Source organism: Micromonospora sp. L5, assembly GCF_000177655.2.
Classification (GTDB): Bacteria; Actinomycetota; Actinomycetes; order Mycobacteriales; family Micromonosporaceae; genus Micromonospora; species Micromonospora aurantiaca.
This window is the reverse complement of record NC_014815.1, coordinates 223516-277765: the sequence shown is the minus strand read 5'-3', so window position 1 is coordinate 277765 and position 54250 is coordinate 223516. Positions and strand designations below refer to the sequence as shown.

The following is a 54250-nucleotide window of genomic DNA, read 5'->3' as shown; positions in this document are numbered from 1 at the left end:
CGCCGGGTGACCGCCTCGGTGATGGCGTTCGGGGCGGGCGTGCTGCTGTCCGCCGTCTCGTTCGAGTTGATCGACGAGGCGCACAAGCAAGGTGGGCTGCTGCCGGTGGCGATCGGCGCCGCGGCCGGTGCACTGCTGTACACCGCGGCGAACGTGCTGCTGGCCCGGCACGGCGCGCGGCACCGCAAGCGCTCCGGCGACGAGCAGCCCTCCGAGCGGGAACAGCCCGGCTCGGGTACGGCCATAGCGGTCGGCGCGCTGCTCGACGGCGTACCCGAATCGGTGGTGATCGGCGCGAGCCTGCTGGCCGGCGGCCCGGTCAGCCTGGTCACCGTCATCGCGGTGTTCCTCAGCAACGTGCCGGAAGGTCTGTCCAGCGCGGCGGGCATGCGGCAGGCCGGACGCACCCGGCGTTACGTGTTCGGGCTGTGGACGGCCATCGCGTTGATCTCCGGTGCGGCGGCGCTGGCCGGGTACACGCTGCTCGGCGGCGCGCCCCCCGAGGTGCTGGCGACGATCACCGCGCTCGCCGCGGGCGCGATCCTGGCGATGATCACCGACACCATGGTCCCGGAGGCGTTCGCCGACGCGCACCTGCTGGTCGGGCTGATCACCGTGCTCGGTTTCCTGGTCGCGTTCGCACTCTCGCACGCCTGACCGTCCCGCTCGGTGCTGTCTGCTGCCTGCTGCCGCGCGGTCGCAGGCTCAGGTGCCGGCTTGGGCTGCGGCTCCGGCTTGGGCTGCGGCTCCCGGTGCCGGCTGCGGCTGCGGTGCCGGCTGCGGCTGCGGCTGCGGCTTAGCGGCGGGTTAAGGATCGGCTGTGGAGTCGTGCCGGGGCGGCCGGTCCTCCTAGCATCGGGCGGTGCGCGTGAAGTCGGCTGTCACTCTGCTCGCCCTCGCCCTGACGACGGCAACGCTGCCCGCCTGCGGCGACGATCCGGCCGTCGCGCCCGCTGCCGACGTCGGCTCGTCGGCCGGTCCGGCAGCCGCCCCGGCGGCCTCCCCGAGTGGGCGGGCCGGTCTCGGCAGCGCCCGGCCGAGCCCCAGCCCTGCCACCGTCACGTTCCGCGCCGGCAACCCGAACGGCCGGGCCGCCGTACCGGCCGAGGCGCGTCCGGTGGACACCTCGCGCCCGACCCGCACCGTCGGCAGCGGCACCCCGGCGAGCTGCACCTCGGAGGCGGTGGTGAAGGCCGTCGCGGCTGGCGGCGTCATCACGTTCGACTGCGGGCCGGCGCCGGTCACCATCACCATGAAGGCCACCGCGAAGGTGGTGAACTCGCACGGCCCGCGCGTCGTACTGGACGGCGGCGGCACTGTCACGCTGAGCGGCGGCGGCAAGCGCCGGATCCTCTACATGAACACGTGCGACGAGGCGCAGGGCTGGACCACCTCGCACTGCCAGAACCAGGACCACCCCCGGCTCACCGTGCAGAACCTGACGTTCGCCGACGGCGACGCCACGGGCGATCGCACCGAGGGCGGCGGAGGCGGCGCCATCTTCGTGCGCGGCGGGCGGTTCACCGTGATCAACTCACGGTTCGTCGGGAACCGCTGTGACCGCACCGGCCCCGACCTCGGAGGCGCCGCGCTGCGGGTGCTGAGCCAGTTCGAGAACAAGCCGGTGTACGTGGTGAGCAGCACCTTCACCGGCGGGGTGTGCGCCAACGGCGGGGCGCTGAGCAGTATCGGCGTTTCCTGGACGGTGTTGAACAGCGTCTTCCGGGACAACCGTGCGGTCGGTACGGGAGCGAACCCGGCCCGGGGCGGCACGCCGGGTGGCGGTAGCGGCGGTGCGATCTACTGCGACGGCAACGAGTTCGCGGTGCGGATCGCCGGCACTGTCATCGAGGACAACAGCGCGAACGAGGGCGGCGGCGCGATCTTCTTCGTCAGCAACAACCGCACCGGCACCCTGAAGATCGACAGCAGCACCTTGCGGAGGAACCCCAGCCGAGGCTTCGAGACGAAGGGCCACCCCGGCATCTTCTTCCTGGGCGCCCAGATCTCCTGACCGTCCTGCCCGCTCCTGCCCGACCCCGACCCCATCCCGTTCCGCCCCGCCCCGCCCCGTCGATCATGAAGTTGACGGCCTCCCCCTCGGCGTGTCGCGCCGTCAACCTCATGATCGCCGCCTGACCAGCCCGGCTCGCGCACGCCACTCTCGCCCCGCCTCGTCGATCATGAAGTTGACGGTTCCGTCGTCGGCGTGTCGCCCCGCCAACTTCATGATCACCGGCCAACTCCCGGCCCGACGGCGCCCACCCCGCCCGCCTCACCTCGCGCCTGCCCTCTCAGCTCGGTGATCAAGGAGTTTGCGTCCTAGTTGATCTCTGGGAGGGACACAAACTCCTTGATCAACAGGGCGAGGTGGGGCGGGGCGGGCGGGGTCAGGCGGAGACGGCGGGGTCAGTAGGGGTTGGGGTGGCCCGGGAGTTGGCCTCTGGTCAGGGCTGCGGGCCGCCCCGGAAGCGCCGGGTCCGGGGACAGCGGCGGGGAGCCGGTCCCGGCACGAGTGGCCATGCCGGCGAACAGCTCCTTCAGCGCGGTCACCGTGTCGATGCTCGGGCTCCACCCGAGTTCGGTCTCGGCGCGGTGGCTGGACATCAGCGGCACGTTCAGCGCCAGATCGACCCACCCGGTGTCGACGGGTTGCAGCCGCGCCCGCCAGGTCAGCGCCGCCGCGGCACGCAGCACCGGCGTCGCCACCGGCAGCGTCCAGCCGTGGAAGTGCCGGGCCACCAGCTCCGGCGTCAGCACCGGGTCGGCCGCCACGTTGAAGGCGCCGCTCGCATCACCCACGACCGCCCGGGCGTACGCGTCTGCGACGTCGTCGGCGTGCACCGCCTGCATCCGGAGTCGCCGGTTCGACGGCACCAGCGGAATCCGGCCGTACCGCAGCAGGCGCACCGGCACCAGTGGGCCGAGGAAGTACCGGCTGATCTCCGTACCGGCCTCCCGCTGGAAGATCAGTCCCGGCCGCAGCCGTACCACGCGCAGCTTCGGGTGCTCCCGCTGCACGCCGTCGAGTAGTGCCTCGACCTCCGCCTTGTCCCGGCTGTACGACGACGTCTCCACACCGGTCGCCGGCCAGTTCTCGCTGACCGGCTGGTTCTTCGGGCCGGGCGCGTAGGTGCCGACCGATGAGGCGTACACCAGGGCCGGAACGCCGACCCGGACGGCGGCCTCGATCACCGCGCGGCTGCCGCCGACGTTGGTCCGGTAGAGCGTGCGGCGGTCGTGGCTGGGCTGGATCTGCCAGGCCAGGTGCACGACCGCCCGCGCCCCGGCGAAGATCCGCACGAGTTGGTCGGCGGCACCCGGTGCGCCGATGTCGCAGGAGTGCCACTCCACGTCGTCGTACGGTTCACCGGCGTCCGGTCCGGGCAACCGGCGGGCCACGCCGACCAGCTCGGTGCCCGCCTCCCGCCGCAGCCGGCGCAGCACTGCCGTCCCCACGTTGCCGGTCGCCCCCACGATCACGATGCGCATGACGGGTGCGGTACCCGCTGAACCGGGCAGCAACCGCTCACGGACGGGGGTTCGTCCGCGCCCAGCCCTTCTCCCGATCGCGGCGACCCGAGGTGGCGGCCAGGCAACGCGGGCAGAGCCAGCCCTCCGGGTCAGCGTCGGTGAGTACGTCGGTGCCGGAGTAGTCGAACGGCACGTGCGGGAAGCGGCGCAGCCGGGTCCGGCTCAGCGGCAGCCCGCAGAGCGTCTGGTTCCGGCCCGGCAGCCAGGCGTGCACCTCACCGCCGGGGCGGCGTACGCCGTCGTCGCCCGGCACCTCGCGGGACGCCGCCACGGCGGCGGTGCTCGTGACTCGCATGGTCGCCCAGGTTCCCCGGCCGCCGCCGTTCACGCCTGGCGGCGACAACCCCTGGGGTACGCGGGCGCAGCGCGTACTCCCGTGGTGGTAGCCCGATCGACGACTCCGGGGCGACGACCGGCGGCGATGCGCGTCCATACGCTGCCGCCGTCACCACTTGCCGCGACCCGAGGGAGTCCCAGAATGTCGATCCGTCACCTGCTCGCCACCACTGTCGTCGGAGAGTTCGCCCCGGCCGCGCACACCTCGCTCGCCGCCGGGGGCATCGGCGGCTCCGGGCGGGCCGGCGCCACTGTCATCGCCCTGGTGGGCCTGGCCAGCGTGGTCGTCGGCGGGCTGGCACTCAGCCGCTCTCGCCGGGGGCCGGGCGAGGGGCGGGTCCAGGCCCTGGTGGCTGCTGCGGCCGGACTGGTCAGCCTGGTCCTCAGCGCGTGGCATCTGGCGCTGACCACCGAAGGGCTCGGCAGCGGTCAGGGGCGTGCCGGTGCGGTCGCCGGTGTGGCGTTGGGGCTGATCGGGGCGGTGCTGGGCGGGCTGGCACTGGCCCGTTCCCGTCGCACCGCCTGACCGGCCGCCCTCTTTGTCCCGGCCGCTCGTTCCGCCCGAGTCGCTCGTTCCGTCCCGGCGGCTCGCTCAGGAGGCGGTGAGCCAGCCGGGGACGGTGAGCCCCGACTCGTATGCGAGCACCACGAGCTGAGCCCGGTCCCGTACCCGCGTCTTGGTCATGATCCGGCTGACGTGCGTCTTCGCGGTGGCCGGGCTCAGCACCAGCCGGGCCGCGATCTCGTCGTTCGACAGGCCGGCGGCGACCAGGGCGAGCACCTCCCGCTCCCGCTCGGTGAGTGCGTTCAGCCGGGGGCCCGGCTCCGGGTGCCGGGTCCGGGCGGCGAACTCGGCGATCAGCCGGCGGGTGACGGCCGGGGCGATCAACGCGTCGCCCCGCGCCACCACCCGTACGCCGTGGATCAGCTCCGCCGGCTCGGTGTCCTTGACCAGGAAGCCGCTCGCGCCGGCCCGCAACGCGCCGTAGACGTAGTCGTCCAGGTCGAACGTGGTCAGGATGATCACGCGGGCGTCGGTGCCGGCGACGATCTCCCGGGTAGCGGCCAGCCCGTCCAGCAGCGGCATCCGGATGTCCATGAGGACGACGTCCGGCCGTCGTTCCCGCGTCAGCCGTACCGCAGTGGTGCCGTCGGCGGCCTCGCCGACCACCTCGATGCCGTCCTCGCCGTCGAGGATGGAGCGGAAGCCCGCGCGTACCAAGGTCTGGTCGTCGGCGAGCAGCAACCGGATCATGTCGTCTCCCCCTGTGCCGTGCGTGGCGCCGGGACCGGCAGCGGGGCGGGCCGCAGCGGAAGGCGGGCCCGCACCAGGAAGCCGCCGTCCGGGCCTGGCCCGGTGGTGAGCGAGCCGCCCAGCGCCCGGGCCCGCTCGCCCATGCCGAGGATGCCGTTCCCGGGCGGGCCGGCGGGACCGGCGCCGTCGTCCGCCACCTCCACCAGCACCTCGTCGCCGTCCGGCACGACCCGGACCACCGCCGTGGTCGCGCCCGCGTGACGGCTCACGTTGGTGAGCGCCTCCTGGACGATCCGGTACGCGGACAGATCCACCTCCGGCGGAAGCGGCCCGGCCTCCGTCACCTCGGTACGCACAGTCATCCCGCGCCGCCCGGCCGCCGTGATCAGCTCGTCGAGGCGGTCGAGACCGGGCGCGGGCCGGTTCGGCGTCGTACCCTCCTGCCGGAGCACGCCCAGCGCCGCCCGCAGCTCGCGCAACGTCTCCCGGCTCGTCTGCTTGATCACGGTGAGTGCCTCCGCCGACCGTTCCGGGTCGGGCCGGTGCAACGCGGCGCTCGCCTGCACACTGATCAGCGACAGGTGATGGCCGAGCAGGTCGTGCAGCTCGCGGGCGATCCGTAGCCGCTCCTCGGTGGCCCGGTGGCGGGCCTCCTCCTCCTTGCGCTGCTCCGCGGCGAGCACCCGGGCCTGCACCTCGGCGAGATAGGCCCGCCGGTTGCGGGTCACGCCGACGATGACCGCGACGAGCCACCCGGCGTGCAGCAGCGTCGCGCCGTTCCCGCTGACGCCGGTCCGGGTGTAGCTGTCGGCGACGGCGAACGAGACGACCGAGGCCAGGCCGAGCCCCACCGCGACAGCGAGGTACCCCTCGTCGACGACCGTGTACAGCGCCACGACGAACACCAGCATGATCGGCCCGGGCCGGTGCAGCAGCGCCCCGTACGCGGCGACAGCGGCCAGCGCCACCAGCCCCAGGGCCACCGGGTGTCGCCGGCGCAGGTAGAGCGCAGCGGACGAGGCCAGGACGACGAGCAGCGCCACCAGCTCGGCGGTCGTGTCGATGCCCTCCGACTGCACCACCAGGCCGAGCAGGGCCACCAGGGCGACGGCAGGCACGAGAGCGGTCCGCGCCCAGTGCCAGCTCGACATTGCCGAAGCGTAGCGGCCCGCGGACGCAGCGGAGGGCCCCGAAGCGGCGTCGTGTCGGTGTCGGGGCGTGGTCGGGAGGGTCGATGCGCGACGCACGCCGGGCTGATCGGCTTCGGGTAACCTGTGCCGTGCGGGCCGCTAGCTCAATGGCAGAGCTGTGGACTTTTAATCCATAGGTTCAGGGTTCGAGTCCCTGGCGGCCCACTCCCCCGCAGGTCAACGCCCCGTCCGGGGTGTTTTCTGCCGTGATCGAGGCCGGTACAGCAGCAAAGTACAGCGGTAGACCGGCCAGGGTCGCAGCGGCGTGAGCGACACAGCGAAGGGGCGGACGATGGCTGACGAGTCGCTCGTGCGCAACTCACGGCTACTCGGCTTGTTCACCGAGATCGTCCAAGGCCCGGAGGGAACCCTGCGGGCCGTTGAGGCCGCCGGGCGCGGCATCGCTGCCGAGGCGCGCTGCACACTCGCCGTACTCGCCGACAAGCTGACCATCAGGTCCGGCAGCCGGGACGAGCTGATTGAGAGCGCTCTTGCATCCGCCGATCGACTCATGGAGCTAGGGGCCATCGAGGACGATCTGAGCGAGCTGTGGTCCCGTCGCCGAGAGCGCGGTCTTGGCGACGAGGCTTTTGAGGCAAGCCTCCAGCAGATCGTCCTTCGCCTGGAGGCATGGCCCCTGTCCTGGTCACGCCAGCCCGAATGATCGGCGGCCCGTCTTTCATCGGTCGAGTGCGCGGCCGAGCCGCTTGAGCACGTCGAGGGTGGCCGCCGAGGACACCACCGTGTAGATCTCCATCGTGATGGCGAACTGCGCGTGCCGGAGGATCTGCATAGCCACCCGAGGGTGCACGTCCAGGTCGGCCAGGAGCGAGGCGCAGGTCCGCCGGGCGTCTCGGACGGTGATCCGCCGGACCCCAGCCGCGCCGCAACGTCGGTCCCAGAAGCGGTTGAAGTTGCGTGGCTCGACCGGCCGGCCATACCGCGTGGTGAAGATCAGCTCGGAGAGCTGCCAGGCCGGGCCCGCGGTGTCCCGGGCGGCGGTCTGCGCGGCCCGCCGACGGTCGAGCGCCACGGTGCAGATGTCGGTACGTCTCAATCAACCCGGACAAAACGATTTGCTCGCTGCCTGAGGTTGACACAGGGGGTGTCATCGGTCGAGCGCGTTGCCGAGCCGCTTGAGAGCGTCAACGCCAAGTGACCGGTCGCGGGTTGGCCCGTCAGTGGTGGAACCGCCAGCGGGTCGCGGTCAGTCCGTCCGAGCCGTAGCCGAAGGCCCGGACCAGAGAGATCTCGTAGAAGGCGTACCGGGGTGATCCGGGCAGACTCTCGTCGTGGGCTCGACCGTCGCGGATGTCGAATGCCCAGCCGTACTTCGTGGCGAAGGCGGCGGCCACCCCGCGCAGCGCGGCATCGCCTGCGACCTGGTGGGCCTTGCCCTCCACCACCAGGTCGAGGTCTTCGCCGCCGACGGTGAGGACGGTGTGCGGGTTGCGGGCCAGGTTCCGGCCCTTGCGGGAGGCCGGGCGGGTCGCGACGCACGGCGCGCCGTCCACCAGTACCAGCATCACCGGGGCGGCATGCGGGCGACCGTCCGGCCGCACCGTCGACAGCCAGCCCCGGTGCGCCGATCGGAGGCATGACAACGCCTGGCTCCAGGGCTTGATGGTTGCCACGTCGGTGTCGAACGGTGTCGCGTCCTTCGGCTGGAAGAGCAGCTCGGCGATCGGCGTACTGACGGTCATGACGGATCCGTGGAGTCGTCGTACTCGTCGTGCAGCCGCCACCACTGGTAGGGCTGGGTCTGCGGCCAGCCCTCGGGTGAGTCTTCCCAGGTCTCCTGCCGGCCGTACGGCGTCAGGTCGAGGAAGGTCCAGTTGCTGCCGAGCCGTTCCACGCCGCGGGCGGTGGTGGAGTAGGTACGAAAGATCCGGTCGTCGGCGCGGAGGAAGACGTTCAGCGCGAACCCGTCGCCGGCTCCCATGTCGGCGTTGAAGCTGTTGTGCAGCGACGAGTACCAGGGCAGGGTCCAGCCCATCCGGTGCCGTAGCGCCATGAGGTCGGCAAGTGGGCCACCGGAGATCAGCGCGAGGGTGACGTCGCGGGCGTTGAGGTGGGCCGGGTGGCCGACGTTGTCGGTGAACATCGAGCAGCCCGAGCAGATGTCATCGGCCCCGTGCCACATGAAGGTGTACACGATGAGCTGGCGGCGGCCCTGGAACAGGTCGGCCAGACCGACCGGCCCGTCCGGGCCCTCGAACACGTACTCCTGCTCGACCAGCGTCATCGGCAGCCGGCGACGCGCCGCGGCAAGCGCGTCGAGCTGGCGGGTGAGCATCTTCTCGCGGCTGCGCAGGGTGTCCAGCGCGGTCTGCCAGTCCTCGGTCGGCACGATCGGTGGATGGTTCATGCGGCCTCTTCCCCGTCTCGTCAGCGGCATCAGGTCAGACCGTTCCCTTAAGGAACGATGCCGATGTGACGTTAACAGAGTCCGTTCCCTGAAGGAACCATCATGAGTATCGTGGGGCCATGCAGCGAACGCAGTTCGGCGCGATGGCGTGCTCGATCGCCCGCACCCTCGACGTCATCGGTGAACCGTGGTCGCCGCTGATCCTGCGCGACGTCTACGCCGGCACACACCGCTTCGAGCAACTCCAGCGGGGCCTCGGCGTGTCCCGCAAGGTGCTCGCCGAGCGCCTGAACTGGCTGGTCACCCAGGGCGTGCTGACCCGGCGTGAGTACTCCACCCGGCCGGTCCGCCACGAATACCTGCTCACCGACAAGGGCATGGAACTGTGCGATCTGCTCCTGGTCATGGTGCGGTGGGGCGACCGGTGGACGGCGGGCGAAGCCGGCCCGCCGGTGCTCTACCGCCACCACGCCTGCGGCCGGACCAGCCAGGTGGAACTGCGGTGCTCGGCGTGCGGACAACCCATGCACGCCACGGACATCGACCTACTACCCGGCCCCGGCGCAGACTCGCGCGACGAAGATGGACTACCCGACCGAGACGAACGCCGGCAGCCCGGATGAGCGCCTGTCTCCGCGAGGCCACGCCGGAAGCCGGCCGAGCTTCGTCACCCGGTCGACCATCGACCGCCCTCAGCGGTCGTCGCATCGAAAACGGTGCCCCCACATAAACGCTCGTTAGGCCTAAGGTCAGCGGCTATGGCGAATACGAGTCGCAACCTGGGACTGGGGCACGGCAGCGCGTTCGGCGAGCGTGGGGTGGCGAAGAGGCTGGGCACATTGAGCCGGCACACATCGCTGACCGGCCGGCGATTACTGGAGATCGGCTGCGGGGACGGCACGTACACGATGCGGCTGGTCGGCGCGTTCGAGCAGATCGAGGCCGTGGACATCCAGCAGGATCGGCTGGAGCTGTTCCGGGAGCGGCTGGCCGGCGATCCGGCGGCGGCCCAGAAGATCAACGTGCGGGAGTTGTCGGCTACCGAGCTGGACTACCCGGACGAGAGCTTCGACCTGGTCACCGCCATCGAGGTGGTGGAGCACATCGACGACCTCGATGCCGCCCTGCGGCAGGTCCGTCGCGTGCTCGTGCCCGGCGGCTGCTTCGCGCTGACGACGCCCAACCGGTGGTTTCCGTTCGAGACGCACGGGTTCCTGATCCGCGGTAAGCGTTACCGGCCAGCGCGGGGTCCGTTCCTGCCGTGGATCGTGCCGCTGCACCGGCGGCTGGCCGATGCCCGTTGCTTCACCGCCCGTGGCTTGTCCGCGCAGCTCCGGCGGGCCGGGCTGGAGCGGGTAGCGGTGGACTACATCATGCCGCCGTTCGACCGGTCCCACTTCGGGCGTCGTATCCGGCCGGTGACCGACACGGTCGAGCGATCGCCGTTGAGGTTCTTCGGCATGGCCCTGGCGGTGGTCGCCCGCCGACCGGCATGACGGTCCCACCGAAACCACAGGGGTACGGCCGGACGCCGCGCACCTGCCCCATCCGTGACGAAGGGCCTCGCGCGCGCTGGCGGCCGAGTACCGCACCGAGTTGCTCGTCCCCTGACAGGTACGGATCAGCCGTGCCGAGCGGCGACATCCAGCAGACCTTCGTAGAACTCGACGAGCTCGGTGTCGCTCGGGTCGATCGTCCGTAGGCAGCGGGCCACACCCTCGGTGAGCGCGGCGGCAATTCGCTCGGCTCGGTCCGGTTCCAGGCGCGGCAGCCTCAGCAGGCTCATCGACCGGGCGGGCCACAGATACATGTCCAGGTCGTCGTCCTGAAGCATCCCGGCGGGCACCGCCCTGACGATGTCCGCGTAGACGCGGCCCTGGATGTACCACTCCCGGTCGGCGTCGAAGATCACGATCATCATTGCCGTCTCCGCTCCCCCCGCGCGCCGGCTGTCCCACACAATTCGATCCAGCCTAGTTCTCATCCTGCGTGGACTCGGGTCGCGATCGCAGAGACGCGACGGACGGGCCCGGTGTTCGCGTTCACATCGGGCCCGTCCGTCGCGCGCCTTCCGGATGTGGGTCAGCTCGTCGCGACGAGCTGGAACCGCTGGTTGGCCTGGCCGTTGCAGTCGTAGATCTGCACCTGCTGGCCGTTGCCGGTGCCCCAGACGTCGAGGCAGCGGCCGGACTGGACTCCGGTGATGGTGCCGTTGGAGTTGACGTTCCACTGCTGGTTCGTCTGCCCGTTGCAGCTGTAGATCTGGACGGCCGAGCCGTTGCCGGAACCGGCGGCGTCCAGGCACATCGAGCCGTACACGGTCAGTTGCCGGCTGGAGGTGTACGTCCACCGCTGGTTGGTCAGGCCGTGGCAGTCGTAGAGCTGTACCCGGGTGCCGTTGCTCTGCGAAGAGTTGGGTACGTCGATGCACCGGCCGGACTGGTTGCCGACGATCCGGCTCGCGCCGTTGGTCGGCGGCGGCGTGGTCGGCCCGCCGGTCGGCCCGGCGGTCGGCGACGCGGTCCCGGTCGGCGTGGGGTTGGGCGTCGCGGCGTTGAGGACGTTGAGGACCGAGGTGTACGCGGCCTTCTTGTTGCCGCCGCCGTCGAACAGCAGCGGGTTCTCGTTGGAACGCCACGAGTCGCTGTCGCGCACGCCCCACACCGTGATGCCGATGCAGCGCGGCACGTTCAGACACGCCTGCGTCAGACCCGCGTACTGGCTGGTCGACGAGTTGGTGACGTCGACCTCGGTCAGCGCCACGTCGACGCCGAGCGCGGCGAAGTTCGACAGCGTGGTCTGGAAGTTGCCCGGCAGCGAGCTGCCGCCGGTGAAGTGGGTCTGCAACCCGACGCAGTCGATCGGCACACCGCGGGACTTGAAGTCCCGGATCATGTTGTAGACGCCCTGCGTCTTGCCGTACGACCAGTTCTCGATGTTGTAGTCGTTGTAGCAGAGCTTCACCGACGGATCCGCCGCCCGAGCGGTACGGAACGCCACCTCGATCCAGTCGTTACCGGTGCCCTGAAGGTTCGACTGACGGCGGCTGCCGTCCTCGTTGAACGCCTCGTTCACCACGTCCCACGCGGCGAGCTTGCCCCGGTAGTGGGCCATCACGCCGTTGATGTGGTTGATCATGGCGGTGCGCAGCGAACTGCCGCTCAGGCGCTGCATCCAGGCCGGCTGCTGGGCGTGCCACGCCAGCGTGTGGCCGCGGACCTGGAGGCCACGCTGAGTCGCCCAGTTGTAGATCTGGTCGCCGGAGGAGAAGTTGAACTGGCCCTGGTTGGGCTGGAGCGCGTCCGGCTTCATCTCGTTCTCGGCCGTGATCATGTTGAACTCACGGGCCGCGATGGTGCTGTAGGTGGAGTCGCCGAGCCGGCTCGCCGCGATGGCGGTGCCGAAGTACCGGCCCGACTGTGCCGCGGCGGCGCCGAGCGTGCTCGCCGCCGCCTGGGCCAGGCTGGGCACCACGAGCGCGGCACCGGCCAGTGCCAGCGCGCTGGTGACGGCGGCCAGCACCACCCGGTGACTGCGCCTCGGTAGATGTTTCATGACACTCCTCTGCATATCGGACGATGATGCGCTGGCGATGCCCGGCTGGACGCGGATGAGAGCCGGCGGTGCGCTCACTCCCCGCGTCACTGCCCTGAAACTTTTCGAAGATGTACCGGTAACTTCCCTGGGAAGATATCCGCGACGGCACGATCGGTCAATGTCGATGTCAACGCGAACATGGACTCAACCGGCTGATCAGCGCGGGAGTCCATGCATGGCTATGAGAGCGAAGCGCAACGAGAACCGGGACGCGGACCGAAAGTTTCGGAGAATCCCGGCCCGGCCGCTCAGCGATCGGCGGCGTCGTACCGCTCGCGGTTGGCGTGCACCTCGTCCATGTGCGCCTCGGCCCACAGCTTCATGCCGTACATCAGCCGGTGCAGCGACTGACCGAGGTCGGTCAGCTCGTAGGTGACTGTGACCGGCACGCTCGGCGTCACGGTGCGGGTGACCAGGCCGTCGCGTTCCAGGGACCGCAACGTCTGGGTGAGCATCTTCTGGCTGACCCCGGCCAGCCGACGGGACAGCTCGGAGTAGCGCATGACCTGCGGCTCCGCGTTGCGGTCCGGGCCGTCGCGGCCGAGCGCGGCCAGGATCAGCGCCACCCACTTGTCGGAGATCCGGTCCAGGAGTTGCCGGCTCGGGCAGCCGGCGAGGAACGCGTCGTACTCCTCACGCGCCTGCGCCCGCTTCTCCGCCGCCGTCTGCGTCGGCATCGTCCGCACCTCCTCCTACCCGGGGGTACCCAACGCACTCCGAAGTGCGTACTTCCCGAAAGAAAGTTACCCCTCCATCGTGGAGCAGGGCATTCCTCAAGAACAAGGAGACACCATCATGGGTACGCGTACCTTCCGCGCCGCCGTCGTCCGCACTCCGGGCGGACCGGACACGATCGAGATCATCGACGTTCCGGAGCGCGAGCCGGGGCCCGGCGAGGTCCGGGTGGACGTCGCGGCGGCACCGGTCAACCCGGCCGACCTCGGGGTCGTCGGCGGCTTCTTCCACTCGCTGGGGCTCATCCACCAGCCGCACCACACCGGCCTGGGCTGGGACTTCGCCGGTGTCGTCGCCGCGGCCGGGCCGGGCGTCGACCTCGCCGTGGGCACCCGGGTCGCCGGGCTGGTCGGCGGGTTCGACCGCGACTTCGGCACGTACGCCGAGCAGCTCGTCGTAGCCGCGGCCGACGTCGCCGTCGTACCCGATGATCTGGATCTGGTGGCGGCGGCGACGGTGCCGCTCAACGGCCAGACCGCGGCGCAGATCGTCGACCTGCTCGGCGACCCTCCCGCCGACGGCCGGCTGCTCGTCACCGGCGCGGCCGGCGCGGTGGGCGGCTACGTCGTGCCGCTCGCCCGGGACCGGGGATGGCGGGTGACCGGCCTGGCGCGGGCCGGGGACGAGAAGTTCGTCCGCGGACTCGGGGCCGACTTCACCACGGCGGCCGAGCCGGGCTGGGACGCTGTCGCCGACGCCGCCGGATGGCAGGACCAGGGGCTCGCGCTGGTAGGCGACGGCGGCGTGTTCGTCGGCGTACGGCCGAACGCCCACCCGGCCGCCGAACGCGGTGTCACGGTGCGCGCGGTCGACGTGCGCCCCGACGGGGCACGCCTGGCCGACCTGCTCGCCCGCACCGCAGCCGGTGAGCTGCCGGCCCGGGTGCACGCGGTCCTGCCGCTGGACCGGGTGGCGGACGCGCACCGGGCGGTGGCCGAGGGCGGGGTACGCGGACGCTACGTGCTGCGTCCCTGACCGCCGCGCGCCCGGTCCAGCACCTCCTCGACGGTGAGCGGGCTGCGCGGATGGTGGGTGAGCGACAGCGGGGTGCGGATCTTGCGGGGTGCGGCGCCCTCGGCGGCGAGGTAGAACTCGCCCACGGTGAGGCGGGAGATGTCCGGCACGTCGCCGCCCTTGGCCCGGGCCATCTCCCGGGCTGCCTCGATCTGGATCGGGCTGTTCATCAGGCCGTAGAGCTGGGTCGCCGCATTGCCCGGGATGCGGTTGTGCAGGCCCTTCGGCGCCTGGGTGGCGAAGATCAGACCCAGGCCGTACTTGCGGGCCTGAGCGGCCAGCGCCAGTGTGCTCTGGGTACACGCGGTCATCGCGCCGGACGGGGCGAACGTCTGCGCCTCGTCCATGATGAGCAGCCCGAGCAGCGGCCGGTCTCCGGCCGGGTTCTTCTTGATCCAGGCGAACAGGGCCATCTGGAGCTGGTTGACGAAACTCTGCCGTACGTCGTCGGACGGCAGACCCACCAGGCTGACCACCGAGACGCGGGCCCGTTTGCCGGGGGCGGGGGTGAGGAGCACGCCGGGGTCCATCGGTGTGCCCTCGCCGCCGAACAGCGGGTCGTTCACCATGGCTGCGGTCAGGGTCTGCGCCAGGCTGAGGCCGATCTTGTCGGCGTCGTCCAGGTCGATGATTCCGTCCGGCAGGTCGGCGAGCGTGTCGATGAGGCCCTGCAGGCGGGAGCCGCCGCGCCGTCCGTAGTGCTCGACCGCCTTGCGCAGCACGGCCAGCCCCAGATGAGCCCGGGTGGCCCGCCCGGTGAGCATGGCGCGTGGTGCGAGGGACGCGACGGCGGCCTCGACGGCCTCGCCGAACTCGTCCGGGTCGTCGCGTACGCCGGTGAAGTCGGGCAGCGGCTGGAAGCTCAGCGGGCGACCCGAGTTGCGGCGGGGCGTCCAGACGACGACGTCGGTGTGGGTGAGGTAGTCGCGGGCCCGGTCCGCGTCGCCGGGGCGCCACTGTGCGGGCGGCTCGGGCCATCCCTCGCCGAGCCGTGCGAGGTCGTTGTTCGGGTCGAGCACGATGGCGGAGATGCCCGCCAGCGCGCACTCCTCGACGATGCGGCGGATGAGGACGGTCTTACCGGAGCCGGACCCGGCGAAGATCGTGGTGTGCTTGCGCAACGCCTCCAACGCCAGCGGCACGGGCGTCCCGTCGTCGTACCCGTGCCCGACGACGAAGGAGGGATCGGCCGGGCCGGTGACGGCAGCGGCTGGCGGGGGCTCGGCGGGTTCCGGCAACGGCCCGGCGTCGGGGCCCCACCGGTCCACGTCGGCCAGGGCGTGCTGGAGGAACTTCAGCTCCCGGGTCGGCCGGCGCTCGGCCAGCCAGCCCTGCAGGTCCATGGTGGCCTCGGCGAGCATGACCCGCAGCGCGGAGAGGACTCGCAGGTCCTCCTCGTCGACGCCGAGCGTCTGGCCGCCCGCCGCGGTGAACGCCCCCACCGCCTTGCTGGTGGCCGCGCTGGTCGACCAGGCGCGGTTGCGCAGCAGGAACAGCTTGCGCCTGCCGGAGCCTGTGTCGAGGGCGGCGGCCACTGACGCCTTGCGGAGCCGGGCCAGCGCGGCGTTGCCGTGGTGGTCGTCGCCGATCGCCCGGAAACACCAGTGCACCTGGTCCTCGGTGCGCTCGTCGAGCGTGAGCCGCAGCCGGGCGTGCAGCGGCGGGTCGGTGCTCGGGGGCGGGTCGACGCTGAACGCCTCGCCCGCGTCGCCCCGCTCCAGGATCCAGGCGGTGAGCCCGGCGGCGAGCAGCGGCGGCATCGCCGCGTCCTCGGATGTGCGGCGCAGCGGGCCCGTGACGTCGGCGGCCTCCCGCAGCTCGGCGAACCGGGCGTCGTAGCGGTCCATCTCCTCGCCGGTGGCGGTCACCGGGGCGGGCCGGGGAGCCCGGGGTTCCGCGATGGGCGGCTCGCCGAGGCTCGTCATCTCCCGGACCTCGTCGTCGGCGAGGCATTCGCGGATGTGCTTGTCGATCTCGATGAGCAGCTGACGCGGGGTGAACGCACCGGCCCCGGCGAAGGCGCGCGGTGATACCGGCCACGACGGGTACGGCGGGACGAACCCCGCCTCCTGGTAGCGGAGGGTGAACCGCTTCTCGATGATCGCCCGGGCCACGTCGGCGTCGTCGATGCGGCGCAGCGGCGGCGTCTCCCGGAACCGGTCTGCGACGGTGTCGGCGGCGGTGGACTTGATGATGGTCCACGAGTTCGGAATGCAGGCCAGGACGGTGAGCGTGCGCCGGGTCGTCTGCCGTAACGCCATCAGGCCGTCCGCCATCCGGGCCAGCATCAGCGCCTGCTCCGGGCTCATCGCAACGGCACCGGCCAGGGCGGGATCGCTCTGGATCGCCAACTGGGCGATGAGCGTGTCGATCTGGTCGATCGCCACCACCGACGGGCCGGTGAGGGCGAGAAGCCAGGACAGGTCCTGCACGATCTGCTGGGCAGGGCGCGGAACGCGGCGCATGCCCCAGGCCGCGCGTTCCCCGGCGGCCACCTCCTCGCCCGAGAGGAAGTAGTTCTCCGCGATGTCGCGGTGGGAGATGTCCTCGGAGGCGCTGAGCGCTAGCGCGCGAGCCGTCTCCTGGCAGGTGCGGGCGGCATGCCTGTCGAAGGCGCCCAGCCCTTCCAGGAATGCATCGAGCGCCGCTCGGGTCAGCTCGGTGTCGCCCATGACGGCCCGGCGCGCCGTCCGGGGTGCCCCGACCAGGGCGGACAGGCGCCGCAGCAGCAGTTTGAGCTGCGTCTCGCGCCTGCCGGGCACCGGCCGGGACAAGCCGTCGAGCATCGCGGCGAGCACGCCGTCCCAGAAGCTACCGGCGTCGAGCAGACCGACCAGGAAGAAGTAGCCGTCACGCTCCTGCACCTGCTGGCGGATCACACCCAGCAGGTGGGTCTTGCCGGAGCCGCGCTGACCCTGAACGACCAGGCCGAGCGGGCTGCCGTGCGGGTTCGACGCGGCCTCGTCCACCCCGGCGAGCACGTCCCGGAGGACCGGGACGTGCAGTCCCTCGACGTGGAAGGGCAACGGCCGCCACACGTCGTCGGGCACCGGCGCCCAGTCGAACCGCAGGGCGGCCAACGCGTTCCGTTCCGCCTCGTTCATCACACGCCGATCGCCAGCAGATGGTTCTCCTGCCCGCCGAGGCGGAGCGCGGCAGCGGTGTCCGCCTCGGTGAGCGTCTTCTGGTTCGACTCCGGCGCGATGGTGACGCCCTCGGACCGGCTGAGCTGCCGCAGCGCCGCGTCCAGGTCGTCGCGGGGCAGATCGGCGAAGAACGGTCGCAGGCGCCGCAGGCTCACCCAGGCACCGGGCTCGTCGGCGAGCGCCCGGTACGCGGCGACGACACGTGCCTCCAGCGCCCCGGACGCTTCGGGAGCCGGTGCCGGGGCCGGGCCGCGCACGTCGGTGAGCGCGAAGAGTTCGGCGAGCGTCGCACAGCCGCTGCGGGCCAGGACACGATCGCGCAGGTGCGCCTGCATCGCGGTGAGCGCGGCGCCGAGCGCGCTCGCTCCCCGCAGCGTGAAGTCGAGGTCGCTCTGCATCCGTACCCAGCCCTTGTCGTCCAGTTGCAGGGCGTACGTCGAGCCGCTCTTGCGGCTGGCGACGTAGTGCAGGCGGGTGAGCTTGTCGCGCTGCGGCTTGCGTACGTCCAGCCCGTAACGGTCGCGGAGTTCGGTGTTCAGCACCTCCCGCGCCTCGGCCATGAGCACGACGAGGATCGCGCTCTCGGATGCGGTCAGGTCATCGCCGGCCATGATGCCGTCCTTCCGCCAGGTCTCGGCGACGTGCCCGCAGATAAGTGCCGATCTGCTGGACCACGGTGCCGACGTCGTGGACTACTCGGGCGTTCGTGAAGCGCAGGACGGCGTAGCCGTCCAGTTGCAGTTGGACGTCGCGTTGCCGGTCGGCCTCGAAGCGAACCGGGCGGCAGTGCTCCGGACCGTCGATCTCCACCACGCACCGCTCGTCCGGCCACAGTAGATCCAGCCGCACCGGCGCGGCCAGGCGGTGCGACTGGTAGCTCTGGTTCCATCTCCGTCCGGCCGCCCAACTCTGGGCCGCGAGCGCCGCCTCCAGCCTCTTCTCGGCGTCGCTGCCCGGGTGCGGCCGGCCCGCCACCGGCGCCTGGCCGACGGGCGCTGCCGGCGGTGCGACGCGGAAAGCCGGAAGTCCGTCCAGCCCGACCGCACCGGCTCCGGCCAGCCAGACCGCCGGGCCACCGTGCTGCACGAGCCACGCGGCCCCGGCCGCCATCACCGCGCCGTCACCGTGGGCCGGCTCGGCGAGCAGCACCACTTTCCGTCTGCCGAATGCGCCGGCGACGAGACGCGCCAACGCGGCGGCCTGGGCGCGCAGCGGGAGCGTCGTGGCGCCGGACCGTCGCCCGGTCACCGCGAAGACGGCCAGGTCGGACAGGAACGAACCGGGGTAGCGGTCACGGCGCGAGCGTGCGGCGGCCGCGGCTCGCACGGCGGCGAGTCCGGAGGTGTCCGGGCGGACATCGTGCGCGGCCTCGGGCAGCCAGGCCGGCAGCAGCTCGACGGCGACCCGTTCGAGCCGGTCCAGCACGGCGTGCACGAAGTCCACGGGCATGGTGCACGCCGAGACCGGGCGGTGCACGACGGCGGCCAGCTCCGCGTGGTCGCGGGCGATCATCATGGCGACCGCGTCGGCGTCCGCGCCTAGCAGAGCGACGACGCGGTCGGTCGGCAGACCGGCGAGGACCGGGTCCATGCAGCGTCGACCCTCCCCCACCGTCGACCCCGGACGTCGGATGACCAGAGTACGAATCGTCTTCGGCCGGCGCCAGCCCTGATACGCCGGACGGCGACGAATCGGCGACGCTCAGGTGATGTCGCGGCGCATCGGGACGACCACGGCGATCGCGGCGGCGGCGATCGCGTACCCGGTCAGCAGCAGCGCGCCGGCCGCCGGTGGCAGGAGTGCGACGGCGTCGCTGCCGAGCTGCGCGGACATCGCGTCGGCGACGTACGTGAAGTCGGTGAGTGCGGCGGTGGCGCCGCCGGGCAGGAGCGGGTAGAGCGCGTTGACGCCGGGGATCATCATCAGTACGGGCTCGGCCAGGTACAGGTAGCCGACCACGACGCACACGGCAGCGACCTGGTTGCGGAGCAGCGCGCCCACGCCGGTGCCGACGAGGAGGTACACCGCCATCGCGACGCCGATGCGGGCGAGCAGCGCCAGCACTGTGGGAGCGGGCAGGCCCAGCGACACGCCACGCGCGGCGGCGACTGTGAACAGGGCCGCCGCGGCGGAGCCGGCCAGGGCGATCCCGTAGCCGAGGCCGACGATCGCGTGGGTGGCGAGTTTGGCGGCGAGCACCCGCCCTCGGCGCGGCGCGAACATGAACGTGACGGCGGCGGTGCCGTGCCGGTACTCGGACGTGGCCGCGAGGGCCCCGGCGGCGGCCGGCACGAAGGCGGTGAAACCGAGGATGCCGAGGATCGACCGCAGGCCCTCCTCGGTGTGCAGGCCAGGCATCGGCGGGTCGAAGTTCTCCGGTCCGACGAGCGCCATGAGCCCGACCAGGCCGCCGCCGAGCGCGAGGGCGGCGAGCAGCAGCCCGGTACACATGCGGGTGGCCAGCACCCGGCGTAGTTCCGCTCTGATCAGGTTCATCGGGCCTCCGCCGTGTCGGTGGTCAGTTCGAGGAAGAGCTGTTCGAGGCTCGTGGTCTCGGTGACCAGCTCGTGGATCCGCAGCCGGTGGTCCGCGGCCAGGTCGGCGACGCGCGGCGCGTCCAGTCCGCGTACCCGCAGTCGGCCGGGCCCGGCCGGTTCGACGGACCCGGCGTCCGCCGTCAGGGCGGCGGCCAGGTCGATGGCGTCCGGCGAGGTGACGAGCACCGTCGGCGGGCCGGTGAGCCGGGACCACGGCCCGGCGGCGACGAGTTCACCGCGCCGGATCACCACCACGTCGTCCACCACCTGCTGGGCCTCGTGCAGGACGTGGCTGGAGACGAGCACGGTGCGGCCCTCGTCGGCGAGCCGGCGTAGCAGGCCACGCAGCCACGACATGCCTTCCGGGTCCAGGCCGTTCGACGGTTCGTCGAGCAGCAGGACGCGGGGGTCGCCGAGCAGCGCCGTGGCGAGGCTGAGCCGCTGCCGCATGCCGGTGGAGAATTCCCGGGTACGACGGTCGGCGGCCTGCGCGAGGCCCAGCAGATCCAGCAGTTCCGCGACGCGACCGTCCGGGCAGCCGGCCATCGCGGCGTAGACGCCCAGGTGGTCACGGGCGGTGTGGCCGGGGTGGAACGCGTTGCCGTCGAACACCGCGCCGACGGTCCGCGACGGCTGGGCCAGTCGGCCGTACGGCTGCCCGCCGATCGTGGCGGCGCCGCCGGTCGGCGTCACCAGCCCGGTCAGCATGCGCATCGTGGTGGTCTTGCCGGCGCCGTTCGGGCCGAGAAAGCCGGTGACCGCGCCGGGTCGTACGGTGAACGTCAGGTCGCGGACGGCGGTGACGTCGCCGTAGCGCTTGGTCAGGCCCGACGCCTCGATCGCCAGCCGGTCGCCGGTCATGGCCGGCTCCTCGTCGCACGCCCGATCGTTTCGGCGAGGCGCGACGCGGCCGGGTCGGAGACGACGACCTCGTCGAACTCCCCGCCGGCCGCCGCGCGGTCCAGCACCAGGTGCAGACCGGGCTTACCGCGCCGGGCCGCCACGAGCTGCCGGGGACCGCCGAAGATGCCCCAGACGCCGACCTTGGCGAAGCCGGACACCGCGTACCCACGCCGGGCGCCACGGGCCAGCCGGATCGGCTCGTCCACCGGGGCGGCGTGCCGCACGGCGGCCAGGCGCAGCGTGAACCGCTCCCGGCCGACCCACATTCGTTCCCATCCGGTGAACCGGATGTCGATCACGTCGCGGTCAAGCGTTACCGATGCCATCAGTCGTCGCCCTTCGTCGTGTCGGAGTCGTGCGCTGACGTGTGCGTGTCGCCGGGGGTCGCCGGGCGGTCGGCGGGCATGAGGACGGTCGCCAGCAGCCGGGGGGTCCGTCCGCCGCCGGGCCCTCTGGCGAGCAACGGGCCGACCAGCGCGTTGAGCCCGGCCGCGAAATCGTGCAGCTCGGCGTCGGTCAGGTGCAGGACGAGCTGCTGGTATCCGACGCCGTCGGCGACGAAGTCGACGGACTCCCGGGCGAGGTAGCGGGAGAACTCCGACAGCAGACTCGACACGAACGCGGTGAAGTAGCGCGCGTGGTCCTCCGGCGTCGCCGTCGCCAGTGCTGCGGGGTCCAGCGCCGCGCCGTGCGCGGGCAGTGCGTACACCCGCTCGACGGCCCCGCGGACCTTGCGCTCCTGCACCACGTCGAGCATCCCGGTCTTCACGAGCGTCGCCAGGTGCCGGTAGAGGGTGGCCTGCGGGACGTCGGGCAGCAGCTCGACCAGGTCGTGCGTGGTCACCCGGGCACCGGCGACCGCGCGCAGGATGCGGATCCGCACCGGGTGCAGCGCGATCTCCGCCCACCGCTCCATCGACATCGTCACGCCACAGACGTTATCACTATCGAGAACGATAATGGTAGGCGATGAATGAGGACGGTGCCGGAGGGCAGCCGTCAGGCGGGCGGGCGGGTGTGGTGGGCGAGCACCCGCGCGAGCAGCCGGGTCAGCTCCGCACGCTCGTCCGGCGACAGTGGCGTGAGTAGCTCGTCCTGCACGGCGGCGAGTCGCTTCTCCAGCCGCCGCAACTGCCGGCGCCCGGCCGCGGTGATGGTGACGACGTTGCGCCGCCGGTCGGCCGGGTCCGGGCTGCGGGTGACGAACTCCCGCTCGGCGAGTTCGTTGAGTGCGGCCACCACGTCACTGACGTGGATGCCGCTGCGCCGGCCGAGCGCCGCCTGGCTGGCCGGCCCGAACTCGTCGAGCGTGGCGAGCAGCCGGAAGTGGTAGCCGCGCGCGTCGACAGCCGCGAGCCCGTCGCTCACCAGCCGCCCGGCGCGTACGGCGGTCCGGGTGATGAGCCAGCTCGGCAGGCCGGCCAGGCGGGTCGGTACGAGATCCGGCTCCGGGTTGTCCACGAACCCAGCCTAACCGAAACCGTTGGCGTCCCCAACGATCTGCGATACCGTTGGTCGCACCAACGTTAGTGTGACCAACGATCGGAGAGCGACAGTGATCGAGCCGTTCCGCGTCCACGTCCCCCAGGCCGACCTCGACGACCTGGCCGACCGCCTGGCCCGCACCCGCTGGCCCGACGAGCTACCGGACGCCGGGTGGGACTACGGCATCCCGCTGAGCCGGGTACGCGAGCTGGCCGAGCACTGGCGCACCGCGTACGACTGGCGGGAGGCCGAGGCCGAGCTGAACCGGTATCCGCAGTTCACCACCACAATCGACGGGCAGAACATCCACTTCCTGCACGTACGCTCCGCCGACCCGGACGCGCTGCCGCTGATCCTCACCCACGGCTGGCCCGGCTCGGTCGTGGAGTTCCTCGACGTGATCGGCCCGCTGTCCGAACAGTTCCACCTGGTCGTACCGTCGATCCCCGGGTTCGGCTTCTCCGGGCCGACCCGGGAGCGCGGCTGGGACGTCGACCGCGTCGCCCGCGCCTGGGCCGAGCTGATGCGCCGGCTCGGCTACCGGCGGTACGGCGCACAGGGCGGCGACTGGGGTTCGGTCATCTCCACCCGGCTCGGCGGCATCGACCCGGAGCACGTCGTCGGCGTACACCTCAACTACCTGCCCACGCCCCCGCCACCCGGCTGGACCGGGGAAGCCGGACTATCAGGCGAGGACCGGGACCGGCTCGCCCGGATCAGGCGGCTCAAGACGCAACGGCACCCTCATCAGGTGCTCTATGCCAGCCGGCCGCAGACCGTGTCGTACGCGCTCAACGACTCACCCGTCGGGCAGCTCGCGTGGATCGCGGAGAAGTTCACCGAGTGGACCGACCCGGGATCGGCCGTCAGCGTGGACCGCGTCCTCACCGACGTCTCGGTCTACTGGTTCACCGGCACTGCCGCCTCGTCCGCGCGGCTGGTGCGGGAGAGCGCGTTCGGTGGCCCGCCCGCGCCCTGCCCGCCCCCGCTCGGGGTCGCCGTGTTCGCGCACGACATCACCCGGTCCGTGCGGCCGATCGCCGAACTGACGTACACGATCCGGCAGTGGAGCGAGTTCGACCGGGGTGGTCACTTCGCCGCGCTGGAGGTGCCGGAGCTGTTCGTCGACGACGTCCGGTCCTTCTTCTGGAACCTGCGGTGACGGCGACGCTCAGCCCATGGCCGCCGCGAACATCCCGGGCTCGTACGAGCCGCCGCGCTGGTGCACGAGCACCGCGAACCGGTTCGCCGCGTTGATCAGCCCGAGCAGGCAGACCAGCGCGGCGATCTGGTCGTCGTCGTAGTGCTTGCGCACCTGCTCCCACGTCTCGTCGGACACGCCCTGGTGGGCGTCGGCGAGCCGGGTGCCCTCCTCGGCGAACGCCAGCGCCGCGCACTCGGCCTCGGTGAACACAGTCGACTCGCGCCAGGCGGCGACCAGGTTCAGCCGGACCGCGCTCTCGCCCCCGGCCACCGCCTCCTTGGTGTGCATGTCGATGCACCAGCCGCAGCCGTTGATCTGGCTGGCCCGCAGCGACACCAGCTCCTGGACGGTGCGGGGCAGCGACGACTGGTGGATCATCAGGCCCGCACCGGCGAAGCGCTTCATGAACGTCGCCGAGACCGGGTTCTCGAACAGGTTGAATCGGGTCTGCATGGTTGCGCCCTCTCTGCTGGGGTGGGCGTCGGACGAACACGAGATGCCGGGGACCGCCCCGGCGTGACGGCGGCACCGGGTGAGGACCACCACAGCGACCGGCTGTCACACGGCGACAGCGGCCGGCGTCTGGTGGGGAACGCAACCGAGCAGCGAAGGAGCCAGTCATGGCGGACCGCGCCACCGAGGACTTCCTCGCGCACCGGAACCTGCTCTTCACCGTCGCGTACGAGATGCTCGGCTCGGCGGCCGACGCGGAGGACGTGGTGCAGGAGACCTGGCTGCGCTGGGCCGGCGTCGACCTGGAGGCGGTCCGGGACCGGCGCGCCTACCTGGTCCGGATCGCCACCCGGCAGGCGTTGTCCCGGCTGCGCACGCTGGGGCGGCGCAAGGAGTCGTACGTCGGCTCGTGGCTGCCCGAACCGCTGCTCACCGCGCCCGACGTCGCAGACGACGTGACGCTTGCGGAGAGCGTGTCGATGGCGATGCTGCTGGTGCTGGAGACGCTCACGCCGACCGAGCGGGCCGTGTTCGTCCTGCGGGAGGTGTTCGACGTCGGCTACGACGAGATCGCCGAGACGGTCGAGCGGACCCCGGTCGCCGTGCGGCAGATCGCGCACCGGGCGCGGGCCCACGTCGCGGCGCGCCGCCCCCGGCGTACCGTCCCGGCGGCCGAGGCCCGCGACGCGCTCGACGCGTTCCGGCGGGCGGTCGAGACCGGCGACCTGGACGGGCTGCTCCGCGTCCTGGCCGCGGACGCCGTGCTGGTCGGCGACGGCGGCGGGATCAAGCAGGCGATCGCCCGCCCGGTCACCGGCGGCGACAAGGTGGCCCGCCTGCTCGCGGGCGGCTGGCGCCGGATCGCTGCCGTGGCGTCGATGGAACCGGTGCAGGTCAACGGCTACCCGGCGCTGCTGGTACGCCTCGACGGCGAGCTGGACACGGTCGTCGCGGTACGCCTCGACGACGGCCGGATCAGCGGCCTCTACGCGGTGCGCAACCCGGAGAAGCTGTCCCACATGACCCGCGAGACGACGCTGCGCCGGTGACCGGCGGAAAGGCACGGCGGGAGGGCACCGCGGGCGGAGCGTGCGACGATCGCCGGATGAGCAGCGCCGCCTCCCCCGACGTCAGCGCCCTCGCCATCAACGTCACAGTGCCGGAGGAGTTGCGCTGGACCGACACCCGGCGCGGCGAGGAGTTCACGCTGACCACGCTCAACATCCGGCTGCTGCCGGACGGGCGCCTCGCCGCGAAGGCGTACGGCCGGCCCACTGCCGGTGGACGCGGCGCGTACGTGTCGTTCCGGGTGCCGGACCGGCCGGAGCTGGCCGCGCTCGTGGCCGCGGCGGCCGACCGCGCCGCCGCGCTCTGGGCCGCGCACGGCGGCCTGGACTGACCGCGCTCAGCGGCGGACGCCCACCCCGCCGTAGCCGTGCGACACCGCCGCCTGCGGCTCGCCGTCGGGCCGCCAGTCCGCCACCTTGACCAGGCCCGGCTCGACCAGTTCGTACCCGTCGAGGAACCGGGCCACCTCGTCGCGGGTGCGGGGCACGAGCGGGGAACTGCTGCGGCGGTAGATCGCTGTGCCCTGCTCGGTGGGCAGCGTCGGCAGGCCGTCCAGGGTGAGGTGGGACAGCGCGAGCACGCTGCCCGGGACTGTCGCGTCGCGCAGCGTCGCCACCGCCGCGTACGGGTCGTCGGCGTCCGGCACGAAGTGCAGCACCGCGAGCAGCAGCACCGCGACCGGCTCGCTCAGGTCGATGGTGTCCCGCAGCGTCGGGTCGGCCAGCAGGTCGCCGGGACGCCGCAGGTCGCCCTGGAGCACGACGGTGCGGCCGTCGGTGGGGAGCAACCGCCGGGCGTACGCGACGGCGACCTCGTCGTGGTCGACGTAGACCACCCGGGCGTCGGGGCGTACCGCGCGGACCACCTCGTGCACGTTGCCCTGGGTGGGCAGGCCGGCGCCGATGTCGAGGAACTGGCGTACGCCCTGCCCGGCCGCCCAGCGCACGACCCGGCGCAGGAACGCGCGGTTGCTCTGCGCGGCGACGCCGGTGTCCGGGAAGATCTTCAGGACCTCCTCGGCGGCGGCGCGGTCGGCCGCGAAGTTGTGGCAGCCGCCGAGGTAGTAGTCGTACATCCGGGCGACATTGGGTCGGTTCTCAGCCTCCGTCACGCCTCGATGTGTAGCACTCTGGGCGACACACCGCTGACCCGTCGTGTCGGTGGTCCGGCCGATCCCGCCGTCCACCTGGTACGACGGTGGGACACGCCGGCGCGAGGAGGTACCGATGACAGGTGGACGGGAGACAGTGGAGGTCGAGCCGGTGGTGTTCCGCGCCGTCTACGACTCGCCCGCGTCGCTGCCCGGGCGGCACCGGTGGACCACCCCGGAGGCGGACGTGCGACGGCTGGAGAAGCTGCTGAACATGCCGGCGCGCAGCATCGGCGCACCGCTGTGGGTCAGCGGCGACGAGCCGGACTGCCCGAAGTGCGGGCGGCGAGTCACCTGGTACGACATCGTCGCGTCCGCGCTGCACGGCGTACACGACCACACGATGATCGCGCGGGTGATCCTCGGCGAGCGCAAGTACGTGAACACCGAGGTGCCGGACGCGATCCCGGGTGTCCACTGTGCCGACTGCCGCACCCCGATCACCGGGCTGCGCAGCTTCAAGTGCCACAACTGGGCGTACGCGTTCGAGGCGCTGGAGGAAGTCGTCGCCCGGATGTCCGGCCTGCCGGCTCAGTCGCCGCCCGCCTCCTGAGCGCGCCGTTCCGGACGGCGGCCGGGCGGGGCCTCCGGCTCGGGACCGGGGTCGGGCACCGGCGGCATCGGCCGGGTGACCGGCCCGTCGCCGGTGACGCGGAGCTGTTCGCCGTGGTGCCACAGCTCCACCGCGTCACCAGGCCCGGCGTCCGGCAGCTCGTAGCGGGCCTCCCGTTCGGTGAGCGTGACCCGCAGCCGGTGCCCGTGCCGGCGCAGGTGGAACGCGAGCCGGGTGATCGGCCGGGGTAGCCGCGGCTCGAACGCGAGCACGCCCCGGTCGTCGCGCAGCCCGCCGAAGCCCTGCGCCACCACCAGCCAGGCGCCGGCCAGGGACGCCAGGTGCAGCCCGTCGGCGGTCTTGTCGCCCAGGTCGGCGAGGTCCTGGAACGCCGTCTCGGCGAACAGGTCGTACGCCAGGTCGAGGTGCCCGACCTCGGCGGCGAGGATCGCCTGCGCGGACGCCGACAGCGACGAGTCCCGGACGGTCCGCGCCTCGTAGTAGGCGACGTTGCGCGTCTTCTCCTCGGCGGTGAACTCCCCCGGGCAGCGCAGCATGGCCAGCACCAGGTCGGCCTGCTTGACCACCTGCTTGCGGTACAGCTCCTGGTAGGGGAAGTGCAGCAGCAGCGGGTAGTCGTCCTCGCCGGTGCCGGCGAAGTCCCACTCCGGCTGCGCGGTGAATCCGGCCGACTGCTCGTGCACGCCGCGCTTGCCGTCGTACGGGACGAACATGGCGTCGGCGGCGGCCCGCCAGCCGGCCACCTCGGCGGCGTCGACGCCGAGCCGCGCGGCCACCTCGGGGCAGTCCTCCGCGGCGTCGGCGGCGCCGCGCAGGTTGCGCCGCGCCATCAGGTTGGTGAAGACGTTGTCGTCGACCAGCGCCGAATATTCGTCCGGGCCGGTGACGCCGGTCAGGTGGAACGCGCCGCCGTCGTCGAAGTGGCCGTAGCCGTGCCACAGCCGGGCGGTCTCGATCAGCACCTCGGCGCCGCACTCGGCGAGGAACGCGGTGTCGCCGGTGGCCGCCACGTACCGCAGCACCGCGTCGGCGATGTCGGCGTTGACGTGCAGGCCCGCGCTGCCGGCCGGCCAGTAGCCGGAGCACTCCCGGCCGCTGAGCGTCCGCCACGGGTAGGTGGCGCCGGTCAGGCGCAGCTCGGCCGCCCGGTCGCGGGCCTCGGGCAGGTGGGCGTGCCGCCAGCGCAGCGCCGAGCGGGCCAGTTCCGGCGCCAGGTACGTCAGCACCGGCAGCACGTAGCCCTCGGTGTCCCAGAGCACGTGCCCGTCGTAGCCGTTGCCGGTCAGCCCCTTGGCCGGGATGGTCCGGTCGCCGTCGGCGCGGCCGGACTGGAGCAGGTGGAACACCGAGAACCGCACCGCGAGCTGCAGCTCCGGGTCGCCCTCCAGTTCGACGTCGGCGGTGTCCCACGCCGCGTCGAGCGCGGCGCGCTGCTCGGTGAGCAGGGCGTCGAACCCGTCGTCCCGGGCCGTGGCCGCCTCCGCGACGACCAGGTCGGCCAGCTCACCGGCCGGGGTGCCGTCGACGTCCGTGCACTCGTACGCGGCGAACCGGGTGACCCGGATGCGCTCGCCGGGGCGTACCGGACCGGACAGCGCCAGCCGGAACCGGTCGGCGGTCAGCTCGGTGTCGGTGGCGATCTCGTCGGGCGCCTCGACCCGGTGCGCGACGGCGACGGCGACCCGCTGGCCGCTGCGCCCGGTCCGGTGCACGAGCACCCCGTCGGGGCCGTCGTCGCGGCGGATCTCGCCGGTGAGCGGGTCGTGGATCACCGAGGCGGCCCGGGGGTCGTCGGCGCGTTCCGGCACCCGCTGGTTGGCGAGCAGGTCGGCGCCGACCCGCAGCCGGACCGGCTCGTCCAGCGGCTCGACCGCCCAGTCGACGGCGGCGACCGGACGGCGGGTCAGCGAGACCAGGCGGGTGCTGCGGATCCGGACACCCCGGCCGCCAGGCGAGACCCACTCGGTCTCCCGGCGGACCACCCCCGCGCGCAGGTCCAGTTCCTGGTGGTGCCGCCGGATCGTGCCGGTGCTCAGGTCCAGCGGCTCGTCGTCGACCCAGAGCCGGATCAGGGCGGCGTTCGGCGCGCTGATCACGGTGTCGCTGCGTTCCGGGAACGCGTACCCGCTCTCCGGGTAGGTCAGCTCGTGCTGCTCGTGGAACCCGTTGAGGTAGCTGCCGGGCATGCCGCAGGGCTCGCCCTCGTCGAGCGTCCCGCGCCAGCCCACCCAGCCGTTGGCGAGCGCGAAGACGGACTCGGTCTCGCCCAGCCGGTCCAGGTCCGCGCTCGTGCGCCGGATCCGCCAACCGTCGTCGCCGTGCGGCACGTGCCCTCCCGAGTCCGAAGCCTGGACCGCCACCGAACCAGACCCGGCTGGGAGGTGGCTGGGACTCCGATACCCGTGGCGAACCCGCCCGCACCTGCGGGTGGCCGATCACACGGTGACGAGCACCAGCGTGGCGGCGGTGCCGAGCACCAGGAACGGACCGAACGGCAGGTGCCCGGACCAGCGGACCCGCCGGGCGGCGAGCAGCGCCACCCCGGCCGACCCGGCGAGGAGGAGCGCGAGCACCAGCCCGGCCACCAGCACCGGCCAGCCGTACCAGCCGAGCAGCGCGCCCGCGCCGAGCGCCAGCTTGGCGTCGCCGAGACCGAAGCCGCGCCGTCCGAACAGCAGCGTGGTCGCGGCGAAGCCGCCGCCGAGCGCCAGAGCGGCCAGGACGGCGCGTACCAGCGGGTCGACGCCCGGACCGGTCAGCGCGGCCACCCCGAGCAGCGCCCACACGCCGGCGGCGGCCGGCCAGGTGAGCCGGTCGGGCAGGCGGTGCGCCATCGCGTCCACGATCGTCATCGGCACCGCCCAGACCAGCCACCACGCCAGCGCCAGCCGCGCGGCGGGCGCGCCGCCGGCGAACACCGGCACGGCCACCGCGAGCAGCAACGCCACCTCCACCACCGCGGGCGGCGCGCCGACCCGGGCCCGGCAGGCCGGGCACCGGGCCACGGGGCCGAGCGCCGGCAGCGGCCGGTCCAGCCCGATCGGGGCGCCGCAGCCGTCGCACGCCGTCCGGTCCGGGCACCCCGGCGGTACGGCGTAGCGCGCCACCGCCAGCCGGAGCAGGGGTACGACCGTCAGGGCGGCGGTCAGCCGGGTGCTCGGACGGCGGGCGTCGGCCACCGGTCCGGTACGCCGCACCCGTTCAGCCGTCATGCCGGATCCCCCGTCCGGTCGCCGTGCGTTCCATCGTGAAGCACGCAGAGTGATTTATCGCTTGCGCGGATGTGACGGCCGAGGCGCACAGGAACGGGTGGTGCGACGCGGCGACGGCCAGAACGAGCGGTGGCGTGAGCCCCGCCGGACCGGTGGGACGGATCGGACGAGCGGCATGCTCCCCACCCATACCGGCGGCCCGTCGCCACCGCCGCGGCGCGTACGGGTGAGCACACACCAGCCGGCCCGGAGCCCTGCCGAAGCCCGCTCGTCATCGTGGTGACACACACCGGCCACCACCTCCCGTCTTCACTCACCGTGTTCACGTGAATTGCCTCTGTTGCATCGGCGGACGTGAGCCTATGCTCGCCCCTTGGGTACGACGCAACCCCCGATCAATTGGCGTCGGAGGCACCAGGGCACAGAATCCGCAGCGATCAGTACAGGTCAATACAAGTGGCGGCGACGGGGGCCCGGAGTGACAGTTCCGGGCGCGCTTCCGCATGCCCGGAGCGGGTCGGCGTGATCGCCCCGGGCCGGCACCGAGGAGGGATCGGCGTTGCGCACACGGCAATCCCGCCGATGGGAAATCTTCCTGCTCAGCATCGTGCTGGTGGTCGGCTCGGCCGGCTGCGGCACCGAGCCGGAGGCGGTCACCCGTCCGCTGACCGGCCGCGCCGCCGCACCCGCCGCCCATTCCAGCGCCGAGGAGAACGCGGCCGGAAAAGCGGCTCTGGCCGCCTATTCCGGCTATCTCGACGCGTCCCGGGCAGCCAGTGCGCGCAGCGATCCGTCCCATCCCGCTCTGACCCGTTTTCTGGCTGATCCGCTGCTGACCCGGGTGCGAATGGCGATTCTCGACGCGAAGGAGCACGGCGCGATGCGTACCGGGAAACTGGTCTCCGACCCCGAGGTCGTGTCGGTCGACCTGGCCGCCCGCCCGCCCACAGTCGAGATCCAGGACTGCCTGGACGCGAGCGGCTACCGGCTCGTCTACGCCAAGGACCGCAAGGCCGTGCCCGGCACGCGCGGCGGGCGCTACCTGGCCACCGCCACGGCGGTCCGGTACCCGGACGGCCGGTGGCTGATCAACGGCGGCGCCGCGCACCAGGACCAGCCGTGCTGACCTGGGGAGGAAGGGGTGTCCCGGCCCGGCCGGCCCGGGCCGGGACGCTCCGCCGGCTGCTGCTCGCCGCCGGCCTGGCCGCGCTGCTGACGCTCACCGGCGCACCCGCCCGCGCCGCCGACCCCGGTGGGTCCTGCCCGCCGGAACAGACCGACTGCGACGTCTGGGACGACGACCCCGGCACCCCGGGCGGACCGGGTGGGCCGGGTGGGCCGGGTGGCGGCGGGGACAACGGCGGCGGGGGCGGCAGCACCCCGAAGTGCCAGTGGAACGGCCGGGCCATCCCCTGCTACCACCCGATTCTCGGCTGGTTCAACAACGCCGACGGCTGCTACTACAAGCTCGAAGAGCCGCAGGACGAGGCCCCTCCCGGCAAGCAGTGGTACCAGCTCACCTGCAACGGTGGCGACCTCGGCAGCCTGCGCCGGGCGCTTCTCGACGCGCCGCCGCCCGGCTACGGCGCGCCGCCGGACCCGGAGGAACTGGCCCGCCGCGCGCTGGCCTCGATCTCGCTGCTCCCGCCCCGCGCCGCCGTGGCGCCCCGGCGCAGCCAGGGCCCCGGCCTGGTCGGGCTGCCCGTCTGGATGTGGGCCAGCCCGGGCGCGGCGTACTTCGGGCCGCTGTCCGCGTCCGCCTCCGACCGGGGACTGACCGTGGAGATCACCGCGAAGGTGGACCGGATCGTCTGGCACATGTCCGACGACATCGACGTCACCTGCGACGGGCCGGGCACGCCCTACCGGGCCGACGGGCCGAGGGCCGGCTCCACCTCACCCGACTGCGGCCTCGACCAGGGCTATCCGAAGGCCGGCACCTACCAGGTGAGCGCCACGACGTTCTGGACCGTCGAGTGGTCCGGCGGCGGCGAGAGCGGCGTCATCGCCCAGAGCCGGTCCAGCGGCGTCGTCCTGGTACAGATCAACGAGCTTCAGGTGGTGACCCGATGAGTGTCGTGGCAGCCCGCAACGGAACCCCGGTGGAGGCGCCGGTCGCGCCGCCGAAGGTGGTCCGGCAACGACGCGTCCGCCCCGGCCTGCTCGGCCTGGCGGTCCTGCTGATCGCCCTCGGCGGTCTGGGCGCCGCGTTCGCGGTCACCTCGGTCCGCTCCACCGGCACGTACCTCGCAGTGGCCCGGCCGGTCGACGTGGGACACCAACTGACCGCCGACGACCTGGTGCCGGTACGCGTCTCCGGCGGGCGGGAACTCCAGCCGGTGCCCGCCGACCGGATGGACGAGGTGCTGGGGTTGCGGGCGGCCGTCCGGCTCACCCCGGGCACGCTGCTCACCCCGGCGCAGCTCACCGAGGCCCCGCTGCTCGGCCCCGGTCAGCAGCAGATCGCGCTGGGGCTGGAACCCGAGCAGGTGCCGGCGCGCAAGCTGCACCCCGGCGACAAGGTGCTGCTGGTCAGCACGCCGTCGAACGCCACCGGTGGCGGCTCGGAGGCGTCCCGCGGCGGCGGCACCCGGTTCGAGGGCACCGTGATCGACACCGCCGCGCCGCAGAACGGCGACGTGGTGGTCTACCTGGCGCTTGCCGTACGGGACGTACCAGCTGTCGTGGCGCTCGCCGCCGACGACCGGATCGCGCTCGTGCTCACCGAGGCGGCCTGATGGCGATCATCGCCCTGGTCTCGGCGAAGGGTTCGCCGGGCGTCACCACCGCCGCGCTCGCCGCCGCGCTGAGCTGGCACCGGCGGCTCGTGCTGGCCGAGTGCGACCCGGCGGGCGGCTCGATCCTCGCCGGTTACCTCGGCGGGGCGCTGGACGGCCCGCGCGGCATCGGTGAGCTGGCGGTGGGTGAGCTGCGGGACGGCAGCCTGGAGCACGCGTTCTGGTCCCAGCTGGTCGACCTGGACGCGCCCCGCCGCGAGCGGCTGCTGCTGCCCGGCGTCGTGGACCCGGCCCAGGCCGGCAGCGTGATCCCGCTCTGGCAGCGCTTCGCCGACTACTTCACCGGGCTGGAGCGGGGCGAACCGCCGTACGACGTGCTCGTCGACTGTGGCCGGCTGGCAGTGGGCGGTCCACCGTGGCCGCTGCTGCGGGCCGCCGCGGTGGTACTGCTGGTGACCCGCGCGCACCTGCCCGACCTCTCCGCCACCCGGGCCACCGCCCGCGCGATCGAGCGGGACCTCACCGAGCACCGCGTACCGCCCGGCACGCTGCGCCTCCTCGTCGTCGGGGACGGGCACGGCACCAGCGAGATCAGCAAGGCGCTACGGCTGCCGGTGATCGCCCGCCTGCCGCACGACCCGCGTACCGCCGAGGTGCTCGCCCACGGCGGCACCGTACGGGCCAACCGGCCGCTGATGCGCGCGGCCGGCGCCCTGGAGGTGCCGGTACGGGCGCTGCTGGACCGGCGGCGCGCCCGGCTGGCCTGGCCCGGGGCGACCACACCGCGCGCGGTGACCGCGCCGAGCGTGCCGGGGGTGTCCGGTGCGGTTTGAGCCGGTCTCCCACGACCCACGCGCGCAGCAGCCGGGCGTCGTCTCCACTGTGCCGCCGCTCGCCCCGCCGAACGGGCGGCACCACGTCCCCGGCCCGGCGCCCGCCGCGCCCCCGGCGCCACCGCCACGCCCCCGGGTCGACTTCGCCGTGGTCCGCGAGCTGCGCCGGGAACTGAGCGAACGACTCACCCACTGGCAGCGCGGACGCGAGTTCGACGCCGACGCCGAGGAGGTCGAGCGCGCCCGGCTGGCGGTAGCCGTGGTGTCCGCGTACGCCGACTCGGTACGCCGGGCCGGCACGCCGATGGCCGCGGACTCGGAACGCCTGCTGCTCGACCAGGTCACAGCCGAACTCGTCGGGCTGGGCCGGCTCCAGACGCTGCTCGTCGACGACAGCATCGAGGAGGTGCACATCCTCGGCTGCGACCAGGTACGCATCACCCGGCACGGCGGCGGCGTCGACTGGGCCGAGCCGATCGCCGAGACCGACGACGAGCTGGTGGAGATCCTCCAGGCGGCGGCCCGCCGGGCCGGTGCCACCGAGCGGTCACTGTCCACCTCGAAGCCCACGCTCGACCTGCAACTACCGGACGGCAGCCGGCTCGCCGCCGTGTTCCTGGTCAGCCACCGCCCGTACGCGGTGATCCGCAAGCACAACACGCTCGAAGTGAGCCTGGAGGACATCGCGGGCGGCCGGCCCGACCTGGACGAGATGATCGACCCGCTGCTGCGCGACTTCCTCCGCGCGTCCATGCGGGCCGGGCTGAACATCATGGTCGCCGGGCTCGCCGGTGCCGGGAAGACCACTGTCATCCGCGCGCTGATGGACGAGATCCCGGCCGACGAGCCGTACGTGCTGCTGGAGGAGAGCCGGGAGCTGCTGCCGGCCCGGCGCGGGCACAAGCACCGGGCGGTGATGAGCTTCGAGTCCCGGGAGGGCCACGGCGAGCGCGGCGCGGACGGGCGGCCGGCGGGTGAGGTCAGCATCGCCGACCTGATCCCGGTGTCACTGCGCATGGGCGTGCTGCGGATCATCGTCGGCGAGGTGCGGTCCCGGGAGATCGTGCCGATGCTCCAGGCGATGACCACCAGCCGCGGGTCGATGTGCACCATCCACGCGCGTACCCCCTCGGGGGTGAGCGAACGCATCATCGAGCTGGCGCTGTCCCACGGCCGGGAGATGACAGTCGACCAGGCCCGCCGGATGGCCGGCAACGCGCTCGACCTGATCGTCTACGTGACGGTCGAGGACGAGACAGCGATCGGCGGGCGCAAGCACCGGTTCGTCTCGCACGTCGAGGAGGTCATCGGCGTCGGCGAGGGCAACCGGATCACCACCACGACCGTCTTCGGCCCCGGGCCGGACGGCCGTGCGGTCCCCCGCCACCTGCCCGAACGCATCCGCGACCAACTGCTGCGCGTCGGCTACGACGCCCGCCTGCTCACCCGGTTCGTCGAGGCCGGCGTGGGCGCTTGGCGGCGGCCCCGGCACACCCGCCTCGGGGCGCGGCCGAGCGGAGGCCCGGCGTGACGCAGATCGAACTGATCGCCCTGGTCTCCGGCGCGGCCTGCGTGGCCGGGCTGGTGCTGACAGTCGTCGCGCTCGTCGGCACCCGCCGCCCGCCGGGTCCGGCGCCCGGTGCCGGGCCGGGCCTGAGCCGGCTCTGGACCGGTTCCGGCGCGAGCCGCGCCGACCAGCGCCGCTACCAGCTCCTGCTCGGCGCCGCTGTGGTCGCCGGGGCGGCGGCGTTCCTGCTCACCGGGCTGCCGGTGGTCGGCCTGCTGGTGGCGCTCGCGGTACCGGGCGTGCCGTGGCTGTTCGCGGTCGGCCGGGCCGAGCAGCGGGCCATCGCCCGGGTCGAAGCCGTAGGCGAGTGGACCCGCCGGCTCAAGGACATCTCGGCCACCGGCCAGGGACTCCAGCAGGCGATCATCGGCACCATCGCCACCGCGCCGGAGGAGATCCAGGAGGAGGTACGCACGCTCGCCGCCCGCCTTCAGGCCGGCTGGCTGGCCCGCTCCGCGCTGCTCGCCTTCGCCGACGAGATCGCCGACCCGGTCGCCGACCAGGTGGTGGCCGCGCTGATCCTGCACCTCACCGACCGGGGCGAGCGCCTCGGCGACGTGCTCGGGTCGATCGCCACCGCCGCCTCGGCCGAGGTGGCGACCCGGCGCGAGGTCGAGGCGAAACGCACGCAGCCCCGGTTCGCGGTCCGCTTCCTCACGGGCATGACGCTGGCGACGCTCGCGTACGGGCTGGTGAACAGCGACTACATCCGTCCTTACGGGACGCTGACCGGTCAGCTCGTGATGGCGGTGCTCGGCGCGGCGTTCGTCGGCCTGCTGGTCTGGGTGCGCTCGATGAGCCAGCCGCCCCGGCCGGCGCGGTTCCTGCCCGCGCCCGACCTGGATGAGGCGATCGCATGATCCTCAACTGGCAGCTGGCGATCGCGGTGCTCGGCGGGTGCGCGGTCGGACTCGGGCTGTTCCTGGTCGTACGCGAGGCGCTGCCGGCCACCCCGGCGCTCGGGCCGGCGCTGCGCCGGCTGCACCAGCCGCCCGGCCAGGCCCCGGCCGCCGGCGCCGGGCCGGACTGGCTCGGCGGGTTCGCCCGCTGGCTGCGCCCGCCGCACCGGCAACTCGCCCTGCTCGACCGCACCCCGGAGCAGTACGCGCTGTCGGTGCTGCTCTCCGCGCTCGTCGGCTTCGCCACCCCGGCGGTCGCGTCGGCGGTGCTCTTCGTCGGCGGGGTGGCGCTGCCGGTGGCCGTACCGGTGGTGGCCAGCCTGGGCCTGGCGCTCGGCGCCGGACTGCTCGCGCACCGCACGGTCCTGGCCAAGGCGGACGCCGCCCGGGACGAGTTCCGGCAGGCGGTCTGCACCTACCTCGACCTGGTGGCGTTGCAGCTGTCCGCCGCGCACGGCCCGGTGCAGTCGCTGGAACGCGCGGCGGCGGTCTGCGACGGCTGGGTCTTCGACCGGATCCGGGAGGCGCTGCGGCTCGCGCAGCTCCAGATGCACTCGCCCTGGGACGAGTTGCAGGAGCTGGCCGAGCGCATCGGCATCCCGGAGCTGGGTGATGTGGGCGCCATCATGCGCTCCTCCGGCAGTGAGGGCGCCCAGGTGCACGAGACGTTGCGGTCCCGCGCCGACTCGCTGCGCGACCAGATCCGCACCGACAACCTGGCCCGGGCCGAGGGGGTCACCAGCAAGTTGGACATCCCCGGCTCGCTGCTGGTGTTCGTCCTGCTCGGCTTCGCCGTCTATCCGTTCCTCGCCCGTCTGTGAACCCACCTTCGAGAAGGAGACGACCATGCACCTCTACGCCTACCTGTACGTGGCGGTGAGCACCCGCCTCGCCGAGCTGCGCCGGGACTCCGAGCGCGGCGACAGCCCGGTGCCGACCGCGGTGATCATCTTCGGCCTGGTCGCGGTGGCCATGGCGGTCACCGGGCTCGCCCTGGCCAAGGCGAACAACTGGATGAACGCCATCCCGAACAACACGGCGCCGCAGGCCCCGTGATGCCCCGCCCCGCCCGTACGGTCCGGAGCCGGCCGGCGTCTGCCGGCCGGCCCGCCGGCCCGCCCGGTCCGGGGCGGTTCGCCGCCGCCCTGCGCGCCCGCCTGGCCGAGGGCGAGCGGGGCGCCAACCCGGTCGAGCTGGCCGTGGTGATGCCGGTGATCCTGGTGATGCTGTTCGGCTCGATCCAGGTCGCCGTCTGGTTCGTGGCCCGGTCCACAGCGCTGAACGCCGCGCAGACCGGTGTGAACGCCCAGCGCACGATCGACGCCGGGCCGGACGCCGGACGGCAGCGGGCGATCAGCTTCCTGCAACAGTCCGGGGACTGGCTGGTCGGCTGGGAGCAGACCGGCCCGACCTGCGTCGAGACAGCCACAGCTGTCACCTGCACGGTGCAGGGACGCTCCCTGTCGGTCATCCCGGGCGTCTCGTTCGAGGTCACGCAGACCGCGCACGGCCCGGCCGAACACTGGACCACCGGATGAACGCCGGGCCACGGCGGGACCGGGGTTCCGTCTCGATCGAGGTGGCGGTGCTCGCGCCCGCCTTCATCGGGCTGATGGTGCTGGCCGGGGTCGCCGGGCGGACCGCGATCGCGGACGAGGCGGTGGAGTCGGCCGCCCACGACGCCGCCCGGGCCGCCTCGCTCGCCCGCACCGCTGATGACGGCGCGGAGGCCGCCGAGGTGGCGGCCCAGGACCAGCTCGGCTGGGCAGGGCTGAACTGCACCGGCCCACCCCAGATCGATCTCGCGGGCTCGGTGGCCGGGACGACGACGAGCTTCGCCGCCGCGTACCAGAGCGCCGCAGGCGTGCCGGCGACAGTGACCGTCACGGTGACCTGCACCGTCTCCTTCGACGACCTGAGCGCGCCCGGCCTGCCCGGCGTGCCGGGCGGCAAGACCGTCTCGGCGAGCTTCACCTCGCCGCTGGACACCTACCGGAGTCGCGGATGACCGGGCGGCGCGAGGCGGAGAACGGCCGGGTGAGCCTGTTCCTTGCCGTGGCGATGACCGGCGTACTGGCGATCATCGGCCTCGCCTACGACGGCGCCGGTCAACTGCGCACGCTCCAGCGCGCGGACAACCTGGCCGCCGAGGCGGCCCGCGCCGGCGGCCAGATGATCGACCGCGCGCGGGCCATCGAGGGCGGCCCGAAGCGGATCGACCAGGTCGCCGCCCGCGCCGCTGTCGCCGCCTACCTCGACGCCGCGGGCGGCGTCCAGGACCACGACGTCGACTTCCCCGTGGTCGGCACCGAGACCCAGATCCGGGTACGCGTGCAGATCACCTACAGCCGGGACCTGCTGAGTCTGTTCGGCGTGCAAGAGAACGCCACCGTCACCGGTGAGGCCACCGCTCGGGCGCTCACCGGACCACCGTAGGAAGGGAAGGCCGCCATGGGCGCACCCCGACGCTCCCCCGTCCGCCGCGCCGGCCAGGTTCTCACCGGCCTCGGCGCCCTCGTCGTGCTCGTCGGCGTGCTGGCCGGCGGGCCGGTCGCGTTGCTGGCGTTCGCCGGCAACCCGCTGCCGGATCACCTGCCCACGCTGGCCGAGGTCGGTACGGCGTTGACCAGCCGCGACGACGGCCGGCTGTTCCTGCGCGCGCTGGCGGTGGTGGGCTGGTTCGGCTGGGCCACGTTCGCGTTCTCCGTCGTGGTGGAGCTGCTCGCGGCGGCGGTACGCCGGCCGGCGCCGAAGCTGCCCGGCATGCACCGCCAGCAGAAGGCCGCAGCCGCACTCGTCGGTTCGGTCGCGCTGATCCTGGTCGCGAGCCCGGCCGCGGCGAGTGCCGCCGCGCTGACCGCCCCGCAACCGGCGGTCGCCGCCGTCACCTCACCGGCCGTGGCCGCGAGCCAGGTCACCCCGCCGGCGCCGATCGCGTCGAAGGCGGACGACCCGGCCGTGTACCGGGTGGCGAAGGGCGACTACCTGGGCGAGGTGGCGGATCGCTACCTGGACGACTTCGACAGATACAAGGAGCTGGCCCGGCTGAACCGGCTCGCCGACCCGGACCGGATCCGCCCGGGTCAGCTCATCACGCTGCCGGAGGGCGCGACGGATTCGGGTGCCCGGCGGCACGCCACCGGACGGATCGTGGTCACCAAGCCGGCCGAGACGGCACCGGTCAAGCCGGGTGGCGGCGGCGCCTCGTCGACCACCCCGAAGGCGAAGCCCAAGCCCACGCCGCGGGACGCGACGCCCACCGTGGAGGCGCCTGTCGGTCAGCCGCCGGCCATGTCGGCGGGCGCGTCCCGCGCCACCGCCGAGGAGGGCATCAACCGTCCGCTCGCCATCTCGGCGGTGCTGGCCGTGGCGAGCATCGTGGGTGCGCAGATCGGCGCGCTGCTCGGGTTGCGCAAGCGGCCGGTACCCGCCCGCGCGTTGTCCAGCGGACGGCACCGGCGGGACTGAGTCAGGGCAGCCGGGCCTCGACCCGGCCGGACACGACGCGGCTGGGCAGCACGACCTGGTCGTTCGCGGCCGGGCCGTGCACCACCTCGCCGCCGTCGAGCCGGAACGCGCTGCCGTGCCAGGGGCAGACCACGCAGGCGTGGCCGTCGATCTGCTCCACCGTGCCCTCGCCGAGCGGGCCGCTCTGGTGCGGGCAGCGCTCCAGCATCACGCTGACGTCGTCGCCGTCCCGGTAGAGGATCACCGGGACGTCGTCGATCTTCTTGGTGACCAGCTCGTGCCGGGGCAGGCTGCTCAGGTCACCGACCCGGTGCCAGCCGTCGCTGATCAGGTGCAGCTCGGAGACGCTCTGGCTGGCCTGGGCGCCCTGCTTGTACGCGAGGTGCCCACCCAGGTACGCCCCACCGCTCGCGGCGGACAGCCCCAGATAGGACAGCGTCCGGCCGAGTCCGTGCCGCCCGTTGAGCCGCGCCGCCAGCGAGCCGGCGAACAACGCCAGGCCGACGGTGTTGGCGGCGGCGTGCACCAGCCCGACCCGGCGCTGGTCACGGGTGAGCGTGGCCCAGTCGTTGAGCCCGGCGACGGCCGCGGGCACCGCGCTGACCGTACCGAGGCCCACCAGGGCGGTGGCGGCGCGGCGCTGGCCGGGCAGCAGGTCCACCACGGCGGCGGAGATCCATGCGCCGACCGGCACCTGCACCATCGCGGGGTGCAGCGGATGGCCGAGCCACACGCCGTGCAGCGCGTCGCGTACCCGCTGGGAACGCAGAGTGCCCTGGACGGCGCGCTGCAGCCGGTCACCCACCCGGTCGAGACCGGTGGCCTGTTCGAGTTTCGTCAGTAGTTCGCGCACCCGTTCCGACTTCCCGGCAGGAGAGCCCCCAAACCGGACGCCCCGGAATTCCCTCCCAGGTGCGTCGCGGGCATGCTGAGCCCATGGGGGTACGCGTCGAGCACGCCGGTGCCGTGACCACTGTGATCCTGGACCGGCCCGAGGCTCGTAACGCCGTGGACGGCCCGACCGCGCGAGCGCTGGCCGACGCGTTCCGCGCGTTCGACGCCGACCCGGACGCGGCGGTCGCCGTGCTCTGGGGCGCGGGCGGCACGTTCTGCGCCGGTGCCGACCTCAAGGCCGTCGGCACTCCGCGCGGCAACCGTGTCGAGCCCGGCGGCGACGCGCCGATGGGTCCGACCCGGATGCGACTGTCCAAGCCGGTGATCGCCGCGATCTCCGGGTACGCGGTGGCCGGCGGCCTGGAGCTGGCACTCTGGTGCGACCTGCGGGTCGCCGAGTCGGACGCCACGCTCGGCGTGTTCTGCCGCCGGTGGGGCGTACCGCTGATCGACGGCGGGACGGTCCGTCTGCCCCGGCTGATCGGGGAGAGCCGCGCGATGGACCTGATCCTCACCGGCCGTGCGGTGGGCGCCGACGAGGCGTACGCGATGGGTCTGGTCAACCGGCTGGTCGCGCCGGGTGAGGCCCGCACGGCGGCCGAGGAGCTGGCCGCCGCTATCGCCCGGTCGCCGCAGACGTGCCTGCGCAACGACCGGGCGGCGGTGCGGGACGGCGCGGGGCAGCCGGAGCCGGAGGCGATGGCGACCGAGCTGGCCTACGGCCTGGAGTCGCTGGCTGTGGACGGGGTACGCGGCGCCGGCCGGTTCGCCGACGGGGCCGGCCGGCACGGTGCGCCGGCCGGCTGAGGCGTCACTTCAGCGCGCGTAGCGCGTCCTCGATGGCCCTGTGGAACGTCGGGTACGCGTAGATCATGTGCCGGAGCTGGCTGATCGGCACCGCGGCGTGCACCGCCACGACGAGGGCGGAGAGCACCTCGCCGCCGGCCGGTCCGGCCGAGGTGGCGCCGACGAGGACGCCCTGGTCGGCGTCGGCGATCAGCTTGATGAACCCGGCGTTGCCGGTCTTGTGGATCCAGCCCCGGGCCGACGAGGTGAGGTCGGCGTACCCGACCTGGACGTTGACGCCGCGCTCGCGGGCCTGCTGCTCGGTGAGGCCGACCGCGCCGACCTCGGGGTCGGTGAACGTGACCCGGGGCAGCGCCCGGTAGTCGGCCACCGGGACGCTGCCGGGCGCTGCTGTCGAGCCGCCCGCGCTCATCGCGCCGCCGACCGCGCTGACCACCCCGGCCGCGCCGCCGACGACACTCGCGGTGCCGCTGGCGTCCGGGCCGCCCTTGGTACGCCGCATGTGGTCGAGCACGTCCGGCACCACGATGCCGGCCTGGTACATGGCGATGTGGGTGAATGCGCCCTCGCCGGTGAGGTCGCCGACCGCCCAGATCCCGTCGGTGACGTGCATCCGGTCGTTCACCGGCAGGTACCGCTGCCCGGCGTCCACCCCGACGGTGTCCAGGCCCAGCTCCTCCAGGTGCGCCTTGCGGCCGGTCACCACGAGCAGCTTCTCGCCGGTGAACTCGGCGCCGTCGGCGTGCACGGTGAACGTGGTGCCGTCGTGGCTCACCCGGCCGGCCTTGACCCCGGTGTGGATCTCCACCCCGTCGGCGCGCAGCGCGTCGGCGGCGAGCGCCGACGCCTCCGGCTCCTCGACCGCGAGCACCCGGTCGGCCGCCTCGATGACAGTCACCCGCACGCCGAACCGGGCGAAGACCTGGGCGAGTTCCAGCCCGATCGCGCCGCCGCCGAGCACCAGCAGCGACGCGGGCAGCTCCTCGACCTCGATGGCCTGGTGATTGGTCCAGTACGGCGTGTCGGCCAGCCCGTCGATCGGCGGGACCGAGGGCCGGGTGCCGGTGCCGAGGACCACGCCGTAGCGGGCCTGGAAAACCTGGTCGCCGACGCGTACCCGGTTCGGGCCGTCGAGCCGCCCACTGCCCCGGACGAACCGGCCGCCCTTGCCGGTGAACCGGTCCACTGCCACCTTGTCGTCCCAGGTGTCGGTGGCCTCGGCGCGGATGCGCTTCGCCACCGGCGCCCAGTCGGGCCGCACCTGGGCGGACCCGGCCAGCTCGTTGACCCGGTGCGCCTCGGCCAGCGCGTTCGCCGCCCGGATCATCATCTTGCTCGGCACGCACCCCCAGTAGGGGCACTCGCCACCGACCAGGTCCCGTTCGATGCCGACCACGGTGAGGCCGGCCTCGGCGAGCCGCCCGGCCACCTCCTCGCCGCCGACGCCGAGCCCGACCACTACTACGTCCACCAGTTCCGGCTCCGCCATTCCGCAAGCATTCCGCACCTTCGGGACACCGACCACCGCACCGGGCCGGAATTCCCGCGCCGGTAACGAACGCGACCGCCTACCGTGGCCGCATGCACGCGCGCTTCACCCCGGTCCGGGACTGCTTCCACGACCTGTTCACGACCGGCCGGGAGACCGGTGCGTCGCTGTCGGTGTGGCACGACGGCGTACCGGTGGTGAAGTTGGTGGGCGGCACCACCGCGGCGGTCCCGCCCGGCACTGTCGTACCGGCCGCCGGGGCGGACCGGCCGTGGCGACCGGACACGCTCGTCGACGTCTACTCGGTCGGCAAGCCGGTGGTCGCGCTGTGCCTGCTGCTGCTCGTCGACCGGGGCCGGGTCGACCTGGACGCGCCGGTGTCCGCGTACTGGCCGGGTTTCCGCGCCCCGGCCACCGTGCGGCAGGTGCTCACCCACACCGCCGGGCTGCCCGCCTTCCCGGTGCCCCGGCCCGCCGCCGCCATCGCCGACTGGGACCTGCTCTGCGCCGATCTGGCGGCGGCCGAGCCCGAGTGGACGCCGGGCGCCGTCGCGGCCGAGCACGCCTGGACGTACGGGCACCTGGTGGGCGAGCTGGTCCGCCGGGTGGACGGACGCCCGGTGGGCCGGTTCCTGGCCGAGGAGATCGCCGGACCGTGGCGCCTGGATCTGGCCTTCGGGCTCGGTGAGGCCGACCGGCGGCGGTGCGCCGATCTGTCGTACGCGGATCCGGCCTGGCCGGACGCGATGCGCGGCGAGCCGGGCTCGTTGCGGGCGCGGGCGCTGGACAACCCGCCGGGCGGGCGCGACGTCGCGATGGTGAACAGCGACCTGTGGCGGGCCGCCGAGATCCCGGCGGTGAACCTGCACGCCACCGCCGCCGGGCTCGCCCGGCTCTACGCGGGCCTCCTCGCCCGCGGCACCCTGGACGGGGTACGCCTGTTCAGCCCGGAACTGGTCACCGAGGCGACGCGGGTGCAGTACAGCGGACCGGACCTGCTGCTGGACCGTCCGGTGGACTGGACGCTCGGCATGCAGTGGGAGCCGGACGGCAGCTGGGGCATGGGCGGGATCGGCGGCAGCAGCGCCTGGGCCGACCCGGAGCGCGGCTACACCTTCGCGTACGCGACAGCCCGGCTGGCCGACCACGACCGGGTGGAGGAGCTGGTCGAGGCGTTGCACTCCTGCCTCTGACAGTCGGTCACCCTCGGTGATCCCGAGCCATCGTCACGCAGCGCATTCGGCTGGCCAGGCGGCCCCGTGTTCCCTTTTCCGACTTTGCTCTGCAGCCATCGGCGCAGCACCGTGCTGAACAGGGATTTCCTCGCAGGTCCGAAACCCGCGCGAGGCCCAGTTGGTGACGTTCCGCAACCGATGCGGATATGGCTGCAGAGCAAAGGGGACGAGAGGCACACGGTCCCGGCGAGCGAGAGGTCACTTGGAGTGACCGATTCAACCGAGCCCACACTGCCACGGGAGCGGTGCGCCGGCGTGTCCGGACACGTTCGTGCGCCGGTGATGCGCGGTGCCGGCGGGACGCACGAGCCGACGTCAGCGGGCGGCGTCAGCGCAGCCAGACCGGGTCGGCGCCGGGCACCTCCAGCGGCGGCGGGTAGTCGAGTGTGTGGCGTACCTCGTCGGGCAGCCGCCACGGCTGGTGCACCGCCTTGCCCGCCACCGACGCCAGCTCGGGCACCCAGCGCCGCACGTACGCGCCGTCGGGGTCGTAGCGTTCGGCCTGCCGTACCGGATTGAAGCCGCGGTACGGCCGGGTGTCGTTGCCGGTGCCGGCCACCCACTGCCAGTTGCCCGAGTTGTTGACCCGGTCGCCGTCGAGCAGCCACCGGAAGAAGATTTCCAGGCCGGGCCGCCAGTCCAGCCCGAGGTGCTTGGTCAGGTAGCCGGCGGTGATCAGCCGGGCCCGGTTGTGCATCCAGCCCTCGGCGCGCAACTGACGCATGCCCGCGTCCACGATCGGCATGCCGGTCCGCCCCTCGGCCCAGGCGTCGAACGCGTGCGGGTCGTCGCGCCAGTCCTCCCGCGCGCCGCGCCGGTAGGCAACAGTGGACAGGTCGGGGAAACCGGCCACCACCTGGTGGTAGAAGTCGCGCCAGCAGAGCTGCCTGACGAACGGCCCGTCCCAGCCGCCGGCCCGGGTCGCCACCGCCAGCGGCGAGACACAACCGAACCGCAGGTACGGGCTGAGCCGCGAGGTCTCGTCGCCGGCCATGTCGTCGTGGATGTCGTCGTACCGGTCGAGGGTGGGCAGCCAGGCGGTGAGCCGGCGCCTGGCGACGGCCTCGCCACCGACGGCGGCATCCGGGCTGTCGCCCTTCGGCGGGTCCGGCAGCCGGCCCGGGTCGACGCCGTCGGGCAGCCGGACCCGCTTCGGCGCGGCCAACTCGTCCCGCCACCGCACGCCCTGCCAGGCCCGGAAGTAGGGGCTGAAGACCCGGTAGTGGTCGCCGCCGCCCGGACGCAGCGCGCCCGGCTCGACGATCGTCAGGCCGGGGAACAGGCGCAGGAACATCCGGTGCCTGTCGCACTCGGCGCGCAGCCGGCGTTCCCGGCGGTGGGCGTAGCGGCTCACGTCGGCGGAGAGCCCGACGCCCTCGGCGCCCACCTTCCGGGCCAGTTTCACCGTCTCGGCCACCGGGTCGCCACGCCTGATCACCAGGTCGCCGCCGCGCTTGCGCAGCGCCTCACGCAGGTCGGCCAGGCTCTGGTGCAGGAAGCGGGTGCGGTTCGGCGAGAGCTTCTGCAGCGCCGGGTCGAGCACGTAGAGCGGCACCACCCGGTCGAACGCGGAGCAGGCGGCGGCGAGCGCCGGGTGATCGTGCACCCGCAGGTCACGGGTGAACAGCACGACCGCCGTACGGCCGGTCATCCGGCCAGGGCCGGTTCCAGTGCCGGGCCGGGCACCCGCACCGGCGTACCGGGCGGGGTGAGCAGCGCCCGCGCGGCCACCGCCATCCGGCGCCGCTGCGGCACCAGGGCACGGCGCACGAAGACGTCGTAGTCCTGCGCGGCCACCTCGTCGAGGATGCCGCCGTAGAGCGCGTACGCGGTGCGCATGCACGCCTGCGAGGCCGGGTCGAGCAGCGGGATGCCCGGTGCGGCCGCGACGTAGTGGGCCTGGGCGCGGGTCACCTCGTACTCGATCAGCTCGCGGATGCGCGGCGTGGTGCGGCCGGCGGCCTTCGCCGCGAGCAGGTCGTCGCGGGTGAGGTCGAACTTGGCCATGTCCTCGTCGGGCAGGTAGGTCCGGCCCCGGTCGAGGTCCTCGGCGACGTCCCGGATGAAGTTGGTGAGCTGGAACGCGAAGCCGAGCTGACGGGCGGGCTCGCGGGCGGCGGCCGGGTCGGAACTGCCCAGGATCGGCAGCATCATGGTGCCGATGACAGCGGCCGAGCCCTCCATGTAGTCGAGCAGGTCGTCGTAGGTCGGGTACGACATGACAGTCAGATCCATCGCCATGCTGCGCAGGAACGACGCGAAGTCGTCGCGGTCCAGGTCGAACACGGCGATGGTGTGCAGCACCGCGGGGAGCAGCGGGTCGTCGACCGACGCACCGTGCAGCCCGGCGACGAATCGATCCGACCACTCGCGCAGCCGCGCGGCGCGCTCGGCCGGCGGCAGGTCCTCGGTGCGGTCGACGATCTCGTCCGCGTACCGGGTGAAGCCGTACAAGGCGTGCACATGTCGCCGTTTCCAGGCGGGAAGCAGCCGGGTGGCGAGATAGTAGGTACGGCCGTGACGGCGGTGCAGCTCGCGGCAACGGTCATAGGCAGCGGTCAGATCCGTGTCCATCGGCCCTCCTCAGTTTCGACGCAGCAATCGACGCAACTCGTAACCCTAGGGTACGCTCGCCCGCATGGCCAACGACGCAGTTGCGGGTAATGCGCTCCGCGTCGCGCCGGCTCAGCCCGGGGCGACGGACGATCCGGTCCGCGGCGTACTGGCCGCGTTCACGAAAGACCTGATCAAAGGGGTCGATGAGACGCTCGCGGCGTTCCTGGCCGCGGAAGTCGAATCGCTCACCGAGATCGACGCAGCGATGGGTGGTTTCGCGGCCACGGCACGCGACAGCGTGCTGGCCGGCGGCAAGCGGGTCCGCCCCACGTTCGCGTACTGGGGATGGCGGGGTGTGGTCGGCGGGGAGGAACCGCTGTGCTCGGTGCTCCCGGCCCTGTCCGCGCTGGAGTTGCTGCACACGTTCGCGCTGGTGCACGACGACGTGATGGACGCGTCCGACACCAGGCGAGGGCTGCCCACCGCGCACCGGGCCGCCGCCGCCCGGCACCGGGCCGCCGGACACACCGGCGACCCCGACCGGTACGGCGAAGCCGTCGCCGTCCTCATCGGTGACCTCTGCATGGTCTGGGCCGACCGGCTGATGGCGCACGCGGCGGTCCCGGCGGAGCGGCTGCTCGACGTGCGCCGCTGCTACGACCAGATGCGGGTGGAGACGGTCGCCGGGCAGTTCCTGGACGTGCTCGGCGAGAACGACTCGGCGAGCTGGACCGTCGACCGGGCGCTGCGGGTGGCCCGGTACAAGACCGCCAGCTACACCGTCCAGCGTCCGCTGCTGTTCGGCGCCTGCCTGGCGGGCGCCGACGCGGACGACCCGCTCATCGCCGCGTACACCCGGTACGGGCTGGCCGTCGGCGAGGCGTTCCAGCTCCGCGACGACCTGCTGGGCGTCTACGGCGACCCGGAGACCACCGGCAAGCCGGCCGGGGACGACCTGCGTACCGGCAAGCCGACCGCCCTGCTGATGCTGGCCCGGCAGCTCGCCGACCCGGCGCAGCGCCGGGTCCTGGAGCGGGCCGGCTCGGTCACCTCGGCAACTGAGGTGGACCGGCTGGCCGACGTGGTCCGGGACACCGGGGCCACGGCCCGGGTGGAGCGGATGATCTCCGACCGGGTGACCGAGGCGCTCGCCGCGCTGGGCACCGCACCGATCGACGAGACCGCGCGCACCGCGCTGACCGGCCTCGCCACCGCCGCCACGGCGCGGCGGGCATGATGAGCAACTTCGTGAGCAAGGGGGCCGGAATGCGTACCGTCAAGGGACGGACCGACCGGGTGGTCGTGGTCGGCGCCGGGCTGGGTGGGCTGGCCTGCGCGCTGCACCTGGCCGGCAGCGGCCGGCAGGTGACAGTGCTGGAACGCGAGCCGGTGCCGGGCGGGCGCGCCGGGCGGCTCAGCGTCGACGGGTACGAGTTCGACACCGGCCCGACAGTCCTCACCATGCCCGACCTGATCGCCGAGGCGCTCGGCGCGGTGGGCGAGGAGCTGACCGACTGGCTCGACCTGACCCCGCTCGACCCGGCGTACCGCGCCTACTACCCGGACGGGTCGACGCTCGACGTCATCACCGACACCACCCGGATGGCCGCCGAGATCGCCCGCGTCTGCGGCCCCCGGGAGGCCGACGGCTACCTGCGTTTCGTCGAGTACGCCCGCAACCTGTGGCAGTGGGAACGGGCCGACTTCATCGAGCGCAACCTGGACGCGCCGACGGACCTGCTCACCGGCAACCTGCTGAAGCTGTTCGCCGGCGGCGCCTTCCGGCGGCTCCAGACGAAGATCAACCAGTTCTTCCGCGACCCGCGTACCCAGCGGATCTTCTCCTTCCAGGCCATGTACGCGGGCCTGTCGCCGCACGACGCGCTGGCGATCTACGCGGTCATCGCGTACCTCGACTCGGTGGCCGGCGTGTGCTTCCCCCGCGGCGGCATCCACGCGGTCTCGCGTGGGATGGCCGGCGCGGCCGAGAAGCACGGCGTGCAGATCCGCTACGGCACCACGGTGACCCGGGTGGAGACCGCCAACGGCCGCGCCACCGGCGTCGTCACCGCCGACGGCGACTTCATCCCCGCCGACACGGTCGTGCTCAACCCGGACCTGCCGGTCGCCTACCAGGACCTGCTGCCGCCCAGCCGGCAGCGCAAGCTCACCTACTCGCCGTCCTGCGTGGTGCTGCACATCGGTTCGACGCAGGGCTATGGCAAGATCGCCCACCACAACATCCACTTCGGGCGGTCCTGGAAGGGCACGTTCGACGAGGTGATCCGCCGAGGCGAGCTGATGACCGACCCGTCGCTGCTGGTGACGAACCCGAGCCGCACCGACCCGTCGGTGGCGCCGGCCGGCAGGCACACCTACTACGTGCTGGCCCCGGTGCCGAACCTGGAACGGGCGCCGTTCGACTGGACGGGCGACCTCACGCAGCGGTACGCCGACCAGCTCGTCACCACTCTTGAGGAGCGCGGCTACGTCGGCTTCGGCGACGGCATCGAGGTGATGCGGGCCGTCACCCCGGCCGACTGGGCGGCGCAGGGCATGGCCGCCGGCACCCCGTTCGCCGCCTCGCACAGCCTCTTCCAGACCGGCCCGTTCCGCCCCTCCAACCTGCACCGGACGCTGGAGAACGTGGTGTTCGTCGGCTCCGGCACGCAGCCCGGTGTCGGCGTGCCGATGGTGCTGATCAGCGGCAAGATCGCCGCGGCCCGGATCACCGGGGCGATGTCGTGAGCGAGCGGGAGACCCACCTGGTCGAGCTGGTCGACGACGACGGGCTGGTGATCGGCGAGACCACGGTGGCGACCGCCCACCAGCCACCCGGGCGGCTGCACCGCGCCTTCTCGGTGCTCCTCGTCGATCCCGAGGGGCGGGTGCTGTTGCAGCAGCGGGCCGCGGTCAAGACGCGGTTCCCGCTGCGCTGGGCGAACTCCTGCTGCGGACACCCGCTGCCCGGTCAGTCGCTGACCGAGGCCGCCAACCGGCGGCTCGCCGAGGAACTCGGCGTCGACCCGGTCGACCTCACCGAGGTGGGCGTCTACCTCTACTACGCCGAGGACCCGGCGACCGGACGGGTCGAGTTCGAGTACGACCACGTGCTGCGCGCCGACGTACCCGCCGACCTGGTCACGCGGCCCGACCCGGACGAGGTGGCCGACCTGCGCTGGGTCGACCCCGGCGCGGTGGTGGCCGACCTGGACGCCCACCCCCGCGAGTACGCGCCGTGGCTCGGCGGCGTGGTCAACCGGCTGCTGCACCCCACCGACGCGTCCCGGCCGGGCGTACCGGCCACCGAGGCACCGGAGCGGTCGGGTGGCCGATGAGGCGCTGAGCGCGGGGGCCGTCGCACGCCGACTGGGCGTGGCGGTCACCACGCTGCGTACCTGGCACCAGCGCTACGGTCTCGGCCCCAGCGAGCACGTACCGGGCCACCACCGGCGGTACACGCCGGCCGACCTCGCCCGCCTGGAGATCATGCGCCGGCTGACCACCGAGGGGGTCGCGCCCGCCGAGGCCGCCCGCTGGGCCCGGCAGGCGCCGGCCGTGCTGCCTCCGGAGCGGCTCGGCCTCAAGGCACGGGCCTCGACGGTACGCGACGGCGGCGGCACCATCCCGGTCGGCCGGGCCGGGCCGGCGGCGCGCGGGCTGGCCCGTGCCGCCATGCGACTGGACTCGGTGACCATCGGCCGGACCATCGCCGACGCACTGGCCGCCGACGGGGTGGTGGCGACCTGGGAGGGGCTGCTGCGGCCGGTGCTCGCCGGCATCGGGGAGCGGCACGCCGCCACCTCCGCGCTGATCGAGGTGGAACACCTCATGTCCCGGTGCGTCTCCGAGGCGTTCGCCACAGTGGCGCGGACGTACCCGATGACCGGTCCGCCCCGGATCCTGCTCTCCTGCGCCGACGAGGAGCAGCACTCGCTGCCGCTGGAGGCACTCGCCGCCGCGCTGGCCGAGGTCGGTGTGAGTTACCGCATGCTCGGTGCCCGCGTACCGGTGCCGGCCCTGGTCGAGGCCGTCAACCGGACCGGTCCGGCGGCCGTGGTGCTCTGGTCGCACATCCGCGCCACAGCCGACCCGTGCCAGCTCACCGCGCTGCTGGCGGTGCCGCGCCGGCCGCTGCTGGTGCTCGCCGCCGGGCCCGGCTGGCGGGCCGACTCGCTGCCGGCCGGGGTGGTCCGGCCGGTGGACCTGGCCGAGGCGTTGTCGCTGGCCGTGGCGGTACGGGACTCGCTGGACCAGTCGACGACAAGCTGAGCCCCTCTCCCGTTCCGGGTCGGCGTCCACTACGGTCGGAAAGTCCGTCTGACCCCGACCCCTCCGGGAGCGACGAATGCGTCCACGCGCCCTGTCGGCGCTCGCCCTGGGCCTGGTGCTTCTCGTCACCGGCTGCGGCGAAGCCGGCAAGTCACCCGAGAAGGCCGCCGCGCCGCCGTCGGCCTCGGCGTCCCCGTCACCGACGCCGGTGACGAAGCCCTCACCGACCCCCACCACCCCCGCGAAGCCCAAGCTGCGCCCGCTGCCGAAGAAACTGCCGACGGGCCTGCACCGGGCCAGCGGGAGCAACGGGGTGGCGCTCACCTTCGACGACGGGCCGGATCCCCGCTACACCCCGCAGATCCTGGCCCAGCTCCGGGCGGCCCACGTGAAGGCCACCTTCTGCGTCGTCGGCAAGCAGGCCAAGCGCTACCCCGAACTGGTGGCCCGGATCGTCCGGGAGGGGCACCAGCTCTGCAATCACAGCTGGCACCACGACGTGAACCTGGGCCGGCGCTCCGCCGCCGAGATCCGATCCGACCTGGAACGGACGAACGAGGCCATCCACGCCGCCGCGCCCAAGGCGCCGATCACCTGGTTCCGCCAGCCCGGTGGCCGCTGGACGGCCGAGGAGGTCACGATCGCCAAGCAGATGGGCCTGCGCCCGCTGCACTGGAGCGTGGACCCGCAGGACTGGGACCACCCACCGGCGAAGACGATCATCAAGCGGGTGAAGGGCGCCACCCGGCACGGCTCGGTCGTGCTGATGCACGACGCGGGCGGCGACCGGGCCCAGACGATGGCCGCCTGCCGGCACCTGATCCCGGACCTCAAGCGGCGGTACGGCATCGCCCTGCCGCGCTGACCTGCGTTTTTGCCCGGCTCCACGGCCATGCCCATACCGGTTTTGTCGTCCGCGCAGGCATGACATATGCTTCTCCTGCCTCCGGCGGGGCCGGATGGGAGCAAGTCCGCTTGAAGTTGCGAGTGTGCAATGATGGCGGGGCCGCCCTCATCGTCTAGCGGCCCAGGACGCCGCCCTTTCAAGGCGGTAGCACGGGTTCGAATCCCGTTGGGGGCACGGTCCGGCTCGCGCCGGATGCAACACCAGCCAGGTCCTGTGGAGCAGTTGGAGTGCTCGCCGCCCTGTCAAGGCGGAGGTCGCGGGTTCAAGTCCCGTCAGGACCGCAAGCGCTGACGCCGCGCAGCTCGATGCGCGGCGTTCTGCGTATCGGCCCGTGCGGTAGCATGTGCCGAGCACCACGGCCAGGTAGCTCAGTTGGTACGAGCGTCCGACTGAAAATCGGAAGGTCGGCGGTTCGACCCCGCCCCTGGCCACATAGCCTTTCGCCGGGCTACAGGAGCGCCGACCAGCGGGAACGCAGGTCGGCGTTCTGCTTTGTGCGCTAGAAGCCTGCCTGTCCGGTCTGCCCGTTACCTTTTCGCTTCGATCCGGCGCCGTCGCATGGACACAGCGACCAGTCCGGCGGCGAGAACTGTCAGCACGGCACCGCCCACGAGCCACAGACGGCCCGGCACCTGTGCAGGTGCCGGTAAGGCCGTGACGAGCGTCGGGGCGGCTGCGGGCGCGGACGGTGTGGTCGGCACCTGCGCAGGTGCGGCGGTGATTCCCGCGCACAGCCCGGTGACGCCGTCGCGGGAGTTCACGCGGTACCGGGTGCCGGTGCGGAAGTCGTAGCCGCAGCTCTCCTCCTGGCGGCCCACCCTCAGCCGGAGCGTGGCCCCTGCCCGGAGGCTGCCCTTCTCGACCGATTCCACCGCGAGCTGGACCCCGGTGTCCGTCACCTCGGTGATCGTGCCGACGACGATGAGGTCGGCACGCTCGTCCGCGCCGGTGCGCGCGCAACTGCACGCCCAGGCCGGCTCCGCCGGTGAGGCGACCACGACGAGGCCGAGGCTGAGGGCGGTCAGGGCGAGCAGGATCGCGGCGCGCAGCTTCACACCGATACCGACGCTCGGACGGCCCCGGTGGTTCCATCTGCCGGGTGCGTCGCGACGGAGGCACCGCGGTGTGGAGCGGGCACTCGCGCGACGCGTCCCGCGTCTACGGTGAGCGGGCCCGCCGAGTGGCGGACAGGATGCCACCGGAAGGCCACGTGTGCGTGCGCTGCGTACGGCTCTGACGCCGGTCCTCGTACTGGCCGTGATCTTGCTCAGCGGGTGTGGCCGGGTCTCGGGGCTCCTGGACCGAGTCTCCCTGTTCCATCCGGTCTGGGCCGCCGACGGCTGGGTCTACTACCTGCGGGAGGTGACCTCGACCTCGGGCTCGGGAGTAGCCGAGGTGTGGCGGCAGCGACCCGATGGGAGCGCCGAGGAACCCGTTCTCAAGCGCGCGCCAGCGGTATCCACCTGCGAAGCGGGCTTGTTCAGCTTCCTGTTCGCCGGCCCCGGCGGCGACCTCGGGGTGGCCCTCGAATGCGGCTGGGACGAAACCGAGCTGCTCAGCTACTCGCCGGCCGACAAGACGTTCGAGCCTCTGGCATCGACGCGTTTCCTCGCCGAAGCCGCACTCGTGAACCGTGGCGGCGGGGGATATGTGGAGGCGCCCCGGGAGTGCGGTCCGGGGGGAGTCCAGCTGCTCGCCGACGGGAAGGCGTACGAGTTCGGCTCTCCGGTGACGGTGGGCGGAGTGACCTTCAACCTGAGCGGCGGTGACACGGATTGCGAGTCGACGGTGCTGGCGCGGTCGCCTGCGGCGCTGGGTGAACGGCTGTTCTTCATCACCGCACCCGACTCCCTCGGCAGGTTGCCGCTGCCGCCCGAGGTGAGTCCGGACGATCTCACCTGGCACCTGACGGAGTGGGCCGTCGGATCGGCCACAGCCAGGTTCATCACGGAGCTTCCCGGCCTCGCCGACCTGGCGGTGTCGCCGGACGGCCGGTCGGTGATCGCCGCCGTCGCGTCGGACCACGTGGGCGGGGTCTGGTCGGTCGACGTCCGCACCGGGAAGAAGACGAGGATCGCCGGCGGCGCCCGCGCCTACCACCCGAGCTTCTCGCCGGACGGGAAGCGGTTCGTCTACGTCGAAAAGCTCGAACGGCTGAAATTCGCCGAGGCACGGTAGCCGCCGGCGCACGAAAGAGGTCCCCACCGGCGTGCAGGCCGGTGGGGACCTCGTGGCATCCGGCTCAGACAGCGGCGGGCTGCGCCGCCGTGTCCGAGGCGCAGCAGGCGCTCTCGGTCGCCTTCGCCAGCTGCGGCGAGTCGGCCTTGACCGTGTAGACCTCCCACGGCTCGTCGCCGGGGCCGCGTACCCAGACCTTGTCCTGGAGCGCGTAGCAGCACTCGGTGTCGTTCTCCTCCAGCGTGATCAGGCCGGACTCGGTGAGGCGGTTGGTCGCGGCGTTGACCTCCTCGGTGGTGGACACCTCGACCCCGAGGTGGTCCATCACCGTCGGCAGGCCGGGCTCACCTTCGAGGAGTACGAGCTTCAGCGGCGGGTTCTCCACCGCGAAGTTGGCGTAGCCGGGGCGGCGCTTGGCCGGCTCGACGCCGAACAGCTTGCTGTAGAAGGCCACGGAGCCTTCGAGGTCGGACACGCGCAGGGCGAGCTGGACGCGGGACATGGGAACCCCCTGTCTAGATGTTCATCGAAGCAGTCTCCACCCTGCCTCTTGATTCGAAGTCTGTCAACCTAGAGAAATGTCGAAACAGGCGCCGATGTTCGAGACCCCTCGACCTCTTGCGCGAATAGGTTTGCGATGCAAACC

At 72.9% G+C, this 54250-nt stretch carries 58 protein-coding genes, 4 tRNA genes and 1 pseudogene (1 of these 63 cut by a window edge); 35 read left to right on the top strand and 28 right to left on the bottom strand.

The genetic code is table 11. The features are described from left to right. Positions 1-657, top strand: the 3' portion of a protein-coding gene (locus ML5_RS01430) for a ZIP family metal transporter (RefSeq protein WP_013473496.1). 93 nt of this gene lie to the left of the window's left edge; only the last 657 of its 750 coding nucleotides appear in the window; its start codon lies beyond the left edge, outside the window; it ends in the stop codon at positions 655-657. A 211-nt stretch (positions 658-868) separates the two neighbouring features. Beyond that, positions 869-2014: a hypothetical protein gene (locus ML5_RS01425; RefSeq protein ID WP_013473495.1), complete on the top strand. Its 1146-nt coding sequence runs from the start codon at positions 869-871 to the stop codon at positions 2012-2014. Positions 2015-2409: 395 nt separating this feature from the next. Here the strand turns inward: ML5_RS01425 and ML5_RS01420 are convergent, their stop codons facing one another. Next, positions 2410-3492 carry an NAD-dependent epimerase/dehydratase family protein gene (locus tag ML5_RS01420; RefSeq protein ID WP_013473494.1) on the bottom strand — a complete coding sequence of 361 codons (1083 nt, stop codon included), beginning with the start codon at positions 3490-3492 and terminating at the stop codon, positions 2410-2412. 37 nt (positions 3493-3529) lie between these two features. Beyond that, positions 3530-3829: a hypothetical protein gene (locus ML5_RS01415; RefSeq protein ID WP_013473493.1), complete on the bottom strand. Its 300-nt coding sequence runs from the start codon at positions 3827-3829 to the stop codon at positions 3530-3532. A gap of 183 nt (positions 3830-4012) precedes the next feature. On the opposite strand from ML5_RS01415, the gene ML5_RS01410 reads away from it, so the two are divergent. Continuing rightward, on the top strand, positions 4013-4396 hold the full coding sequence (locus ML5_RS01410) for a DUF6223 family protein (protein ID WP_013473492.1): 384 nt from the start codon (positions 4013-4015) through the stop codon (positions 4394-4396). A 66-nt stretch (positions 4397-4462) separates the two neighbouring features. On the opposite strand, the gene ML5_RS01405 is transcribed toward ML5_RS01410, so the two are convergent. Both ML5_RS01405 and ML5_RS01400 read right to left on the bottom strand, forming a co-directional pair. Further along, the gene (locus ML5_RS01405) at positions 4463-5125 is read right to left on the bottom strand and encodes a response regulator transcription factor (RefSeq protein WP_013473491.1); all 663 of its coding nucleotides are present in this window, start codon (positions 5123-5125) and stop codon (positions 4463-4465) included. Beyond that, positions 5122-6276, bottom strand: a complete 1155-nt coding sequence (locus ML5_RS01400) for a sensor histidine kinase (RefSeq protein WP_041784043.1) — start codon at positions 6274-6276, stop codon at positions 5122-5124. Before ML5_RS01400 ends, ML5_RS01405 begins: the two co-directional genes overlap by 4 nt. A 132-nt stretch (positions 6277-6408) precedes the next feature. On the opposite strand from ML5_RS01400, the gene ML5_RS01395 reads away from it, so the two are divergent. Both ML5_RS01395 and ML5_RS01390 read left to right on the top strand, forming a co-directional pair. After that, a tRNA-Lys gene (locus tag ML5_RS01395) sits at positions 6409-6480 on the top strand. Positions 6481-6607: 127 nt separating this feature from the next. Further along, positions 6608-6979: a hypothetical protein gene (locus ML5_RS01390; protein WP_013473489.1), complete on the top strand. Its 372-nt coding sequence runs from the start codon at positions 6608-6610 to the stop codon at positions 6977-6979. 15 nt (positions 6980-6994) lie between these two features. Here the strand turns inward: ML5_RS01390 and ML5_RS01385 are convergent. From ML5_RS01385 to ML5_RS01375, 3 genes and pseudogenes are all read right to left on the bottom strand, one after another. Then, positions 6995-7360, bottom strand: a pseudogene (locus ML5_RS01385) (tyrosine-type recombinase/integrase); the annotation flags it as partial. Between the two features lie 133 nt (positions 7361-7493). Beyond that, positions 7494-8018, bottom strand: a complete 525-nt coding sequence (locus tag ML5_RS01380) for a pyridoxamine 5'-phosphate oxidase family protein (protein WP_013473488.1) — start codon at positions 8016-8018, stop codon at positions 7494-7496. Next, the gene (locus ML5_RS01375) at positions 8015-8683 is read right to left on the bottom strand and encodes a DUF899 domain-containing protein (RefSeq protein ID WP_013473487.1); all 669 of its coding nucleotides are present in this window, start codon (positions 8681-8683) and stop codon (positions 8015-8017) included. Before ML5_RS01375 ends, ML5_RS01380 begins: the two co-directional genes overlap by 4 nt. A gap of 119 nt (positions 8684-8802) precedes the next feature. Between ML5_RS01375 and ML5_RS01370 the strand changes: the two genes are divergently transcribed. Beyond that, entirely contained in the window at positions 8803-9306 is a 504-nt protein-coding gene (locus ML5_RS01370; RefSeq protein ID WP_013473486.1) for a helix-turn-helix domain-containing protein, read from the top strand. 135 nt (positions 9307-9441) lie between these two features. Beyond that, positions 9442-10179 carry a bifunctional 2-polyprenyl-6-hydroxyphenol methylase/3-demethylubiquinol 3-O-methyltransferase UbiG gene (locus ML5_RS01365; RefSeq protein ID WP_013473485.1) on the top strand — a complete coding sequence of 246 codons (738 nt, stop codon included), beginning with the start codon at positions 9442-9444 and terminating at the stop codon, positions 10177-10179. Between the two features lie 125 nt (positions 10180-10304). Here ML5_RS01365 and ML5_RS01360 read toward each other — a convergent pair whose 3' ends face one another. From ML5_RS01360 to ML5_RS01350, 3 genes are all read right to left on the bottom strand, one after another. Then, positions 10305-10601 (bottom strand): hypothetical protein, encoded by a 297-nt coding sequence (locus tag ML5_RS01360; RefSeq protein WP_221489540.1) that lies wholly within the window; start codon positions 10599-10601, stop codon positions 10305-10307. A gap of 164 nt (positions 10602-10765) precedes the next feature. Continuing rightward, the gene (locus ML5_RS01355; RefSeq protein WP_013473483.1) at positions 10766-12238 is read right to left on the bottom strand and encodes an endo-1,4-beta-xylanase; all 1473 of its coding nucleotides are present in this window, start codon (positions 12236-12238) and stop codon (positions 10766-10768) included. Positions 12239-12528: 290 nt separating this feature from the next. Beyond that, entirely contained in the window at positions 12529-12957 is a 429-nt protein-coding gene (locus tag ML5_RS01350; RefSeq protein WP_013283488.1) for a helix-turn-helix domain-containing protein, read from the bottom strand. 118 nt (positions 12958-13075) lie between these two features. Here ML5_RS01350 and ML5_RS01345 point away from each other — a divergent pair, with 118 nt between their 5' ends. Next, entirely contained in the window at positions 13076-13990 is a 915-nt protein-coding gene (locus tag ML5_RS01345) for an NADP-dependent oxidoreductase (protein ID WP_013473482.1), read from the top strand. Here the strand turns inward: ML5_RS01345 and ML5_RS01340 are convergent. The 8 genes from ML5_RS01340 to ML5_RS01305 form a co-directional block, all read right to left on the bottom strand. Beyond that, the gene (locus tag ML5_RS01340; protein ID WP_013473481.1) at positions 13972-17133 is read right to left on the bottom strand and encodes a helicase HerA domain-containing protein; all 3162 of its coding nucleotides are present in this window, start codon (positions 17131-17133) and stop codon (positions 13972-13974) included. The genes ML5_RS01345 and ML5_RS01340 overlap by 19 nt on opposite strands. Continuing rightward, complete coding sequence (locus ML5_RS01335; protein WP_013473480.1) at positions 17133-17786, bottom strand: hypothetical protein; 654 nt, start codon at positions 17784-17786, stop codon at positions 17133-17135. Before ML5_RS01335 ends, ML5_RS01340 begins: the two co-directional genes overlap by 1 nt. Then, the gene (locus ML5_RS01330; protein WP_013473479.1) at positions 17773-18765 is read right to left on the bottom strand and encodes an endonuclease domain-containing protein; all 993 of its coding nucleotides are present in this window, start codon (positions 18763-18765) and stop codon (positions 17773-17775) included. Before ML5_RS01330 ends, ML5_RS01335 begins: the two co-directional genes overlap by 14 nt. A gap of 111 nt (positions 18766-18876) precedes the next feature. Next, positions 18877-19671 (bottom strand): ABC transporter permease, encoded by a 795-nt coding sequence (locus ML5_RS01325; protein WP_013473478.1) that lies wholly within the window; start codon positions 19669-19671, stop codon positions 18877-18879. Further along, positions 19668-20573, bottom strand: coding sequence for an ABC transporter ATP-binding protein (locus ML5_RS01320; RefSeq protein WP_013473477.1), 906 nt, complete (start codon positions 20571-20573; stop codon positions 19668-19670). Before ML5_RS01320 ends, ML5_RS01325 begins: the two co-directional genes overlap by 4 nt. Next, on the bottom strand, positions 20570-20941 hold the full coding sequence (locus ML5_RS01315) for a hypothetical protein (RefSeq protein ID WP_013473476.1): 372 nt from the start codon (positions 20939-20941) through the stop codon (positions 20570-20572). The genes ML5_RS01320 and ML5_RS01315 overlap by 4 nt, the downstream gene beginning before the upstream one ends. Beyond that, entirely contained in the window at positions 20941-21537 is a 597-nt protein-coding gene (locus ML5_RS01310) for a helix-turn-helix domain-containing protein (protein ID WP_013473475.1), read from the bottom strand. Before ML5_RS01310 ends, ML5_RS01315 begins: the two co-directional genes overlap by 1 nt. 77 nt (positions 21538-21614) lie before the next feature. Further along, a complete protein-coding gene (locus ML5_RS01305) occupies positions 21615-22076 on the bottom strand; it encodes a MarR family winged helix-turn-helix transcriptional regulator (protein ID WP_013473474.1) in 462 nt (153 codons plus the stop codon). A 94-nt stretch (positions 22077-22170) separates the two neighbouring features. On the opposite strand from ML5_RS01305, the gene ML5_RS01300 reads away from it, so the two are divergent. Next, a complete protein-coding gene (locus ML5_RS01300) occupies positions 22171-23262 on the top strand; it encodes an epoxide hydrolase family protein (RefSeq protein WP_013473473.1) in 1092 nt (363 codons plus the stop codon). A 9-nt stretch (positions 23263-23271) separates the two neighbouring features. Here the strand turns inward: ML5_RS01300 and ML5_RS01295 are convergent, their stop codons facing one another. Further along, positions 23272-23757: a carboxymuconolactone decarboxylase family protein gene (locus ML5_RS01295; protein WP_013283476.1), complete on the bottom strand. Its 486-nt coding sequence runs from the start codon at positions 23755-23757 to the stop codon at positions 23272-23274. 167 nt (positions 23758-23924) lie between these two features. On the opposite strand from ML5_RS01295, the gene ML5_RS01290 reads away from it, so the two are divergent. Both ML5_RS01290 and ML5_RS01285 read left to right on the top strand, forming a co-directional pair. Then, positions 23925-24806 carry an RNA polymerase sigma-70 factor gene (locus ML5_RS01290; protein ID WP_013283475.1) on the top strand — a complete coding sequence of 294 codons (882 nt, stop codon included), beginning with the start codon at positions 23925-23927 and terminating at the stop codon, positions 24804-24806. 56 nt (positions 24807-24862) lie between these two features. Further along, a complete protein-coding gene (locus tag ML5_RS01285) occupies positions 24863-25156 on the top strand; it encodes a hypothetical protein (RefSeq protein WP_047892875.1) in 294 nt (97 codons plus the stop codon). Positions 25157-25162: 6 nt separating this feature from the next. Here the strand turns inward: ML5_RS01285 and ML5_RS01280 are convergent, their stop codons facing one another. Next, positions 25163-25936, bottom strand: a complete 774-nt coding sequence (locus ML5_RS01280; protein WP_013283473.1) for an SAM-dependent methyltransferase — start codon at positions 25934-25936, stop codon at positions 25163-25165. Between the two features lie 115 nt (positions 25937-26051). Here ML5_RS01280 and ML5_RS01275 point away from each other — a divergent pair, with 115 nt between their 5' ends. After that, positions 26052-26528, top strand: coding sequence for a hypothetical protein (locus ML5_RS01275; protein WP_013283472.1), 477 nt, complete (start codon positions 26052-26054; stop codon positions 26526-26528). Here ML5_RS01275 and ML5_RS01270 read toward each other — a convergent pair. Beyond that, positions 26507-28876 (bottom strand): glycoside hydrolase family 65 protein, encoded by a 2370-nt coding sequence (locus ML5_RS01270; protein WP_013473471.1) that lies wholly within the window; start codon positions 28874-28876, stop codon positions 26507-26509. The genes ML5_RS01275 and ML5_RS01270 overlap by 22 nt on opposite strands. A gap of 108 nt (positions 28877-28984) precedes the next feature. Next, positions 28985-29761, bottom strand: a complete 777-nt coding sequence (locus ML5_RS01265) for an A24 family peptidase (protein WP_013473470.1) — start codon at positions 29759-29761, stop codon at positions 28985-28987. Between the two features lie 559 nt (positions 29762-30320). On the opposite strand from ML5_RS01265, the gene ML5_RS01260 reads away from it, so the two are divergent. The 12 genes from ML5_RS01260 to ML5_RS01205 are packed head-to-tail and all read left to right on the top strand — an operon-like array spanning position 30321 to position 39266. After that, on the top strand, positions 30321-30887 hold the full coding sequence (locus ML5_RS01260) for a hypothetical protein (RefSeq protein WP_013283469.1): 567 nt from the start codon (positions 30321-30323) through the stop codon (positions 30885-30887). After that, a complete protein-coding gene (locus tag ML5_RS01255) occupies positions 30881-31834 on the top strand; it encodes a hypothetical protein (RefSeq protein WP_013283468.1) in 954 nt (317 codons plus the stop codon). Before ML5_RS01260 ends, ML5_RS01255 begins: the two co-directional genes overlap by 7 nt. After that, positions 31831-32499, top strand: a complete 669-nt coding sequence (locus ML5_RS01250; RefSeq protein ID WP_013473469.1) for an SAF domain-containing protein — start codon at positions 31831-31833, stop codon at positions 32497-32499. Before ML5_RS01255 ends, ML5_RS01250 begins: the two co-directional genes overlap by 4 nt. Further along, entirely contained in the window at positions 32499-33332 is an 834-nt protein-coding gene (locus tag ML5_RS01245) for a hypothetical protein (RefSeq protein WP_013283466.1), read from the top strand. The genes ML5_RS01250 and ML5_RS01245 overlap by 1 nt, the downstream gene beginning before the upstream one ends. After that, a complete protein-coding gene (locus ML5_RS01240) occupies positions 33322-34863 on the top strand; it encodes a CpaF family protein (protein WP_013473468.1) in 1542 nt (513 codons plus the stop codon). The genes ML5_RS01245 and ML5_RS01240 overlap by 11 nt, the downstream gene beginning before the upstream one ends. After that, complete coding sequence (locus ML5_RS01235; protein ID WP_369752094.1) at positions 34806-35759, top strand: type II secretion system F family protein; 954 nt, start codon at positions 34806-34808, stop codon at positions 35757-35759. The genes ML5_RS01240 and ML5_RS01235 overlap by 58 nt, the downstream gene beginning before the upstream one ends. After that, positions 35759-36619, top strand: coding sequence for a type II secretion system F family protein (locus ML5_RS01230; protein WP_041784387.1), 861 nt, complete (start codon positions 35759-35761; stop codon positions 36617-36619). The genes ML5_RS01235 and ML5_RS01230 overlap by 1 nt, the downstream gene beginning before the upstream one ends. A gap of 25 nt (positions 36620-36644) precedes the next feature. Next, positions 36645-36854 (top strand): hypothetical protein, encoded by a 210-nt coding sequence (locus ML5_RS01225; RefSeq protein ID WP_013283462.1) that lies wholly within the window; start codon positions 36645-36647, stop codon positions 36852-36854. After that, positions 36854-37336 (top strand): TadE family protein, encoded by a 483-nt coding sequence (locus tag ML5_RS01220; RefSeq protein ID WP_013473467.1) that lies wholly within the window; start codon positions 36854-36856, stop codon positions 37334-37336. The genes ML5_RS01225 and ML5_RS01220 overlap by 1 nt, the downstream gene beginning before the upstream one ends. After that, on the top strand, positions 37333-37806 hold the full coding sequence (locus ML5_RS01215) for a TadE/TadG family type IV pilus assembly protein (protein WP_013473466.1): 474 nt from the start codon (positions 37333-37335) through the stop codon (positions 37804-37806). The genes ML5_RS01220 and ML5_RS01215 overlap by 4 nt, the downstream gene beginning before the upstream one ends. After that, a complete protein-coding gene (locus tag ML5_RS01210) occupies positions 37803-38234 on the top strand; it encodes a pilus assembly protein TadG-related protein (protein ID WP_013473465.1) in 432 nt (143 codons plus the stop codon). The genes ML5_RS01215 and ML5_RS01210 overlap by 4 nt, the downstream gene beginning before the upstream one ends. Positions 38235-38249: 15 nt before the next feature. Then, on the top strand, positions 38250-39266 hold the full coding sequence (locus ML5_RS01205) for a LysM peptidoglycan-binding domain-containing protein (RefSeq protein ID WP_013473464.1): 1017 nt from the start codon (positions 38250-38252) through the stop codon (positions 39264-39266). A gap of 1 nt (position 39267) precedes the next feature. On the opposite strand, the gene ML5_RS01200 is transcribed toward ML5_RS01205, so the two are convergent. Continuing rightward, positions 39268-40119 (bottom strand): Rieske 2Fe-2S domain-containing protein, encoded by an 852-nt coding sequence (locus tag ML5_RS01200; RefSeq protein ID WP_013283457.1) that lies wholly within the window; start codon positions 40117-40119, stop codon positions 39268-39270. An 83-nt stretch (positions 40120-40202) separates the two neighbouring features. Here ML5_RS01200 and ML5_RS01195 point away from each other — a divergent pair, with 83 nt between their 5' ends. Then, positions 40203-40967, top strand: coding sequence for a crotonase/enoyl-CoA hydratase family protein (locus tag ML5_RS01195; protein WP_013473463.1), 765 nt, complete (start codon positions 40203-40205; stop codon positions 40965-40967). A gap of 4 nt (positions 40968-40971) precedes the next feature. Here the strand turns inward: ML5_RS01195 and ML5_RS01190 are convergent, their stop codons facing one another. After that, on the bottom strand, positions 40972-42456 hold the full coding sequence (locus ML5_RS01190) for an NAD(P)/FAD-dependent oxidoreductase (RefSeq protein WP_013473462.1): 1485 nt from the start codon (positions 42454-42456) through the stop codon (positions 40972-40974). A 92-nt stretch (positions 42457-42548) separates the two neighbouring features. On the opposite strand from ML5_RS01190, the gene ML5_RS01185 reads away from it, so the two are divergent. Next, entirely contained in the window at positions 42549-43649 is a 1101-nt protein-coding gene (locus tag ML5_RS01185) for a serine hydrolase (protein WP_013473461.1), read from the top strand. Positions 43650-44019: 370 nt separating this feature from the next. Here ML5_RS01185 and ML5_RS01180 read toward each other — a convergent pair whose 3' ends face one another. Together ML5_RS01180 and ML5_RS01175 are read right to left on the bottom strand one after the other, a co-directional pair. Beyond that, positions 44020-45342: a deoxyribodipyrimidine photo-lyase gene (locus ML5_RS01180; protein ID WP_013473460.1), complete on the bottom strand. Its 1323-nt coding sequence runs from the start codon at positions 45340-45342 to the stop codon at positions 44020-44022. Further along, positions 45339-46265 carry a phytoene/squalene synthase family protein gene (locus tag ML5_RS01175; RefSeq protein ID WP_013283452.1) on the bottom strand — a complete coding sequence of 309 codons (927 nt, stop codon included), beginning with the start codon at positions 46263-46265 and terminating at the stop codon, positions 45339-45341. The genes ML5_RS01180 and ML5_RS01175 overlap by 4 nt, the downstream gene beginning before the upstream one ends. Before the next feature lie 64 nt (positions 46266-46329). Between ML5_RS01175 and ML5_RS01170 the strand changes: the two genes are divergently transcribed. From ML5_RS01170 to ML5_RS01135, 8 genes are all read left to right on the top strand, one after another. Continuing rightward, on the top strand, positions 46330-47484 hold the full coding sequence (locus ML5_RS01170; protein WP_013473459.1) for a polyprenyl synthetase family protein: 1155 nt from the start codon (positions 46330-46332) through the stop codon (positions 47482-47484). 29 nt (positions 47485-47513) lie between these two features. Continuing rightward, positions 47514-48995: a phytoene desaturase family protein gene (gene crtI / locus ML5_RS01165; protein ID WP_063778306.1), complete on the top strand. Its 1482-nt coding sequence runs from the start codon at positions 47514-47516 to the stop codon at positions 48993-48995. Then, on the top strand, positions 48992-49585 hold the full coding sequence (gene idi, locus ML5_RS01160; RefSeq protein WP_013473457.1) for an isopentenyl-diphosphate Delta-isomerase: 594 nt from the start codon (positions 48992-48994) through the stop codon (positions 49583-49585). Before crtI ends, idi begins: the two co-directional genes overlap by 4 nt. Beyond that, positions 49575-50519, top strand: a complete 945-nt coding sequence (locus ML5_RS01155) for a MerR family transcriptional regulator (protein ID WP_013473456.1) — start codon at positions 49575-49577, stop codon at positions 50517-50519. The genes idi and ML5_RS01155 overlap by 11 nt, the downstream gene beginning before the upstream one ends. A 76-nt stretch (positions 50520-50595) precedes the next feature. After that, positions 50596-51384, top strand: coding sequence for a polysaccharide deacetylase family protein (locus ML5_RS01150; protein ID WP_013473455.1), 789 nt, complete (start codon positions 50596-50598; stop codon positions 51382-51384). A 143-nt stretch (positions 51385-51527) separates the two neighbouring features. After that, a tRNA-Glu gene (locus tag ML5_RS01145) sits at positions 51528-51600 on the top strand. Positions 51601-51633: 33 nt separating this feature from the next. Next, positions 51634-51707, top strand: a tRNA-Asp gene (locus ML5_RS01140). Between the two features lie 76 nt (positions 51708-51783). Further along, positions 51784-51857, top strand: a tRNA-Phe gene (locus ML5_RS01135). A 96-nt stretch (positions 51858-51953) separates the two neighbouring features. On the opposite strand, the gene ML5_RS01130 is transcribed toward ML5_RS01135, so the two are convergent. After that, the gene (locus tag ML5_RS01130; protein ID WP_013473454.1) at positions 51954-52481 is read right to left on the bottom strand and encodes a hypothetical protein; all 528 of its coding nucleotides are present in this window, start codon (positions 52479-52481) and stop codon (positions 51954-51956) included. 157 nt (positions 52482-52638) lie between these two features. On the opposite strand from ML5_RS01130, the gene ML5_RS01125 reads away from it, so the two are divergent. After that, on the top strand, positions 52639-53604 hold the full coding sequence (locus tag ML5_RS01125; RefSeq protein WP_013473453.1) for a PD40 domain-containing protein: 966 nt from the start codon (positions 52639-52641) through the stop codon (positions 53602-53604). Positions 53605-53668: 64 nt separating this feature from the next. Here the strand turns inward: ML5_RS01125 and ML5_RS01120 are convergent, their stop codons facing one another. Continuing rightward, the gene (locus ML5_RS01120; protein ID WP_013473452.1) at positions 53669-54106 is read right to left on the bottom strand and encodes an ArsI/CadI family heavy metal resistance metalloenzyme; all 438 of its coding nucleotides are present in this window, start codon (positions 54104-54106) and stop codon (positions 53669-53671) included. Between the last annotated feature and the right edge of the window lie 144 nt (positions 54107-54250).

Coding starts and splice junctions, on each gene's coding strand:
- ML5_RS01420 (WP_013473494.1), bottom strand. CDS start 3,492: ATGCGCATCGTGATCGTGGGGGCGACCGGCAACGTGGGGACGGCAGTG.
- ML5_RS01415 (WP_013473493.1), bottom strand. CDS start 3,829: ATGCGAGTCACGAGCACCGCCGCCGTGGCGGCGTCCCGCGAGGTGCCG.
- ML5_RS01410 (WP_013473492.1), top strand. CDS start 4,013: ATGTCGATCCGTCACCTGCTCGCCACCACTGTCGTCGGAGAGTTCGCC.
- ML5_RS01405 (WP_013473491.1), bottom strand. CDS start 5,125: ATGATCCGGTTGCTGCTCGCCGACGACCAGACCTTGGTACGCGCGGGC.
- ML5_RS01400 (WP_041784043.1), bottom strand. CDS start 6,276: ATGTCGAGCTGGCACTGGGCGCGGACCGCTCTCGTGCCTGCCGTCGCC.
- ML5_RS01390 (WP_013473489.1), top strand. CDS start 6,608: ATGGCTGACGAGTCGCTCGTGCGCAACTCACGGCTACTCGGCTTGTTC.
- ML5_RS01380 (WP_013473488.1), bottom strand. CDS start 8,018: ATGACCGTCAGTACGCCGATCGCCGAGCTGCTCTTCCAGCCGAAGGAC.
- ML5_RS01375 (WP_013473487.1), bottom strand. CDS start 8,683: ATGAACCATCCACCGATCGTGCCGACCGAGGACTGGCAGACCGCGCTG.
- ML5_RS01370 (WP_013473486.1), top strand. CDS start 8,803: ATGCAGCGAACGCAGTTCGGCGCGATGGCGTGCTCGATCGCCCGCACC.
- ML5_RS01365 (WP_013473485.1), top strand. CDS start 9,442: ATGGCGAATACGAGTCGCAACCTGGGACTGGGGCACGGCAGCGCGTTC.
- ML5_RS01360 (WP_221489540.1), bottom strand. CDS start 10,601: ATGATCGTGATCTTCGACGCCGACCGGGAGTGGTACATCCAGGGCCGC.
- ML5_RS01355 (WP_013473483.1), bottom strand. CDS start 12,238: ATGAAACATCTACCGAGGCGCAGTCACCGGGTGGTGCTGGCCGCCGTC.
- ML5_RS01350 (WP_013283488.1), bottom strand. CDS start 12,957: ATGCCGACGCAGACGGCGGCGGAGAAGCGGGCGCAGGCGCGTGAGGAG.
- ML5_RS01345 (WP_013473482.1), top strand. CDS start 13,076: ATGGGTACGCGTACCTTCCGCGCCGCCGTCGTCCGCACTCCGGGCGGA.
- ML5_RS01340 (WP_013473481.1), bottom strand. CDS start 17,133: ATGAACGAGGCGGAACGGAACGCGTTGGCCGCCCTGCGGTTCGACTGG.
- ML5_RS01335 (WP_013473480.1), bottom strand. CDS start 17,786: ATGGCCGGCGATGACCTGACCGCATCCGAGAGCGCGATCCTCGTCGTG.
- ML5_RS01330 (WP_013473479.1), bottom strand. CDS start 18,765: ATGGACCCGGTCCTCGCCGGTCTGCCGACCGACCGCGTCGTCGCTCTG.
- ML5_RS01325 (WP_013473478.1), bottom strand. CDS start 19,671: ATGAACCTGATCAGAGCGGAACTACGCCGGGTGCTGGCCACCCGCATG.
- ML5_RS01320 (WP_013473477.1), bottom strand. CDS start 20,573: ATGACCGGCGACCGGCTGGCGATCGAGGCGTCGGGCCTGACCAAGCGC.
- ML5_RS01315 (WP_013473476.1), bottom strand. CDS start 20,941: ATGGCATCGGTAACGCTTGACCGCGACGTGATCGACATCCGGTTCACC.
- ML5_RS01310 (WP_013473475.1), bottom strand. CDS start 21,537: ATGTCGATGGAGCGGTGGGCGGAGATCGCGCTGCACCCGGTGCGGATC.
- ML5_RS01295 (WP_013283476.1), bottom strand. CDS start 23,757: ATGCAGACCCGATTCAACCTGTTCGAGAACCCGGTCTCGGCGACGTTC.
- ML5_RS01290 (WP_013283475.1), top strand. CDS start 23,925: ATGGCGGACCGCGCCACCGAGGACTTCCTCGCGCACCGGAACCTGCTC.
- ML5_RS01285 (WP_047892875.1), top strand. CDS start 24,863: ATGAGCAGCGCCGCCTCCCCCGACGTCAGCGCCCTCGCCATCAACGTC.
- ML5_RS01275 (WP_013283472.1), top strand. CDS start 26,052: ATGACAGGTGGACGGGAGACAGTGGAGGTCGAGCCGGTGGTGTTCCGC.
- ML5_RS01265 (WP_013473470.1), bottom strand. CDS start 29,761: ATGACGGCTGAACGGGTGCGGCGTACCGGACCGGTGGCCGACGCCCGC.
- ML5_RS01250 (WP_013473469.1), top strand. CDS start 31,831: ATGAGTGTCGTGGCAGCCCGCAACGGAACCCCGGTGGAGGCGCCGGTC.
- ML5_RS01245 (WP_013283466.1), top strand. CDS start 32,499: ATGGCGATCATCGCCCTGGTCTCGGCGAAGGGTTCGCCGGGCGTCACC.
- ML5_RS01225 (WP_013283462.1), top strand. CDS start 36,645: ATGCACCTCTACGCCTACCTGTACGTGGCGGTGAGCACCCGCCTCGCC.
- ML5_RS01220 (WP_013473467.1), top strand. CDS start 36,854: ATGCCCCGCCCCGCCCGTACGGTCCGGAGCCGGCCGGCGTCTGCCGGC.
- ML5_RS01215 (WP_013473466.1), top strand. CDS start 37,333: ATGAACGCCGGGCCACGGCGGGACCGGGGTTCCGTCTCGATCGAGGTG.
- ML5_RS01210 (WP_013473465.1), top strand. CDS start 37,803: ATGACCGGGCGGCGCGAGGCGGAGAACGGCCGGGTGAGCCTGTTCCTT.
- ML5_RS01205 (WP_013473464.1), top strand. CDS start 38,250: ATGGGCGCACCCCGACGCTCCCCCGTCCGCCGCGCCGGCCAGGTTCTC.
- ML5_RS01195 (WP_013473463.1), top strand. CDS start 40,203: ATGGGGGTACGCGTCGAGCACGCCGGTGCCGTGACCACTGTGATCCTG.
- ML5_RS01190 (WP_013473462.1), bottom strand. CDS start 42,456: ATGGCGGAGCCGGAACTGGTGGACGTAGTAGTGGTCGGGCTCGGCGTC.
- ML5_RS01185 (WP_013473461.1), top strand. CDS start 42,549: ATGCACGCGCGCTTCACCCCGGTCCGGGACTGCTTCCACGACCTGTTC.
- ML5_RS01180 (WP_013473460.1), bottom strand. CDS start 45,342: ATGACCGGCCGTACGGCGGTCGTGCTGTTCACCCGTGACCTGCGGGTG.
- ML5_RS01175 (WP_013283452.1), bottom strand. CDS start 46,265: ATGGACACGGATCTGACCGCTGCCTATGACCGTTGCCGCGAGCTGCAC.
- ML5_RS01170 (WP_013473459.1), top strand. CDS start 46,330: ATGGCCAACGACGCAGTTGCGGGTAATGCGCTCCGCGTCGCGCCGGCT.
- crtI (WP_063778306.1), top strand. CDS start 47,514: ATGCGTACCGTCAAGGGACGGACCGACCGGGTGGTCGTGGTCGGCGCC.
- ML5_RS01150 (WP_013473455.1), top strand. CDS start 50,596: ATGCGTCCACGCGCCCTGTCGGCGCTCGCCCTGGGCCTGGTGCTTCTC.
- ML5_RS01120 (WP_013473452.1), bottom strand. CDS start 54,106: ATGTCCCGCGTCCAGCTCGCCCTGCGCGTGTCCGACCTCGAAGGCTCC.